The organism is Croceicoccus naphthovorans, from assembly GCF_001028705.1.
Taxonomy (GTDB): domain Bacteria; phylum Pseudomonadota; class Alphaproteobacteria; order Sphingomonadales; family Sphingomonadaceae; genus Croceicoccus; species Croceicoccus naphthovorans.
In genome coordinates this window covers 354,804-409,771 of sequence record NZ_CP011770.1, presented here as the reverse complement: position 1 = coordinate 409,771, position 54,968 = coordinate 354,804, and the positions used below count along the sequence as shown (strand labels likewise).

Sequence of the window (54,968 nt, the reverse complement as noted above, 5' to 3'; positions counted from 1 at the left end):
CAAGCGCGCTGTAAAGCTGGCCGCGGCCCCGCTGCTTTTGGCGGGCCTGGCTGGTTGCGCCACCCCGTTCAAGGCCGACGTTTCGCGTTTCCAGACGCAGCTGCCGGCCCCGGCGGGCCAGACCTTTGCGGTTGTCGCCGACGATCCGGCGTTGGCTGGCGGGCTGGAGTTCGCCCAATACGCCGACTATGTCGAAGCGGAGATGGCCGAGCTGGGTTACGCCCAGGCTGCGCCGGAAACCGCCGACTTGCTCGTTCGCCTTGACTATGGCGTCGACAACGGCCGCGAAAAGGTCGTCACCACCGGGTTCAGCCGTCGCGATCCGTTTTGGGATCCGTGGTACGGTAGCCGCTTCGGCTATGGCTATCGCCCCTACTACCGCCACTCGGCATGGGGTTACGGCTGGTACGATCCGTTCTTCGACAACGGGCCGGACGTGCGCAGCTATACCATCTACACCAGCGGCATCGACATGAAGATCGACCGCCGCGTCGATGGCGAACGCCTGTTCGAAGGCAAGGCAGAGGCCGTGTCGCGCTCCAACCGCCTGCAATACCTCGTGCCCAATCTGGTCGACGCGATGTTCACCGACTTCCCCGGCCATTCGGGTGAAACGCTGCGCATCTCGATCGCGCCGGAAGATCGCGAGAAGAAGGTGAAGCGCGTAGATTGATCGTGGTGGAGGGTTCGGGCGTTGGGTCCGGCCCTCCAGTCCTTTCCCCCGAGCGGGGCTTTCCCTTACGGAGAGGCCACAACCCCGCTCCAGACTTGTCCGGTTGCTGAAGAGCCCCCCGCGTGAGGCCGAACGAAATTGAGGGGCAGCCGGGCCTTTTTTCCTCGCCTAATCCTTACGGATCGGCTCGACGCTGGCCGCGCCAAAGCCGGTGGAACCGAAGCCGCCCTCGCCCCGCGCGGTTTCGTCCAACTCGTGCACTTCCAGCCATGACGCACGCACCACGGGGCTCAATACTGCCTGCGCAATGCGGTCGCCGCGCCTGATCTCATAGGGTTCCAGCCCGTGGTTGATCAGGATCACTTTCAGTTCACCGCGATAATCCGAATCGATCGTGCCCGGCGTGTTGGGCACGGTAATGCCATGCTTGAGCGCAAGGCCCGAACGCGGGCGGATCTGCAACTCGTACCCGTCGGGAATAGCCATCGCGATACCGGTCGCCACGGCAGCGCGGTCTCCGGGGTTCATCACGCGATCCTCCGCCGAAACCACGTCCATCCCCGCCGCCCCGTCGGTGGCATAGCGCGGCAGCGGCAGGTCGTCGTTGCCCTGCAGCCGCTTGACCGGGACGGGGACGCGTTCGTGGTGCTTCATTCGGTCAATTCCCAGTCTCGATTTCTTGGCCAATGCGTTCGATCAGCGCGCGGGCGACCTGCGCCTTGGGCATCGCGGGCCAGTCTTCACTGCCTACCGCGGTCACGATATGCACGGTGTTGGCATCGCCGCCCATGACGTCACCCGACACATCGTTGGCGACGATCCAGTCGGCACCCTTGCGCGCGCGCTTGGCAGTGGCGTGGGCGACGACATTCTCGGTCTCTGCGGCAAAGCCGATCAGCAGGCCGGGCCGCTGCGGCGATTTCGCCAGCGTGGCGAGAATGTCCGGGTTCTCTGCCAGCGCCAGCGGCGGCACTTCACCCGAACTGTCCTTCTTGATCTTCTGCTCCGCCAAATCGGCGGCGCGCCAGTCGGCCACGGCGGCAACCATCACCGCCACATCGGCGGGTAAGGCAGCCTCCACCGCGGCCAGCATTTCCCGCGCCGATTCGACATCGAACCGGTCCACCCCGGCGGGTGTTTCCAGCTGCACCGGCCCTGCCACCAACGTCACCCGCGCGCCCGCCTGAGCAGCGGCGGCGGCGATGGCAAAGCCCTGCTTTCCGCTCGACCGGTTGGCGATATAACGCACCGGATCGATCGGCTCATGCGTCGGACCCGCGGTGACGAGTACGTGCTTGCCATAAAGCGGGCGGTGCTTCTCAGCGGCAAAGTCCGGCTGCCCCACCAGCGGATCGCCCCCGCCGAAGTTGGCGATTGCGGCCAGAACCGTTTCCGGTTCCGGCAAACGGCCTGGTCCGAATTCGCCGCAGGCCATCGGGCCTTCGTCCGGCTCCATCACGGTCACGCCATCGTCGCGCAGCTGCGCGACGTTGCGCCGCGTCGCGGGGTGCTGCCACATCTTCACGTTCATCGCGGGCACGGCCAGCACCGGCTTGTCCGTCGCGAGCAGCAGCGTCGTCGCCATATCATCGGCCACGCCCGCCGCCATCTTGGCCAGCAGATCTGCTGTCGCCGGGCAAACCACCACCAGATCGGCCTCGCGGCTCAGCTGGATGTGGCCCATCTCGGCCTCGTTCTTCAGGTCCCAGAGCGTGGTATGCACCGGGTTTTCCGAGAGCGCGGCCAGCGTCATCGGGGTAACGAACTTCGCCCCACCCTCGGTCAGCACGCAGGTCACGCTGCCGCCCGCCTTGCGGATCAGGCGCACCAGTTCGCACGATTTATAGGCCGCGATCCCGCCGCCCACGATCAGAAGAACTTTGCCAACCCCACTCATACGCGCAGCCTAACCGATAATGCCCAGCAGCATAGCCCCGTAAACCGCGCCCGCACCCAGAAAGGCGGTGAACAGGTACGGCAAGATCGAATTAGGTTCGTTGACCTTGCGCTCGCGCCGCTCCCAGATCAGTTCGATATCGGCGAGCGGCGGCGCTTCGGGCGCGCCGCCCTTGGGCGGAAAGCGTTCCTCTATCCGGCGGACGAGGTCGGGAATGCGCAGCAAGGTATCGACATCAGTGCGCAGCTTGTCGGCAATCGCCGCCTCTGGCCCCAGTTCGTCGCGAATCCATTCGCGGACATAGGGCGCGGCAGTGTCCCACAGGTTGATCGAGGGATCGAGCTGGGTCGCGATGCCCTCCACCATCACCATCGTCTTTTGCAGCAGCAGCAGGTGCGGCTGCGTCTGCATGTCGAAATCACGAGTGATCGCGAACAGACCGTCAAGCATCTGGCCGACCGAAAGCTCGCTGACCGGTTTGCCGCGCATCGGTTCGCCCACCGCGCGCAGGGCCGTCGCGAATTCGTCGACGTTGTGATAGCTGGGCACGTATTGCGCCTCGAAATGAATTTCGGCGACGCGGCGATAATTGCCCGTGGTCAGGCCGTAGAGTATCTCGGCCAGCCATGCGCGCGCGCGGCGATCGATGCGGCCCATGATGCCGAAATCGATGGCCACGATTTCGCCATTGGCGCGCACGAACAGGTTGCCTTGGTGCATGTCGGCATGGAAGAATCCTGCGCTGATCGCTTGCCGCAAAAACGCCAGCACAAGCCGCTGCGCGATAGAGGGCAGGTTGTGCCCGGCGGCTGCCAGCGCCGCGCGGTCGGAAATCTTGATGCCGTCGATCCACTCGATCGTCATCACCCGCCCATTGGTGCGATCCCAATCGACCGAGGGAATGCAATAGCCCGGCACCGCATGCATGGCCTCGGCCAGTTCGGAAGCCGAGGCCGCTTCGCGTCGCAGGTCGAGTTCGCGCAGGGTCCAGCGCTTGAAATTCGCGATGACGAGCCGGGGCCGCAGCCGCTTCGCCTCTCCGCCCAACGCTTCCAGATGCGCGGCGGCCCATTCGTAAGTCTCTATATCGCGCGCAAACTGTTCGCGGATGCCGGGGCGCAGGACTTTGACGGCGACAGTGACGCCATCGGTCGTGACCGCCTTGTGGACCTGCGCGATAGAAGCCGCACCGACGGGAACTTCCTCAATCCGCTCATACAACTGGTCCAACGGTCGCTCGAAGCTCGATTCGATGGAATGCGCGATCGCCTCGAACGCCACCGGGGGAAGCGAATCCTGCAGGCTGAGCAGATTGTTCGCCGCCTCTTCCCCGACGATATCGGGCCGCGTCGCCAGCGTCTGGCCCAGCTTGATCGCGGCGGGACCGATCGCGCGAAACGCCCCGGCGAAGTCCGGCTCCCTGGGCTGCACCGTGCCGAACCGTGCCAGCTTGCACAGGCGGCGCACGGCATCTGGCGTCTGCGGATGGGTTTCGATGGGACGCAACGCCCCGTGCCGCGCGAGGATGCGCCCCCACTTGAGCAGGCGAAAGATATGCGTGGCGGGACGGGTCATCGGGTCAGGCTCAAACCTTCCAGCCCGAATGGATCGCGACAAGGCCGCCCATGATCGGCTCCACCTTCGTCTGGCTGAACCCGGCCTCGCGGATCATCCGTTCGAACTCGGGCATGTCCGGAAAGCGGCGGATCGATTCGATCAGGTATTGATAGCTTTCCGCGTCCCCGGCGATCTTCGCGCCGATCTTCGGCACAAGCTTGTGCGAATAAACGTCGTAGACTTCCTTGAACCCCGGCCACTGAGTGGTCGAGAATTCGAGACAGAAGAACCGTCCGCCGTGGCGCAGCACCCGGTGTGCTTCGGCCAGTGCCTTGTCGATCCGCGTGACGTTCCGGATGCCAAAGGCGATGGTGTAGGCGTCGAAAGAGCGATCCTCGAAGCTCAGCTCCTCGGCGTTCTGGCGCGACCAGACCAGCGTATCGATCCCGCGCGCAACCGCACGATCCAGCCCGACGTCGAGCATGTCCTGATTGATGTCGGACACGGTGACGCTGGCCCCTGCCGCCTCAAGCCGGAAGGCGATGTCGCCGGTGCCGCCCGCCATGTCGAGGATGCGTTCTCCAGGGCGAGGTTTCACCCGCCGCACGAAGCGATCCTTCCAAAGCCGGTGCATGCCGCCCGACATCGCATCGTTCATCACGTCGTATTTCTTCGCGACCGAGGAAAACACCGCGCCCACGCGGCGGGTCTTTTCGTCCGGGGCAACGTCTTCGTAGCCGAAGGATACCGAATTCTCGTCCATGCACCTGCCTCTAGGGCCTCACTGCCCGCACGCAAAGGAAATCCGCGCAGGCTTTGCCTGTTCCTTAGCGTTGGCAGTTGCGGCAGAAGAAAGTGCTGCGCCCGCTCTGCACGATCCGTTCGACCGTGCCGCTGCAGTGGCACGGCTCGCCCTCTCGCCCATAGACCTGCCACTGGGTCGCGAAATATCCCAGTTCGCCGTCGGGCTTCGCATAGTCGCGCATCGACGACCCGCCCGCCGCAATCGATTCGAGTAGCACGTCGCGGATCGCCGGGACGAGCAACTTGAGCTTCGCCATGCTCACCTTTCCCGCCGGTTTGTCGGGCCGGATGCCCGCGCGGTGCAATGCCTCGCAGACGTAGATATTGCCCAGCCCCGCCACGATCCGCTGATCGAGCAGCAGCACCTTGATCGGCGAGATGCGCCCGGCAAAGGCATCGGCCAGATGCTCAGCATCAAGGTCCGCACCCAGCGGCTCCGGCCCCATGTCGGTGAACGGGCGAAACCCCGCCAGATCATCTGTCGGCCACAAATCGACCGATCCGAACCGCCGCGCATCGTTCAGCGCCAGCACGTGCCCTGCGCCCGTCTCGACCACCAGATGATCGTGCTTGCCGACTTCTTCCGGATCGATCCGCCAGCGCCCGCTCATGCCGAGGTGGAAGATCATCGTCTGCCCCCGGTCAAGATCGATTAGGCCGTACTTCGCCCGCCGCCCCAGCCGTTCCACCCGCGCGCCGGTCATCATCTGGACAAGGTCCGGCGGGAACGGGCGGCGCAGGTCGGGCCGGTTCAGGGTGACGCGTGCAATCCGCTCGCCCTCCAGATAACGGGCGAGACCGCGAACGGTCGTTTCGACTTCTGGCAGTTCAGGCATTTGGGGGTAGTTCGGGCATCGCGGATCGATATGGGGATGGGCGCGATGCCCGCAAAGGCTTCTTACGATTCGAGCTGACGCAGCAGCGAGCGGACGTCGCCGTCCATGTCGGCATCGCGGGTCCGCAAATCCTCGATCAGGCGCACCGCGTGGATCACCGTCGAATGGTCGCGCCCGCCGAACTTGCGCCCGATTTCGGGGTAGCTGCGCGGGGTCAACACTTTGGCGAGGTACATCGCCACCTGTCGCGGACGCACAACAGCGCGGGCGCGGCGCTTGCTGGCCATTTCCGACCGATCGAGCCGGTAGAACTGGCAGACAGTGCGCTGGATTTCGTCGATGGTGATGCGGCGGCGGTTGGCCGACAGAATGTCGGTCAGCTGTTCCTCGGCAAGGTTCAGCGAAACCGGCTGCCCGGTCAGCTGCGCATAGGCGATCAGCTTGTTCAGGCCGCCGACCAGTTCGCGCACGTTGCGGCTGATCGTGCGGGCGAGGAACTCGATCACGTCGTCGGGCACATCGCTGCTGGTAAAGCGGGTGAGGCGGTGTTCGAGAATCTTGCGGCGCAGGTCGATGTCTGCGGGCTGGATGTCGGCGACAAGGCCCATCGACAGACGCGACAGAAGGCGCGGCTCGACACCGTCCAATGCCTGCGGCGCACGGTCGGCGGCAAAGGCCAGCCGCTTGCCTTCCTGTAGCAGCGCATCGATCGTGTAGAGCAGCTCTTCCTGAGCTGATGCCTTGCCGATGATGAACTGGATATCGTCGACCAGCAGCATGTCGAACCCGCGCAGCCGCGCCTTGAACTCAATCATCTGGTTCTGGCGCAGCGCCTGGACGAATTCGACCATGAAGCGTTCGGCGCTGCAGTAGAAAATGCGCGCGCCGGGCTTTCCGGCGGCGAACTGGTGGCCGATGGCGTGCAGAAGGTGCGTCTTGCCCTGACCCGTGGCGGCTTTCAGATAGAGCGGCGAGAACTGCGGCGCTTCGTTCGCGGCCATGCGCTGCGCGGCGTTGTAAGCCAGCACGTTGCCTTCGCCGGTGACGAAACTGGTGAACGTCAGCGACGGGTCGAGACCGGCCGAGCCAAGCTCGGTAATCGCTTCGACCGGGCTGGGCGGCGGCAGGTGATCGTTGGCGGCAGAGGGACCGACGCGCAGTTCGGGCATCTTGCGACGACCGGGGTGAACCGAGACGCGCACGTTGCGCACTTCGCTACGCGCGATGGTCCAGGCCAGCGACAGGCGATCGGCAAAGCGATCGTTGACCCAGTTCGCGGAGAATTCGGTGGGCAGGAACAGGTCCAGCGTACCGGTTTCCTTGCAGAACGTGCCGACCTCGATCGGGCGGATCCACTGGGTATAGACCTGATGCCCCAGATCCTTTTTCAGGCCGGTGCAAATATCCGACCAGTCCGCCGCCAGTGCCTCACGCTCTTCTTCCATCTCGCCCGCCTTGTTGTTGTCGGGCACACGCCCCGCTAGCGAGCCGAAACCCCCCGTTCGTGTCATGCGTATTGCCTCCGATCCGCCGTCACGATCCATACGCCCTTCGCGCCGGGCAAACACCCGGCGTCCTCCGCCGAACCCCCTCCGGCAGGAAGTACTTTTCGTCATGTGAATATGTGCCGAACACGACCGATGCCCGGCGACTCATTTTGTAGGGCTGTGGATGTCTTGGCGGCAAGGGTTGTGGCGTAAAAAAATTGAAATAATGGCGCTTGACTCAGCCAAGCCCGCAGAAACGCTTTCATCTCCAATCAAGGGGCTGAAATGACCGCATATTTTCACCACTGGTGAAACGAATCGGCGGGATTCCTTGGCTTTACCGCTATTGCGTCACGATTTTGACACTCTGCTGCAACGCAGCAAAAAGGGCCGCCCCGATCCGGGACGGCCCTTTGCGTCTGTTACGCCCCGGTTACAGGGGCGAATCGCTATGCGCGAATCAGAGTGCGGCGACGCGCTTGGTCAGCCGCGACAGCTTACGCGAAGCGGTGTTCTTGTGGAGCACGCCGCGTGCAACGCCGCGCGCCAGTTCGGGCTGCGCATTGCTCAGCGCCGTCTTGGCGGCATCCTTGTCGCCTTCGGCGATGGCGCTTTCGACCTTCTTCACGAAAGTGCGAATGCGACCCAGGCGGTTGCCGTTGATTTCGGCCCGGCGCTCATTGCGGCGGATGCGCTTGCGGGCTTGCGGCGTATTGGCCATGCTCAATCCTTGTCTGGCCGCCCTGACTGCCGGACGGCAAATTCTGTTCAAATCCGAGTATGGGTAAAACCCCATGCGGAACGGCGGCGAAAGCACACCGACCGCAAGAAAGCGCGGCGCATAGCGGCGCTTACCCGAATCGTCAAGCGATCCGGTAAAGTGGTAGTGTCTCAGTTTGAATTTAGACCCAGCCGATCACACCGCGAATCACTTGTCCAATGCAGAAACCCGATTTGACGGATGCCAGCCGCAGTCTGTACTATGCTTAGCGTAAAGCATGGAGGCGATATGGCAGACGAGTTCCTACAAAGTATGAGGCAGGAGCGTAATGCGCTTTGGAACTTGGTGCAGTCGCGCCCAACCGAAGACTGGGCCTTGGAGCGGGAGCGCATATCAGAGTTAGATATCTGCATCCGAGAGCATGTGGAGCGGTCTCGTGCCTAAAGGCCCACATGGAGAGAAGCGTCCAGCCGATGCCATCGGCCTTGCCGTGAAGATCGGTAAGATCGCCACTGGCGAGATAGAGGACGAGCGCGAAGAACTATCCAGCGCTGCCGCCCAGCTTGGGAGCAAGGGCGGCAAGAAGCGCGCGGAGAACATGACGCCGGAGAGGCGAAAAGAGATCGCCCGCAAGGCCGCGGAGAAGCGTTGGGGTCATTCCTCTTCGACGAAGGGCAGCTGAAGTGTGCTGCCGCGCTTCGGTAAAGCCGTATCGAGCATGAGCTTAAATTGCCCCCAATTCCTCGACGCTTTCATTAAGGTAATCACAGCATGAAGGTGCTGCGCCAACGCCGGATGACCAATGTCCTCAGTCAATAACTGGTGCAGTTTCCCCTTCTTTTTCCCAGTCTCTCCCTTTGGCATCCGGTTCTCCAGCTCCTCCCTAATTCCTGGCGCAAGCCGCTCGTAAACAAAGTCGTTTGTATATCCCGCGACAGCCTGCGGTGGATTGAACCTGCGCCCGCGCCATTCCCAGCCGCGCAAACGGTAAATCTCTTTATAAAAATCATCCGGGAAGCGCTTTGCCCAAGCTGCCAGTTCTTTTAGTAGGAACGCATCTAGGATTTCCTGCAATGCGTGGCGTTGGCGGACTTCCTGAAATCCCGTCGCCTCGTCGACCAAGGCCACGATACCGACCTCGGCCAGTGCGCGGATGAGAGTGTCCGCAGCGGTAATCATCCCCTCGTAGCGCTTCGGGATTTTCCCGTTTTCCTTCAGGCTTGCATCCCTGAACTGAAGATAGGTCTCGGCGACCCACTTCAGTGACTTTGCGTTATACCCAACGCCCTTCCCACCCTTTCTAGTCCGGTAAAAGATAGGCTTCGTCGACTCAATCAACTCATTGGTAATAAATGGTTTTAGGACCTCAGCTTGCAGAAAGAAGGGCAGTTCGTCGACCGTGGAAAGAACGCCCGTTCCCGCCTTTGGCGAGCGCGACCGACCAAGGGCGCGGAGAAAGGTCGCTTGGGTGATGATGCGAGTTTCATCACGAAGAACCGCCGCAGCAAGTTCAACCGACCCAATTCGGAACGTGCCCTCGAAGTCAGCAATTGGCAGATCAGCCGTCCATCGCGCCATTGCCGCTCGTTTCGCGATTTCGCTTCGCTCCTCTTTTGAGAGGGCCTTTGCGCGGGCGGCTCCGCCTAACGATTGGGGGGACGAATCTGACATCTGCGGGATTCCTGCTTGCTGAACCTATCTTGCAAGCATATGCTTGCTGGGTTCAATTTGCAAGCATTGGTGTGATTATGTCGATTATGCTTGACGCTAAGCATAAAAGTTCATATCAAAATCATATGAACAAGCTACCCATCGAGAAGCGCCGTCAAATACTAGCCATGCTGGTCGAGGGTTCGTCCATGCGGTCGATCAGCCGCGTGGTGGACGTGTCGATCAACACGGTTTCCAAGATGCTTGTTGACGCGGGCAATGCTTGCATCGTCCTTCATGGTGAACTGGTGAAGGACGTGACCGCCTCGCGCATCCAGTGCGATGAAATCTGGTCGTTCTGCTACGCCAAGCAAAAGAACGTCGCGAAGGCGAAGGATGCCCCGGCTGAAGCGGGCGACGTTTGGACGTGGACCGCCATCGATGCCGATACGAAGCTGATCGTGTCCTATCTCGTCGGTGGTCGCGATGCTGACTACGCAATGGAGTTCATGGACGACCTACGCGCCCGTCTCGCCAATCGCGTCCAGATTACCACCGATGGCCACCGCGCTTACCTTGAAGCTGTCGAGGGCGCGTTCGGCGGCGACGTGGACTACGCGCAGCTTGTAAAGGTCTATGGTCAGGCACCGGAAGGCCAGCGCCGCTACAGCCCGCTCGAATGCGTGGGGGCCTACAAGCGCATCGTGGAGGGCAATCCTGACATGGCCCACGCATCAACCAGTTACGTCGAGCGCCAGAATCTGACCATGCGCATGTCGATGCGCCGCTTCACCCGGCTCACCAATGGCTTCAGCAAGAAGTATGAGAACCACGTTCACGCGCTGGCGCTCTACTTCATGCACTATAACTTTTGCCGCATCCACAAGAGCCTGAAAGTGACCCCAGCAATGGCCGCTGGGGTCACCGACACGCTTTGGACACTGGACGATGTAATCGCGAAGATTGACGAGATGAATCCCGCTCCGGCAAAGCGCGGCCCCTACAAGAAGGGGGCCAAATAAGGGGATTCTTTTCCTTCCTCGCTGTGCTATGTGGCGCACCATGGAGCGAAAAGATGGAATATATCCAACCCGATAGCATTGCGGATTATCTGATCGCAGAGTGCCGCGAGCGTGGGGAAAACCTGACAAACCTGAAGCTTCAGAAGCTTCTATATTACGCCGACGCTTGGAGCCTCGCTCTCAGCGATGAGCCTCTTTTTGCCGAGGACTTCAAGGCTTGGGTTCACGGGCCGGTACTGCTTTCGCAGTATCATCGCTTTAAAGACAATAAGTGGAGACCGATAGTCGTTGACATCGATCGCCCGAAAATCGACGAAAATCTTGCCGTATTTCTGGACGAAATTGTCGATGTTTTTGGTTGTGAATCGGCGGTTGCCCTTGAACTCATGACTCACCGAGAACTGCCTTGGCTGGAAGCGCGTGGCGACCTTGCCCCCTCAGAGCCGTCAACAGCTTCAATTTCAAAGGAAACGACTAGGCTCTTTTATCGCTCGATGAACGATGGTTAGGAAGAGAGGCGGGCACCCTCAAAAGACCGATCATGGCGTTACAAAGGGACCAGTTCCAAACCCAAATCTTCGATTTTCATTCCGCCTTTTCGATTGCGCCGACCAAGAAGTCTGCCCTCCCCAGTTTAAAGGGGGTTACGTTCAGATTCTTATGGATCGGCTGAAGTCGTTATCGACATGGACTGTCAACGAATTTGCCAGTGGTGGCACTAAGGCGCTCCGCAATCATCCGATCAAGTGGGAGGATACCGCGAGACCGAATGGCTTCAATCTCCCCGAACAGTACGAAGCCTATACGCCTTTCCAGTTTTCACTGTCGGTAAATGAGTGGGGCCGAGTCCACGGCTTGTTGATCGACGACACATTTTACGTAGTCTGGCTCGACCAAGACCATCGCGTCTACCCCAAGAAAGATTGAGCGTTAATCGCATGAATCGATAACCCAAACCCCGCTCACAAAGCTGCGGCTGGGGCAAGGCTCAATTATTTTCAAACTGAGACACTACCGGTAAAGTAAAGACCCGCGCCATCCCCGCCAAAGCGCTTGCCCCATCCGCGCCGCGCGGGCAAGGCGCGTTGCGATGTTGTCGCCCGAACGCCTGAACCGCTTTGCCCGCCACATCGTCCTGCCCGAAGTCGGCGGGGCGGGACAGGCGCGGCTGGCCGCATCGCGCGTATTGCTGATCGGCGCGGGCGGCGTGGGCAGCCCGGCACTCCAGTATCTTGCCGCCGCCGGGATCGGGGCGATCACGGTGGTCGATTGCGACGCCGTCGATGCCAGCAACCTGCAACGCCAGACGATCTTTGCAGAAGCCGATATCGGCGCGCGCAAGGCCGAGGCCGCCGCGCGCTGGATCGCAGCCTTCGATTCGCAAGTCGCCGTCGCCGCGCACGACATGCGGATCGATACCGACAATGCCGCCGCGCTGATCGCGGGCCATGACGTTGTCGTCGACGGCAGCGACAATTTCGCCACTCGGCTGGCGGTGTCCGACGCCTGCGTCGCAAGCGCCGTACCGCTGACCAGCATCGCGGTTGGACGCTTTCAGGGACAGGTCGCGAACTTCGCTGGGCACTTACCGGGCCAGCCGTGTTATCGCTGCTGGGTCGGCGATGCTTTCGATGCCGATGACTGCGACACCTGTGCCGCCGACGGGGTGCTGGGCGCGTTCGTGGGCATGGCGGCTTCACTGGGCGCGATGCAGGCGATCCGCGTGCTGCTCATCGGCGCCAGCGACCTTGGCGATCCGCAATGGGGGCAATTGCACCTGATCGACGGGTTGAAGCCGGGGCTGCGCACGGTGCGCGTGCCCGCCGATCCGGGCTGCCGCGGCTGCGGCGCGGCCTAGGCGAACCTCGACAATGCGCGCCATCGCCCACATATCGGATTCATGAGCGACAAGACCGAAACCGCGCCGACCGGCATCTCCGAACGGCTGGAACCGCTGGTGCGCCGCGTGCTTGCGCCCAATCCCTCGCCCTTTACCTTTACCGGCACGCAGACCTATCTGGTCGGCACAGATACCGATGTCGCGGTCATCGATCCCGGCCCCGACGAGGCGGAGCACCTGCATTCGCTGAATGCCGCGATCGGCCAAGCCCGCGTGGTCGCGATTATGTGCACGCACACCCACCGCGACCATTCGCCCGCCGCCGCGCCGCTAAGCGCCATGACCGGCGCGCCTATCATTGGCTGCGCCCCGCTGGTCATCCAGACCGACGCCCCGCGCGCCGATGCACCCTTCGACCAGAGCTATAGCCCCGACCGCGTGCTGACCGAGGGCGAGACCGTCGGCGGCGAAGGCTGGACCCTGCGCGCGCTGGAAACGCCGGGTCATACGTCGAACCATCTCTGCTTTGCGCTGGAGGAAAGCGGCGCGCTTTTCACGGGCGACCACGTGATGGGCTGGTCTACTTCGGTCGTCGCGCCGCCCGATGGCGACATGGCGGGCTATATGGCGTCGATGGAGCGGCTCTACGAACGCGACGACCGCATCTATTATCCCGCGCACGGCCCCGCCGTGACCAAGCCCAGGCAACTGGTGCGCGGCATGATCGGCCACCGCCGTCAGCGTGAACGGCAAATCCTGACCCGGCTGGCCGACGGGCCCGCCGCAATCCCGAAGCTGGTCGAAACGATGTATGTCGGACTCGATCAAAGACTGGTCCCCGCCGCCGGCCAATCGGTGCTGGCCCACCTGATCGACCTTGAACGCAAGGGTAAGGTCGGGCGCGAAGGCGATTGCTGGCAGCTCGCCGCTTGACGGCGTTAACCTTGCCGGCTTTTCCCGGCCCCGTACCTGCGATATGCTGAGCGCCAGATTGGGGCATACAACGGGGGGATGGTATGGCATCGCTTAGCCCGACCAAGGCAGAACCACTTTATGGTGAGCGGGGGGAGCGCAAGATCTTCCTGATCCTTGCGATCATCGCCATCATTATCGTCGCAGGTTTCAGCGTTCAGCTGGCCCTTGGCCGGTCATCGTTCGATGTTCCGGTGATCTATCATATCCATGCCTTCGTTTTCTTCGGCTACCTTGCGCTCTATCTGGCGCAGAACGCGCTGATCGCGGGAAACCGGGTCGACCTGCATCGCAAGCTGGGGTGGATTTCAGTTGTCTGGGTGCCGCTGATGGTCGTGGTCGGCATCTTGCTGATGCTGACGGTTTTGCAGCGCACCGGCGGGCCGTTCTTTTTCGCGGTCAACGTCTTCCTGTTCAGCAATACTGCGCACCTGTTGTGCTTTGCGGTTCTAACGATGGTCGCGGTGCGACAACGGCGTTTTACCGGCTGGCACCGCCGCTTGATGCTGTGCGGAATGGCGATCCTCGCCGGACCGGGTCTGGGCCGTCTGATTCCGCTGCCATTCCTGATCCCCTATGCATGGCACGCGATGATCGCCGCCGTGCTGCTGTTCCCGATCGCGGGGATGGTGGCGGACAAGCTTCGCTACAACAAGGTCCACCCCGCGTGGTACTGGGGCATCGGCGCATTTCTGGCATTTCAGGCGGTGGCCGACATCATGGCTTTCAGCGACTGGGGCAAGCAGGTGACCGCCGACTATGTCGCAGGCACGCCGGGCGGCCAACGCCCGATGGCCGCCTTCCTGCCACCGGGTTTCTGACCGCACAATCGCGCAACGCCCTTGATCGCGGGGCCTTCGCGCGCCATCTCGGCGGCGGAGACGAAAGGACCGCATGTGACCGCCCAGAACACCCAAAGCCTCGCCGGACTCGACCTGCGTGCAGAGATCGAACGCCTGCGCAAGGAACGTAACGCGGTGATCCTTGCGCATTATTACCAAAAGCCGGAGCTGCAGGACCTTGCCGACTTCGTGGGCGACAGCCTTGAACTGAGCAAGAAGGCGGCGGCCACCGATGCCGACGTCATCGCGTTCTGCGGCGTAAAGTTCATGGCGGACACGGCGAAAATCCTGTCGCCGGAAAAGATCGTGGTCCTGCCCGATCTGGATGCCGGGTGCAGCCTTGAAGACAGCTGCCCGCCCGAAAAATTCAAGGCTTTCCGCGAGGCGCACCCCGATCACATCGCGCTGACCTACATCAACTGCTCGACAGAGGTGAAAGCGCTGTCCGACGTGATCGTCACCAGTTCCAGCGCGGAAACCATCCTTCAGCAAATCCCCGAAGACCAGCCGATCATCTTCGGCCCCGACCGGCATCTTGGCGGATACCTGAACCGCAAGTTCAACCGCGACATGCTGCTGTGGCCCGGCGTGTGCATCGTGCACGAGGCGTTCAGCGAGACCGAGCTACTGAAGCTGAAGGAACAGCATCCCGAAGCGCCGATCGCCGCGCACCCGGAATGCCCGCCGCACATCGTCGATCATGCCGACTACGTCGGCTCGACCAGCGGCATCCTGCAATTCGCCAAAACGATGCCGGGCGACAAACTGATCGTCGCGACCGAACCGCACATTATCCACCAGATGGAAAAGGCACTGCCCGAAAAGACCTTCATCGGCGCGCCGGGTGCGGACGGCAACTGTAACTGCAACATCTGCCCCTACATGGCGCTCAACACGATGGAAAAGCTCTACATCGCGCTGCGCGATCTGGAGCCACGGATCGAGATCGAGGAAGGCCTGCGGTTGAAAGCGAAGCAGAGCCTCGACAAGATGATCGAGATGGCGAGTGGTACGATCGGCAAAGGCGATCTGGGGCGGGCGTAAGCCCCACAAGGGGCACGAACCCCGCCCCCGTGCGTTAGCCCCATCGTGACCGCGCGCCTTTTCAGTCTCTGGAACCGCATAAACGCCAGCTATTGGTTCTGGCCCGCCGTGTTCTGCATCGGCGCGTTCCTGTTGGCGCTCGGCTCGATCCATCTCGACCGCAGCGGTGCGGCGGAGATGATCGCGTCTAATTCCGCCCTCGTCCCCGCGCGGCCCGATGGGGCCAGCACGATGTTGCAGGTGATCGCCGGGTCGATGATCGGGGTTGCCGCTGACGTGACCCCCAGCTTTCCCCCAGCTGGGATTAGAGCCGGGCGGTTGTTTTGCGCATAAGCGCGGTTGAAGCAATGGCCTGCGTAGCGGAGCCCGTAGGGCGTAGCGAAGCAGGCCATTGCTTATTCAGTTCGGCGGCGAACGCCGCCGGTGTTGCGTAGCCAAGCGATGAGTGCGGTCGCTCCCGGTTGTAATCATCCACCCAGGCAGCGATCTCGACACGGGCATGGGCCATGCTCAAGAACAGCGTCTCGTTGAGCAGTTCGTCCCGCATGCGACCGTTGAAGCTCTCGACATAGCCGTTCTGCATCGGCCTTCCGGGCGCGATATAATGCCACTCGACGCCGATCTCGCCGCACCATGCCAGCACGGCGTTGCTGGTGAGCTCGGTTCCGTTGTCGCTGACGATCATGCCGGGCTTGCCACGCTGGGCGATCAGCTCGGTCAGCTCGCGAACGACACGGCGACCAGAGATCGACGTGTCCGGCACCGCTGCCAGGCACTCCCGGGTCACGTCATCGACCACGTTGAGCACACGGAACCTCCTGCCCGACGCCATCTGGTCGTGCACGAAGTCGAGGCTCCAGCGCTGGTTCGGCAGGGCCAGAACCGGAGCAGGAGATCTGGTCCCGACAGCACGCCTGCGGCTGCGTCGCCGCCTCACCGCCAGACCCTCCTCCTTGTAGAGCCGCTGGGTCTTCTTCCGGTTGATCATGATCCCCTCACGGCGCAGCAGGATATGCAGACGGCGATAGCCGAACCGGCGGCGCTGGTTGGCCAGCTCGCGCAGCTTCTCACGCAGACCCGCATCATCGTCCCGGGTGGAACGGTAACGCACGCTCTTGCGATCGGCATCGATGACACGGCACGCCCGCCGTTCGCTCATCCCGTGGCAGGCCTGGAGATGAGCGACAGCTTCCCGCTTGGCGGCGGGCGTCAGAACTTTTTTGCCAGAAGATCCTTCAACGCGGCCTGGTCCAACATGGCATCGGCGAGCAACCGCTTCAGCTTCGCGTTCTCGCTCTCGAGCTCCTTCAGTCGGCGGGCATCGGACACCTCCAGCCCGCCATACTTCGACTTCCAGTTGTAGATCGTCGCTTCCGACACTCCGTGTCGCCGGGCCAGGTCAGCGGTCTTCGCACCCGCCTCAGCCTCCTTCAGCACACCGATGATCTGCTCTTCGGAAAACCTCGTTCTCTTCATCTCGTCCGTCCTTCTGTAAGGGCCGGACTCTAATCCAAATTGGAGGAAAATCAGGGGGTCACGTCATCGCCACCGTCTTTTCGATCACCATCGCCGCCGTCGCCTATGCCAGCGGCACTTATGGCCCGCGCCTCCTGACCAATTTCATGGAGGATCGCGGCAACCAGCTTTCGCTCGCCAGTTTCATCGGCACATTTGTCTACGCGATCATGATCCTGCGCGCCGTGCGGGCCGAGAACGAGGTGCCGACGACCATCCAGGATGCGATGGCCAGCGACATTCCCGGGTTTACGCCGCAATTGTCGCTGCTGTTAGCGACGGGCATGATGCTCGTATCTGTCGCCGTGCTCGTTTACTTTCTGAACCACATTCCCAACTCCATCCGCATCAACGTGGTGCTGGAACGGATCGGCGAACGCCTGATCCGCAAAATTCGCAACCGCTTTCCAGAGAATGGCGACGGAGAAGCCGACGACCTGCCTGAGGGCGGCACCCCGGTCGCGGCAAGGCGCAGCGGCTATGTCGAGGTGATCGACCATTCCGGTCTGGACGACATTGCGAAGGACCATAACCTGCGCATCGTACTGGAACGACAGGCAGGCGATTTCGTGCACCCGACGGTCAGCCTTGCCCGCTATGTCGGAACGGACGGCGAGGAGGACATTGCCGAACGGATCGAGCAATGCTTCGTCCTGTCCGGCCTGCGCACGCCGCAACAGGACTTGCGCTTCCTTATCGACGAATTGGTGGAGATTGCCCTGCGCGCGCTTTCCCCCGGCATCAACGATCCCTTCACCGCGATCACCGCGCTGCACTGGCTGGGCGCGGCGACGGCGGAACTGGGCCGCCGCGAACTGACCCGCGCGCCCGACGATTTCGACAAGGACGACAAGCGACGGGTCTATCCGATGCACCTCGATTTCGCGGACTATGTCTCGGTCGGCTTCGGATCGGCCCGATCAGCGGTGGCGGCCAGCCCAAAGGCGACGCTGGAGGCGTTCGACACCCTGCTCGATTGTGCGCGTTCCATCCGTCAGGACCGCGTCGTCGTGATCCGCCACGAAATTGACCGATTGATGGATCAGGCCGCCGGAGAGCTATCGGGCCCGGACCTTGCGCTGGTCCACGACCGGCACCGCGAAATCAAACAGGCTCTGGCTTAGGCCCCTTCACCGCCCGCGGTTCCGCAACGCGCGCCATTACCAGCGCCGTCGCCATCAGAACCATGCCCACGAAATCGAGCGTCGACAGCGTTTCGTCAAAGGCCAGCCATCCGGCCAGAGAGGATATCGCGGGCTGGGTCAGCAGCGCCAGCCCGATGACCAGCGGACGGAACCAGCCGAGCGAATAGACCAACGCCCCCTGCCCCAGAACCTGACTGCTGAGCGCAAGCGCAAGCACCGGCGTCCAGTCGCCCGGCCAGATCGTCTCGCCCATCAAAAGCGCAATTGCGATCATTACCGGCGCCCCGGCCAGCGAGGACAGGCCCAGCAGGCTCCACGATCCAAGCCGCCCGCGAATATGCCGCAGCATCAGGATGTAGAAGGCATAAAACAGCCCGGCGAGCAGGCAGAACAGGTCGCCAACCAGATAGCGGGTGCCGATTTCCAGCGATCCGCCCATCAACAGTCCCGCACCGCCCAGTGCGCACCCGACGGCCAGCAATTCGGCGATCCGCGGCCTGCGCCCCGCCGACACCAGAGCGAACACCACAATGATCACGCTGCCCGCATTGCCGAACAGAGAAGCATTGCCCAGCCGGGTTCGTTCGATCCCGAGATGCCAGCTGGCCAGATCGAGCGCGAAAAACACCCCCGCACCGATGGCCATCCAGACGCCTGCGGCACCCAGCCCCGACATTCCGAACGAAGCGCCCCGCTTTTCGCGAAAGGCGAAGATCAGGATCACCGGCAGCGCCAGCGTCAGCCGCCACCAGCCCGCTGCGACCGGCCCGGTATCGGCGAGCCGCACCAGCCACGGCCCCAGTGCCAGCGCCACATTGCCAACGAGCAGCAGCAAGAGCCGCCACAGGCCCGCCGCAGGTTTCGCATCCGTCATCGATGTTGGGCCCGCTCAGCCCTCGTCGGGCGTCTCGACGGGCTCCGGCTCTTCACCGGCGGATTCGTCGGTTGCCGGCTCGTCGGGGGCGTTGGCAGCGTTCGTCGCCTCTGCCGCAGGTTCGTTCCCGTCGATCGGCGCGTCTTCCAGTGTCTCGCCTTGCGATCGCAGCTGGTCTAGCGGAATCATCGCGTCGCTGATCGATCCTTCCAGCACTTCGCCCTCGGCCTGACGACCGTCGCTCGACGGATCGGGCGCGTCGCTGCCGCATGCGGCCAGCGTCAGGGCCAGCACGGCAACGGTCAGGGCAGGGAAAATCGTGCGCATCGTTAGTCCTTCGGGCAAGGCTTGGTCAGGCGTTCGAAAAAGGCATCGGCATGGCGGGCCAGCGCCGCATCCCAATCGTCCATCGCAACGTGGTGGCCCAGCCGTTCCATGCTGGTCACGCCATATTCGGAAATGCCGCAGGGCACGATGCCGGTAAAGTGCGAAAGGTCGGGCGACAGGTTCACCGAAAACCCGTGCATCGTGACCCAGCGCCGGACGCGCACACCGATCGCGCCGATCTTTGCCTCTCGCCCATCGATGTCGCGGGTCCAGATGCCGATCCGACCCTCCGCGCGCCAGCCCTCTACACCAAAGTCGGCCAGCGCATCGATGACCCAACCTTCCAGTGCATGTACATAGCCGCGCACGTCGCGCGCCCGCTTTGACAGGTCGAGCAGGACATAACCGACCCGCTGGCCCGGCCCATGATAGGTATATTCACCGCCGCGCCCCGCACTCACCACGTCGAAACGCGGGTCCAGCAGGTCCGCCGCCTTGGCACTGGTGCCGGCGGTATAGACGGGATCGTGCTCCAGCAGCCAGACCAGCTCCTTCGCCGTGCCAGCGTGAATTGCGGCATTGCGCTCCTGCATTTCGGCCAGCGCATCGCGATAGGGCACGCGCGCGGTTTCGCGCCGCCATTCCAGCGTCTCGCTATCGGTAGCAAAGGCTGTGCCTGACGTCATGGCCGCATTGCGTGGCGGCAAACGCCGTGCCAATCAAGGGGCATGAACGATATCGACACTGCGAATACGCAAGGCAGCCCCCCGCCCCGCTTTGACGCGGGCAAGGCGTGGAACCGGGCGATGGCACTGGTGAAGGCGAACAAGGACCTGCTCCTGGTCGTAGCGGGCTTGTTTTTCTTCATCCCACAGATGCTTATGACGATTCTCGTGCCTCAGCCCGACGCTGGTCTGGAGGGTGAGGCCGCGGCACAGGCGGCGCTGGATATCTTCGGCACGTGGTGGCCGCTGATCCTGATCGCGATGGTGGTGCAGATGTTGGGCATGCTGGCAATCATGGTCGTCCTGCTCGACCTGCGCCGCCCGACCGTGCGCGAGGGGATTCGCGCGGCGCTAAAGGCTTTGCCCGCCTATTTCGCGGCAACGTTGATTCTAGGGGCTGGTGTCGGGCTTTTTGCCTTGTTGATCCTCGTGCCCATCATGCTGGCGGCAGGGCAGACCGGGGCGGCGCTGGCGATCATTCCGATCATTGCCATCGCGATCTGGGTCAACGTGCGCACCCTGCCGCTGGGGCCCGTGGTCGCCGCAGAGCGTATCACCAACCCATTCGACGCATTGCAGCGCAGTTGGCGGCTGACGCTGGCCAACGGGCCGCGCATCCTGATGCTGGTCGGCCTGTTCCTGATCGCTGCGCTGGTCGTGTCCATCGTGGCCACTGCGGTGCCGGGATCGATCCTGATCGCCGTGCTGGGTCAGGAAACCGGCGGCGGAATCGTCGGCGTGATCGAAGCGCTGGTGAGCGCGGTGCTGATGACGATGTGGACCGTGCTGCTGGTCGCCAGCTATCGCCAGCTGGCCGCCTAGACCGCTGCGGTTTCCAGCGCCTTGGCGGGGACGGCTTCGGCAGCGACGGGCGCTTCGTCCTTCCAACCCCAGAACAGCTTGCAAGGCAGGACGTTCAGCGCTTCGAATCCGCTGGAGATGCGGGCAAAGCGCCGCGCCATGAAATCGCGCGCTTTGGCTGAGAATTGATAGACCAGAAAAGCCCCGCCGGGGCGCAACACCTTGTGCGTGGCATCGACGATGGCCGGGCCGACCCCTTCGGGCAGGGTCGAGAAAGGCAAGCCGGACAGCACGTAATCCGCCCCGTCATGTCCATGCGCGGCGATGATCGCCTCTACATCGGCGGCGGACCCCAGCACGGCGGAGAAGCGCCCGTCCGTAATCGTCTTTTTCAGGTAATCGATATAGAGCGGGTTCGTATCGATCACGATCAGTGCCCCGTCGCGCGGCAGCTTGTCCAGCACCGGCTGACAGAACGTGCCCACGCCCGGGCCGTATTCGACGAAAAGCTTGCACCGATTCCAGTCCACCGGGCCCAGCATCTTGTCGATCGTAAAGCGCGAGGACGGGATGATCGACCCGACCATGACCGGGTGCTGGACGAAGCCTTTGAAGAAGACTCCCCAAGGTCCCAGTCTCTTATGGCCAAGCATCCGTTGAAGGCCGCGTTTGGCTTTGCGCGAGACGCTGTCTTGCGCCAGTTCAGTGCCTGTCATCTAGGCTGGATACCTCTTATCGCCCCGTGATGGGGCCTTGGGTTGGCAAATCGCCGGATGCATTGCAAGGGTTGGCACGACCCATGCCCCGAAAGGCGACGAACCGTTGGCGCAGGGACTTCAGAGAATTTCGTGAACCTTGTCCTGCGGACGGCACAGGCGCGCGCCTTTGTCGGTTTCGACCAACGGGCGCTCGATCAGGATCGGGTCCGCCTCCATCGCGGCCAGCACGGTGGCATCGTCGGCTTCCGGCAACCCGCGCTCTTCCGCATCGGTGCCGCGCGTGCGCAGGCCCTGCTGCGGGGTGATGCCGGCGTCCTTGTAAAGCTGGCCCAGCTTCGCCGCGCTGGGCGGGGTCTTCAGGTATTCGACGACGGTCACGTCAACGCCCGGCGTCTCCTCAAGAATAGCAAGCGTCTTGCGAGAAGTTCCGCAGTTCGGGTTGTGCCAGATAGTCGCCTTCATTCTTCGCTCTCCACAGGTGCAGGTTCAGGTTCGATGGCTGGAACGTCCAGCGCCGCCTCCGCCGGGTCCAGCCCTGGCACGGGCAGCGCGTCCAGCCTTTCGCGGCTGCGGATCGCCCGACCGGCGCGTTCGATGGCGCGCAGGATGCGGGGGCCGGCCCCACAGGCGCATATGTTGGGGATCGATTGCGCGATCTCGTCACGGTTCGCGCGCGGGTTGCGCGCCAACAGGGCCGCGCCCGCCATCACCATGCCGGGCGTGCAGAACCCGCACTGGACCGCGCCCTCGGCCACCATCGCCTGTTGCAAGGGGTGCGACCTGTCGCCAGACAGGGCCTCTATCGTGGTGACGAAACGGCCTTCTACTTCGCCAAGGCTGACAAGGCAGGACCGGATCGCCTGCCCGTCGACTATAACGGTGCAGGCCCCGCAATCGCCATTGCCGCAACCGAACTTCGCCCCCGTCAGGTTCGCCGCATCCCGCAACGCATGGATCAGCGGCGTATCGGCATCCATCAGGAAGTGGACCGGACGGTCGTTGACGGTAAGGCGGGTCATCTCGCGCCGCTGTCTAGGCGAAGCCTAGGACGCCAGCAATCCCCGAGCGACCAGATCCCTCTTTAGCGCGGCGGCATCGTGGAAATGGTACACCTGCCACCCCAGACCCCGCGCGGCGGCGATGTTGGCTGGGTTGTCGTCAATGAACAGCGCAGTGGCCGGGTCGATGCCGAAACGCTCGGCGGCCAGGTCGAAGATCGCCGGATCGGGCTTGGCCAGCTTCTCGGTGCCGGAAACGACGATGTCGCGGAACCGGTCGAAAATCGGCTGGCCGCTGCGGAACTCTGCCCAGAAGCTGTCGGCAAAATTGGTTATGGCGAACAACGGCACACCGGCATCGTCCAACCGCTCCACCAGTTCCAGGCTGCCGGGGACAGGGCCGGGGATGCTCTCGACGAATCGCGTGGCATAGGCATCGATCAGATGCGCGTGATTGGGGTATTGCAGCTTCTTTTCGGCAATCATCTCGGCCAGATCGCGCCCTGCGTCATGCTCGAAATGCCAAGCCTCTGTCACCACGGTCGAGACGAACCATTCCAGTTCGTCCGGATCGTCGATCAGCTTGCCATACAGATACCGCAAGTCCCACCGGAACAGCACCCGCCCGACATCGAAAACCACCGTTTCGACCATGCAACCCTCCAACGCAAAAACGCCGCCCGAACCGGACGGCGTCACATCACCGAACTGGGATTGTGGTGTATTTCGTTTCCGGGTGGAGCGAGGGTGGTATCGGCTCGAGACCCGGCGCGCAGCGACCTACTGGTCGTGAGCACCGGAAGCTCGTGACGGTGCCTCCCGCAGCCCTCCCGGGAGCGAAAGACGCCGCAATCAGCCCTGGCGGGCTTTGAAGCGGCGGTTGGTCTTATTGATCACATAGGTGCGGCCACGACGGCGAATCACGCGGTTGTCGCGGTGGCGGCCCTTGAGCGACTTGAGGCTGTTGCGAATCTTCATGGTCTGTTTCCGTCGATTGTCAGTTACGGGCCGCAGCCGCCAGATGGGGCGCATCCCGGTAAAATCAAGGCTGGGCCGTTAGGGGGGCACGCCCGCGAAGTCAAGCGATTCACCCGCGCGGATTGCGATCGGGCTACCCCTTGGCGCGAATCCCGGTCAGCTTCTTCTCCCACGCCAGCGCATGGCCGATGATCTCGGCCAGATCGGCGTGCTGCGGCTGCCATTCGGTGGTCGCCAGAATCCGGCTGTTGTCGGAAACGAGGCTGGGCACATCGCCCGCGCGGCGCGGTTCCTGTCGGCGCGGCACTGGCTGGCCGACGACTGCGTCCACCGCGTCCAGCACTTCCAGCACCGAATAGCCCCGGCCATAGCCGACGTTCATGGTCAGGCTCCGCTCCGGCTCAGCAATCAAGGCTTCCAGCGCATGAACATGCGCATCGGCAAGATCGGAAACGTGGATGTAATCCCGCACCCCGGTCCCGTCGGGCGTGGGGTAATCGTCGCCGAACACCGCGACATGATTGCGCTTGCCCAGCGCTGCCTCAACCGCGACCTTGATCAGGTGCGTTGCCCCCGCCGTCGACTGGCCCGACCGCGCGCGCGGATCGGCGCCCGCCACGTTGAAATAGCGCAGCACGCAATGGTTCATCGGGTGCGCCCGGCTGACGTCGGCAAGGATGCGCTCTGTCATCAGCTTGCTCATGCCATAGGGGTTCACCGGGGTCAGCGGATCGTCCTCGGTCAGCGGCTTCAGCTCGGGTTCGCCATAGACGGTGGCAGTGGAGCTGAAGATAAAATGCTTCACCCCGCCATCCAGCGCCGCCTGCATCAGCGTGCGGCTCTTGGCCGTGTTGTTCTCGTAATACTTCAGCGGGTTCTCGACCGATTCGGGTACGATGATCGATCCGGCGAAATGCAGGATCGCCTGTGTGCCTTGCTCTGCGAATATACGCGCCAGCAGTTCGCTGTCGGCGATGTCGCCCCGATACAGCGGCACGCCATCGGGGATCGCCCATTCGAACCCGGTCGACAGGTTGTCGATCACCGCGACCGGCCAGCCCTTGTCGCGCAGCGCCAGCACCGCGTGGCTGCCGATGTAACCCGCTCCGCCCGTAACCAGTACCGGTACCATGCCTTCGCCTTGCGCCCCTACGTTCGTGGTGTTGCGCGGAATGGGTAACGAGAGCGGCCCCGCTGCGCAACGCACCCGAAAGCCTATGCCCCTTTGTTGCCGTTTCCTTGCAAGACGCGCCCGCTTGGCGCAAAAACGGGTGATACGGGATTAACTTTCCTGATAGCGCATGCCGCCGCATCGCGGCAAAGGATCGGTCGCACGATGAAACGCCACTTGCTGATTGCCGGGCTTGTCGCCCCCTTCTTCCTCTCTGCCTGCGCCTCGCCCACGGGGCCGGTGGAGGTGACTCGCTTTCACGCGCCCGAAAAGCTGAGCCTGTTGGGCCGCGGGGCCATTGCGGTCGAAGCCGGACCGGGCATGGACGCGGATTCGCTGGAACTGAAAAGCTATCGCGCCGCCGTGGGCCGCGAACTGGTGAAACTGGGCTATAGCGAGGTCGCCGCTGGCGAAGGCGCGCAAGTCGCCGAAGTACGCATCCGCCGCGCGATCCTGACGGCGGAACGCGAAGGCGGGCCGGTCTCGGTCGGCGTCGGCGGTTCGACAGGCAGCTACGGTTCGGGCGTCGGGGTTGGCCTTGGCATCGATCTTTCCGGCAAGCCGAAGGATCAGGTGATGACCGAACTGGCCGTGGTTATCCGCCAGCGTCTGACTGGTGAGCCATTGTGGGAAGGCCGCGCCCAGTTCGCGGTAAAGCAGGGCGCGCCGCTGGCCGAAACGCAGCTTGCCGCCGCGCGGCTGGCAGAGGCATTGTTCACCGACTTTCCCGGCGAATCGGGCGAGACATTCGAGGTCAAATAGCGAGAAATGAAGGGGGCAATCCGCATCGACGCCGCTTTCGATAGCGGGAATATCGAGGTTCTGTCGGTCAAGGACACGACCGCCATGCTGGCCATCCGCAAGGATGCCGAAAGCGATTTCTACCAGTGGTTCCACTTCCGCGTCTCTGGCGCGGAAGGGCGCGAACTCACGTTGAAGATTACCGGCCTTCAAAACAGCGCCTATCCCGGCGGCTGGCCCAACTACAACGCCTGCGTTTCGGAAGACCGGGTAGACTGGCGCCGCGCGCAATCGAGCTATGACGCGAAAGAAACCGGCGGCACGCTGACGATCACGTATCGTCCGGCAGGCGACATCGCATGGTTCGCCTATTTCGCTCCTTATTCGATGGAGCGGCACCATGATCTGATCAGCCGCACCGCAGTCGCACCCCATGTCTCGCACCGGGTGCTGGGCCACAGCCTCGAAGGCCAGCCGATCGATTGCCTGACAACCGGAAACGGCCCGAAGCAGGTCTGGCTCTACGCGCGGCAGCATCCCGGCGAATCGATGGCCGAGTGGTGGATGGAGGGCGCGCTTGCGGCGCTGGCCGATCCCGACGACGCGGTCGGCATAGCCTTGCGCAAGGCGGCGACACTGCATCTGGTGCCGAACTGCAACCCTGACGGATCGTGCCGGGGTCACCTGCGCACCAATGCAAAGGGCGTGAACCTCAACCGCGAATGGCACGAACCCAGTGCTTACCAATCGCCCGAAGTGCTGGCGATCCGGGGCGCGATGGACGTTACCGGCGTGGATTTCGCGATGGACGTGCATGGGGACGAGGCGATTCCGCATGTCTTCATCGCCGGGTTCGACGGTATTCCCGGCATCACCGCCGCGCAGCAGGAAGACTACGCCCGCTATCTCAACCTGCTGAAGCAGGCGACGCCCGATTTCCAGACCGCGATGGGATACCCCACCGCCGCACCGGGTAAGGCGAACCTGTCGATGAGCACCAACCAGGTCGCGCATCGCTTCGGCTGCACCGCGATGACGCTGGAAATGCCCTTCAAGGACCACGACGACGCGCCCGATCCCGAACGAGGGTGGAGCCCGGAGCGGTCGAAGGCGCTGGGCCGTGCGTGCCTATCGGCGCTGAACGAGTGGCTGGACGAACAGGCCTGAGGCTTTCCAAAAGTTACCGTTAAGGATTTGGTAGGATTTGGGGCGCATCATCGCCCCATGGCCCAGAAAATCGCCCGCGCAGTTGCCTATCCCCTCCGCCATCGGCGGGAGAGTGCGATCGCGTCTGCCCGCATCGCGATCGTCTGCGGCAGCGCGCTGGCCCTGATCATGGCCGGCCCCTCGCTGCCCTTCTGATCCCCTACATCGCGGTTCCCTTGCAGGCGCACCTGCGCTAGTCGCGGCGCATGCCCACACCGCTCGACCTCGCACAAACACTGATTGCCTGCCCCAGCGTCACGCCCGCCACCGGGTCTGTGTTCGACGCTTTGGAAGGCATGCTTACCCCGCTGGGCTTCACGGTCACGCGCACGGTGGATGGCGAAGCGCCGGACGATGCTGACGGGGGAGGGCCGGTCGAGAACCTGCTCGCCATTCGCGCCGGCCCCGAAGGCAGCCGACACTTCGCCTTTGCCGGGCACCTCGACGTCGTCCCGCCGGGCGAAGGATGGCACACCGATGCCTTCGCGCCGGAGATTCGCGGCGACCTGCTTTACGGGCGCGGCGCGGTGGACATGAAGGGTTCGATCGCCAGCATGGTCGCGGCAGTCGCCGCAATCCCGGCGGACGCAGGCACGATCAGCTTCCTCATAACCGGTGACGAGGAAGGCCCCGCTCGACACGGCACCGTCGCACTGATGCAGCATATGGCCGAGGCAGGCGTTGCGCCCGACCTGATCCTTGTCGGCGAACCGACCAGCGTGAACCGGCTTGGCGACATGATGAAGATCGGGCGGCGCGGGTCGGTGAACATCTTTTTGGGCGTCGACGGCACGCAGGGTCACGTCGCCTATCCGCATCTGGCCGACAATCCCGCGCCCAAACTGGTCGCGATGCTGGCCGAACTGGACGCGCTGGTGTTGGACGAAGGGACCGACTGGTTCCAGCATTCGAACCTTGAGATTACCGAGATGGCCATCGGCAATCCCGCACACAACGTGATCCCGGCCAAGGCAGAGGCGCGCATCTCGATCCGCTTTAACGACCTGCATTCGGGCGCATCGCTGTCAAAGAAAGTCACTGAGATCGCCGAACGGCACGGCGGCTGGGCGCGCCCGATCATCAGCGGCGAACCGTTCCTGACCGAACCTGGTGCGTTTTCCAACATGCTGGCCGATGCGATCCGCGCCGAAACCGGGATAGAGCCCGAACTGTCGACCAGCGGCGGCACCTCCGACGCGCGGTTCCTGAAGAACATCGCCCCGGTGATCGAATTCGGCCTGTGCAACGCGACGATGCACAAGCGGGACGAGGCGGTGGCGGTAGCCGATCTGGACACGCTTGCCCGGATTTACGAACGGGTCGCGCGGGCCGCGCTGGCCGGATAAGCCCCGCGCCCTTGCGGGCAGACCGGATGGCGGGCACAACCCTTTGCCGGAAAACAGGCAAAAGGGTCGTTCATGGTTCGCAAATGGTTCGCCATCCCCCTCTGGCAGCGCGTCGTCGGCGCGCTGATCCTTGGCGTCATCCTCGGCCTGATCTGGGGGCCTGAAGCCGAAACCATCAAGTGGATCGGCGACTTCTTTATCGCCTCTATCAAGATGCTGGTCGTACCGCTGATCTTCTTCAGCCTGATCTCCGGCGTCACCGCCATCGGCGATTTGCGCAAGTTGGGCGCGGTGGGCGGACGGGCGCTGCTCATCTTTCTCGTCACCAGCCAGTTCGCGGTTTGGCTCGGGCTTGGCCTTGGCACACTGTTCATGCCCGGCGTGGGTCTGGACCAGAGCCGGATCGAGATGGGCGAGATTCCCGAGCCGAAGACCGAAGGCTGGCGCGAGATGATCCTGTCGATCGTGCCGCAAAGCCCGGTGCAGGTCATGGCTGACGCCAATGTCCTGCCGCTGATCGTCTTTGCCCTGCTGATCGGCATCGGCATCCTGATGGCGAAGGAAGAAGGCCAACCGCTGACGAAGATTTTCGACGCAGGGTCGGTGGTGATGCAAAAGATCACGATCCTCGTCATGGAGCTCACCCCGTTCGGCGTCTTCGCGCTGATGGCATGGGTTGCGGGAACGTTCGGCGTGGGTGCTTTGCTGGCCTTGGCGAAGCTGGTCGCGCTGAATTACGCGGGGTGCTTTATCCTGATCGGGGTGGTCTATGTCGGGCTGTTGAAGTTCTTTGCCAAAGTGCCGGTCGGCGATTTCTTCCGCGGCATGATCGATGCCATCGCGGTCGCCTATTCCACCGCATCGTCCAGCGCGACATTGCCCGTCACACTACGCTGCCTGCAACGCAATATCGGCGTGTCGCCTTCGGTCAGCAGCTTCACCGCATCGCTGGGCGCGACGATCAACATGGACGGCACGGCGATGTATCTGGGCCTCGCCACCCTGTTCGGCGCGCAGATTTTTGGCGTTCAGCTGGACTTTGCCGACTACGTCATGGTGGCGGTGACCGCGACACTGGGCTCGGTCGGCGCGGCGGGCATTCCGGGCACGGGTTTGATCATGATGACTCTGGTGTTTTCCAGCGTCGGCGTTCCGCTGGAAACCATCGCCTTTGTCGCTGGCGTGGACCGGATCATGGACATGATGCGGACCGTCACCAACGTCACCAGCGACGCGACCTGCGCGACGACGGTGGCGGCGCAAGTGGGCGAACTGGACCGGGCGGAGCTGGTTAGCGCGGATGACGTGTAGCACCGCTCTGAAAGCGGCAGTTCGGGCAATTGTGGCAAAATTGGGAACGATCAAGGCGGGTGCCGCGTTGTCTACCTGAATTCAGACGTGTGGCCACTGCGAATCGATCCGAACATTCCGCCACGCGCACGCGGCGATTTCACGCCATATTTGCCAGAAGGGGAACAACCATGAAGTTCAAGACCACCGCGCTCATCGCATCGGCTTTCGCCATGACGACGCTGGCCGGCTGCGCCGAAAGCGAGCAGGAAGCCCAGGAAGACCTGGTCGAGCAGCAGTACGAATCGCAGGAAGACGTGCTTGAGGAGCAAGCCGACCTTGCCGAAGCGCAGGGCGACGAGGCCGCCGAGGAAGCGCTGGACGCGCAGGCCGACGCCATGGGTGAAGCCGGCGACGCGGCCGAGGATGCCGTCTCGAACTAAGCTTCCGGATCGGTGACCGGAATATTCGGGCCGGTCCATCGGATATAATGGACGGCGTCCGTCTTGCGACAGGCGCCGTCTGCTTTTGGGGACAGTGGGTGTGGGGCCAGCACCTAGCGCCCCTTCGGCTTTTCCAGCACTTTCTTCCGGAAACTGCACAGCTCCACCACAGGACACCGCCAACACTCCGGCGTTCGCGCCTTGCACACGTAGCGCCCGTGCAGGATCAGCCAGTGATGCGCGCCCAGCCGGAACGGTGCGGGCACGCGTTTTTCCAGCTTCGCCTCTACCTGTTCGGGCGTCTTGCCCTTCGCCAATCCTGTGCGGTTGCCGACGCGGAAGATGTGGGTGTCGACCGCGAAAGTCTCCTGCCCGAACCAGCAGTTCAGCACCACGTTCGCGGTCTTGCGCCCCACGCCGGGCAGCTTGACCAGTTCCTCGCGGCTGTCCGGCACTTCGCCGCCATAGCTGTCGACGAGCAACCGGCTGAGCGCGATGACGTTCTTCGCCTTGGAATTGAACAGGCCGATGGTCTTGATATGCTCTTTCAGGCCATCCTCGCCCAGATCGAGCATCTGCTGCGGCGTTTTTACACGTTCGAACAGTTTCCGCGTCGCCTTGTTCACCCCGACATCGGTCGCCTGCGCCGACAGGGCCACCGCGACGACAAGCTGATAGGCATTGCCGTATTCCAGCTCTGTCTCGGGGTCGGGATTGTCCTCCGCCAGCAGGCGAAAGAACTCAAAAATCTCGTCCTTGGTCATGTGGGGCTACCTAGGGCATGTTTGCATTCAGATGATGGCGCGGCGGCAGCGAAGCTGGCCAAAGGCCAAAATGGTGGCCCTGTGTGAGCCGGAGCGCAGCGTACTTCAGTACGTGAGCGCCGGAAGCGCGAAGAGCCGCCATTTGCAACCCGTCAGCGCTGGCTGCAGACATGTCCTAGAGGCCCAGGACCTGCGGCATCGTATAGCGCCCCGGCTCACACCCGATCAGCCAGTCCGCGCCCTTCACCGCGCCGCGCGCGAAGATCATGCGATTCTCTGCCAGATGGGTCAGGGCCAGCCGTTCTTCGGCTCCGGCGAAATAGACGGTATGCTCCCCCGCCACGGTGCCGCCGCGTAAACTGGCAAAGCCGATCGCGCCCTCGGCCCGCTTGCCGGTAATGCCGTCACGACCTCGTTCGGAGTGCGCTGCAAGGTCGACGCCCCGCCCCTTCGCCGCCGCCTCGCCCAGCAGAAGCGCGGTGCCCGATGGCGCGTCGACCTTCATGCGGTGATGCATTTCCACCACCTCGATATCCCAGTCATCGCCCAGCCGCGACGCCGCCTCGTTCACAAGGTGTGCCAGCATCGTCACGCCCAACGAGGTATTGCCCGTTTGCAGCACCGCGATTTTCTCCGCCGCCGCATCGATGGCCGCGTGATGATCTTCCTCCAGCCCGGTCGTGCCGATCAACACCGGAATGCCAGCCGTCACGCAGGCATCCAGCGTCGCCTGCAACGCAACCGGCGCGGAAAAATCGACCAGTGCGTCGCTTTTTCCTGCAAGCTCTCCGATATCGCCGCAATCGCGGTCCACCCCGCCCGACAGCTTGTGTCCGGCGCTGGCGATCGCGCCTGCCAACACGCCGCCCATGCGCCCCTGCGATCCGACAATACCGATGCGTGCCATTACCTTGATGCCTTTACCCTGAAATCCGGGCGTGCTTCATGGGCGACATGACCGGCAAGAGCAATGGCATCCGCAACATCGTGATCCTGACCGGCGCAGGCGTTTCCGCCGAGAGCGGGATCGACACCTTTCGGGACGGCGGCGGCCTGTGGGAACAGCACCGGGTGGAGGATGTCGCCACGCCAGAGGCTTTCGTCCGGGACCCCGATCTGGTGCTGCGCTTTTACGACATGCGGCGCGAATCGATCCAGACCAAGCAGCCCAACCCCGCGCATGAGGCGCTGGCGCGGCTGGACCGAGAGTGGGACGGCGAGCTGCTGATCGTCACCCAGAATATCGACGATTTGCACGAACGCGCCGGCGCGAAACGCGTGCTGCATATGCATGGCGAGCATCTAAACGCATGGTGCACCGCCTGCGACGTGCGCAGCCGCTGGACCGGCACGCTGGTCGACCGGCCGGACTGCCCCGAATGCGGTGAACCGGCGCTGCGGCCCGATGTCGTCTGGTTCGGGGAAATGCCGTATCAGATGGACCGCATCTTCGCCGCGATCCGCGATGCCGACCTGTTCGTTTCCATCGGCACATCGGGTGCAGTCTATCCGGCAGTGGGGTTCGTCCAGAACGCCAACGATCTGGGCGCCGATACGCTGGAGCTGAATCTGGAGCGGAGCCAAGGGTCGCACTGGTTCGATGAGACGCGACTGGGCCCGGCGGGGCAGATCGTGCCGGAATGGGTGGACGAAATTCTGTCTTCTCGCTGACACGGGAATAGTCCAAGCGCGGCGGTGTCGCGCCCCTGGATCGAAAGCACCTGCATGACCGCCACGAATGCACCCGAACCCACCGCAGCGGGCCTTGGCCTGTTCGAAAGATGGTTGTCGATCTGGGTCGGTGCCGCGATCCTTGGGGGCATAGCGCTGGGCAACGTCGCGCAGCCGATGTTCGCCGCAATGGCTGCGGTGGAGTTTGCATCCGTCAACCTGATCGTCGCAGTACTCATCTGGGCGATGATCTTCCCTATGATGGTCGCGGTCGACTTTTCCGCCGTGCGCCGCGTGGGCCACAAGCCAAAGGGGCTGATCATCACGCTGGTCGTGAACTGGCTGGTGAAGCCGTTTTCGATGGCGGCACTGGCCGTGCTTTTCTTCGAAGTCGTATTCGCCGACCTGATCGCTCCGTCTGACGCGCAGCAATATATCGCGGGCCTGATCCTGCTGGGGGCCGCACCGTGTACCGCGATGGTCTTCGTCTGGTCGCAACTGACCCGTGGCGACCCGGCCTATACGCTTGTGCAGGTCGCCGCGAACGACCTGATCATGGTGGTCGCCTTCGCGCCGATAGTCGCGCTCCTGCTCGGCGTCACGGATATTGCGGTGCCGTGGACCACGCTTTTGCTGTCCGTACTGCTCTACGTCGTCGTGCCGCTTGCCGCCGGTGCGATGGTGCGTCGGCGCGTATTGAACAGCCACGGCGGAGATGAAGCCTCGGTCAGCACATTCACCGCGCGGATCAAGCCGCTTTCGATCATGGGCCTGTTGCTGACGGTCGTGCTGCTATTCGGCTTTCAGGCAGAGACCATCGTCGGCAATCCGCTTCTGATCGCGCTGATCGCCGCGCCGATCGTCGTACAGAGCTATGGAATCTTTCTGATCGCCTATGCCGCCGCAAAGGCATGGCGGGTTCCCCACGCCATTGCCGCCCCTTGTGCGCTGATCGGCACATCGAACTTCTTCGAACTCGCGGTGGCGGTGGCTATCGGCCTGTTCGGCCTTGGCAGCGGCGCGGCGCTGGCCACCGTGGTCGGCGTGCTGGTCGAAGTGCCGGTGATGCTCTCGCTCGTGGCCATCGCCAACCGCACCCGCCCGATGTTTCCGGGCGGGTGAGTTAGCATCAGCCCACCACTTCCGCAGCAGCCAGCACCGCCAGCGTCAGCACGTCGGGCGCAATCGCGGTCATCGGGGCGATCTGGACCGGCTTTTCCATACCGATCAGCATCGGGCCGATCGTGCTCGCCCCCGCCAGTTCGCGCAGCAGCTTCGCCGACAGGTTCGCCGATTGCAGGCCCGGCATGATCAGCACATTGGCCGGGGCCGACAGGCGGCTGAACGGATAAAGCTTCATCACTGTCGGGTTCAGCGCAGCATCGGGTGCCATTTCGCCTTCGTACTCGAAATCCACGCCTTCATCGTCGAGGTGGTGCACCGCTTCGCGAATGTTCTCCAACCACTTGCCCGCCGGGTTGCCGAACGTGGAGTACGACAGGAACGCGACACGCGGTTCGTGGCCCAGCCGCTGGGCAACCTTTGCGGTCTCCTTGGCGATATGCGCCAGCATCTTGGCATCGGGTCGCTCGTTGATCGTGGTGTCGGCCAGGAACACGGTATAATTCTTGCCGATCATCAGGTGAATGCCGAACGGCACCTCGTCCTTCTTGGGGTCGAGGACGAGGCTGACTTCCTTCATCGTCTGCGCGAAGGGGCGCGTCAGGCCGGAAATCATCGCATCGCCCTTACCCAAGGCGCAGAGCAGCGAGGCGAAGACATTGCGGTCCTGATTGACCATGCGGCGCACGTCACGTTCGGTATAACCGCGCCGTTGCAGGCGGTTATACAGATAATCCGCCATTTCGGGCACGTATTCGGAATCGGCGGAGTTCTGGATCTCGAAGCTGTCGATATCCTCGACCGCCAGTTCCTTCAGCTTGTCCTTCACCTTGTCGGTACGGCCCACCAGTACCGGCTCGCCATAGCCGAAGTCGCGGAACTGAATCGCGGCGCGAAGGACGACATCCTCCTCCGCCTCGGCAAAGACCACGCGCTTGGGGTTCGCCTTGGCCCGCTCGTACACGCTGGTCAGCGCAGAAGTCGTCGGGTTCAGGCGGGCCTTCAGGCGAAGGGCATATTCGTCGAAATCCGCGATCGGGGCCTTGGCAACACCAGAATCCATCGCCGCCTTGGCGACGGCGGAGGACACGACCTCCATCAAACGCGGATCGAACGGCGCGGGAATGATGTAATCGCGCCCGAACTGGTGGTTCACGCCATAGGCCACGGCCACTTCTTCCGGCACGCGTTCGCGGGCCAGTTCGGCGATTGCACGGGCGGCGGCGATCTTCATCTCTTCGTTGATCGCGGTCGCCTGCACGTCGAGCGCGCCGCGGAAGATGAAGGGAAAGCCCAGCACGTTGTTGACCTGGTTCGGATAGTCCGACCGGCCCGTAGCAACGATGGCATCAGGGCGCACGGCATGGGCATCGTCGGGCGTGATTTCCGGCGTGGGATTGGCCATCGCGAAGATGATCGGCTGATCCGCCATCTTCTCGACCCACTCGGGCTTCAGCGCACCGGCCGCCGACAGGCCAAGGAAAACATCCGCGCCTACCAGCGCTTCGGCAAGGCTGCGGGCATCGGTCTCTACCGCGTGCGCGCTCTTCCACTGATCCACACCGTCACGGCCGGGATAGATCGGTCCCTTGCGGTCGCAGACGATCACGTTGTCGTGCCGCACGCCCATCGCCTTGATCAGTGCGGTACAGGCCAGCGCCGAGGCACCGGCCCCGTTCACGACCATCTTGATCTCGTCCATCTTGCGCCCGGTCAGGTGGCAGGCGTTGATCAGGCCAGCCGCCGCGATGATCGCGGTGCCGTGTTGATCGTCGTGCATCACCGGAATGTTCATCTTTTCGCGCAAGGCCTGCTCGATAATGAAGCATTCTGGTGCGGCAATATCCTCAAGGTTGATGCCGCCGAAGGTCGGCTCCATCAATGCGACGGCGTTGATGAATGCCTCGGGGTCTTCGGTGTCGAGCTCGATGTCGATGGAATCGACATCGGCGAAGCGTTTGAACAGGACCGACTTGCCCTCCATCACCGGCTTCGACGCCAGCGCGCCAAGATTGCCGAGGCCGAGGATCGCGGTGCCGTTGGAGATCACGGCGACAAGGTTCGAACGGGCGGTGTACTTCGCGGCATTCGCCGGATCGGCGGCGATCGCCTCTACCGGCGCGGCCACGCCGGGCGAATAGGCAAGCGAAAGGTCGCGCTGCGTCGCCATCGGCTTCGATGCGACGATCTCGATCTTACCGGGCCGGATCGTCTCGTGATAGAACAACGCCTCACGCTCGGTGAAGCTGACCTTCGATTTGCTTTCGCCCGAATTGCTCTCGCTCTTATCCGCCAACAATACCTCCCGCTGGCCATCCATCGCAATGTTGAAAGCGCCTATAGCGCGAATCGATGGGTGCGATAGGGCAGAAGCGCGATATTTTGGCGGCGCGGGGGACAAACTTTCGTCGACGCTTGGCCGAATCGTACCGCCGCCGTTAGGCGCATGGGCATGGCAGGCGGCGCCACCCCGATGATGCAGCAATACTTCGCTCTGAAGGAGCAGGCGGGCGACTGCCTGCTGTTCTATCGCATGGGCGACTTTTTCGAGCTGTTCTTCGACGATGCGAAAGTCGCGGCAGGCGTGCTGGATATCGCGCTCACTTCTCGCGGGGAAAACAATGGAGAGCCGGTGCCGATGTGCGGCGTGCCGGTCCACGCGGCCGACAATTACCTCGCCCGCCTGATCCGCGCCGGTTGCCGTGTCGCCATTGCCGAACAGGTGGAAACCCCCGCAGAGGCGAAGGAACGCGCCCGCAAGGAGGGCCGCGCGTCCAAGGCGCTGGTCCGGCGCGACATCGTGCGCTTCGTAACGGCGGGCACGCTGACCGAGGATACGCTGCTGGAATCGCGCAGCGCCAATGTGCTGGCGGCGCTGGCTCCCTTGCGCGATGCTGTGGGGATCGCTGCGATCGACATTTCAACCGGCGAGATGGCGCTGGAACGGGTGCAGCCAGACGGGATCGCCGCGGCCTTGTCGCGCATCGGCCCGGCTGAAATGGTCGTGCCCGAGGGGTGGGAAGACGCGCCCGAGGGCAGCATCACCCGCCCGCGTAGCGCGTTTAGCAGCGACGAAGGTGAAGCACAGTTAAAAGCTTTGCACGGTGTCGCAACGCTTGATGCCTTCGGCGCGTTCGACCGCGCGCACCTTGCCGCCGCCGGTGGGCTGATCGCTTACCTCGACCATGTGGGGCGTGGCACATTGCCGCTGGTCCTGCCGCCGCGTTTGCGCGAAGCGGGCGGGCACCTTGCGATGGACGAGGCAACGCGGGCCAGCCTTGAGGTCACATTCTCGGCCAGTGGCACCCGCAAAGGCAGCCTGATCGATTGCATCGACCGCTGTCTGACCGGCGCGGGCGCGCGGCTCCTGTCCGAAGACCTCTCGGCCCCGCTGGCCGATCCGGGCGCGATCCGCGACAGGCTGGCGGCGGTCGAGTGGCTGTACGACGACGCATTGCTACGCGAAGACCTGCGCCGTGCCTTGCGGGCCTTGCCCGATGTCGGGCGCGCACTGGGGCGGATCGTTGCCGGACGCGGAAGCCCGCGCGATCTGGGCCAGCTGCGCGACGGGCTGAACGAGGCGCGGATGCTGCACGAGATGTTGCAGCAGCGCGGAAGCCTGCCGGGTTTGGTGGAGCGCTTGCTGCCCGTCCTTGCCGGGCATGGCGCGCTGGTCGAGATGCTGACCCGCGCACTGGTATCCGCCCCGCCGACCGAGCGGGCGAGCGGTGGCTATATTGCAGAAGGTTACGACGCCTCGCTCGACGAGTTGCGGTCGATTGCGAAGAACGGCCGCCGCGCGATTGCCGCGCTGGAGGCGAAGTATCGAGACCAGACCGGAATCGCGACGCTGAAGATCAAGCACAACGGCGTGCTTGGCTATTTCATCGAGGTGTCCGCCCGTCACGCCGATGCGCTGATGGCGGCGGACAGCGGCTTCACCCACCGCCAGACGATGAAAGATGCAGTGCGCTTCAACGCATTGGCCCTGCATGAGGAAGCAAGCCGCATTTCCGAAGCAGGCGGGCGCTCGCTGGCGGCGGAAGACGCGCATTTCGAAGAACTGGTCGAACGCGCGATCGCCGCGAAGGAAGCTATCGCGGCGACTGCACAGGCCCTCGCCCGCATCGACGTGTGCGCCGGACAGGCCGAGCGCGCTGCGGAGGGCGGCTGGACCCTGCCCGAGATACGCGACGACGCGGTACTGGACGTGACCGGCGGGCGGCACCCGGTGGTAGAGGCGGCGCTATCCGCCAGCGGCGACCGCTTTGTCGCCAACGATTGCGCACTGTCCGACCGCGATCGGCTGTGGCTGATCGGCGGGCCGAACATGGGCGGCAAGTCGACATTCCTGCGCCAGAACGCGCTGATCGTCCTGCTCGCACAGGCGGGCGGGTTCGTGCCGGCAGAGAGCGCAAGAATCGGCGTGGTCGACCGCTTGTTCAGCCGTGTCGGCGCATCGGACAACCTCGCCCGTGGCCGCTCCACCTTCATGGTCGAGATGGTCGAAACCGCCGCGATCCTGTCGCAGGCGACCGAACGCAGCTTCGTGATCCTCGACGAAGTAGGGCGCGGGACCAGCACTTACGACGGCCTTGCGCTGGCTTGGGCCGTGGCCGAAGCGGTGCACGAAACCGTCCGCTGCCGCTGCCTCTTCGCCACGCACTATCACGAAATGGCGCGGCTGGCCGAGACTTGCGAGGCGCTGTCGCTCCACCACGCCCGGGCGCGTGAGTGGAAGGGGGATCTCGTCCTGTTGCACGAACTGGCCGAGGGTCCGGCGGATCGCAGCTATGGCCTCGCCGTCGCGCGGCTGGCGGGATTGCCCAAGCCGGTAATCGCGCGGGCCAAGACCATTCTCGACAAGCTGGAAAAGGGCCGCGCCGAAACCGGCGGGCTTGGGGCTGGTCTTGGCGACCTGCCACTCTTCGCCGCTGCTGCGGAAGTAGCCGAGGAGCAGTGCGATACGCTGCGCGAAACCCTACGCGATCTCGATGTCGATGCTCTGTCGCCGCGTGAGGCGCTGGACATGCTCTACGCCCTGAAGCGCGGCGCGGGCGAAGATACCGCCTGATGCGTTCGGAACCGGGCCGCCCCGTGCCGGTTCATCTTATGCGATGTCCGAAGGGGAAAAAGAATATAACCGCACCGAGCTGGCCGAAGACCGCACGATCATGGCGGTCGAGCGGACGTTCGCGGGCTGGATGCGCACCAGCTTTGCCGCCATCGGTATAGGGCTGGCGTTCAAAGCGCTGTTTGGAGAACTGGACCCGCCGTGGCTAGCGCGTGTGATCGCCACGATCTTCATCCTGCTGGCTGCATTTCTGGCGATCACCGCAGAGCGACGTGCCTGCCGTGCCGTCACCCGGATGAAGACGCATTCGGTCGATTCGCCCGACGCGCCCCACCTTCGCTATGTCGCCTGGGCCGTCGCCGCCGGTTCAGTAGTCCTTGCCATCGCGATCTGGCTGATGAATGGGACAGAGGTGCCGATACCGGGAATGGGCTGATGCAATTCGACGACCTGATGCTGCGCTATTTCGGTACGAACGATATGAATGCGATCGCGCCCGGCGGGCGTGAGGCTGGCATCGACAGGATGCGGGTCGATTTCGGGCTGGAACGCGATCCGGCCAAACGCTTCGTCATCTGGGCCCTGCTTGCCATGAATGACGCGGAGCCGGACTTGTCCGAAGCGTTTGAAACCGAGGCCGAGCGGGAAGCTGCGCGCAACCTGCTCGACCTCGTCATCATGGCCAAAGGCGGCGATTAACTGTCAGAATTTGCCGGCTCGTCCTTCATCACGTTGGACTTGCCGTACTTGCTCTCGTTGTCGTCCATATTCGGTTCGCCGCGATAGGCGGACATGTCGATGCCACCCTTTTCCATCTGCTTCATGTGGTCGACCAGGTCTTCGGAACTGTCCTCGTCCGTGATCGACGCATCAGGCTTTTCGCCGTCTTCCAAACCGAAGCTATCGACTGCACGGCCCATCGCCTGATCGGCGACGGTCTGGGCCTGTGCGGCTTCGTCATGCTGTTCGTCATTGAAGTTTTCGGGGGCGAGGTTGCCGTTGTCGGCCTTGCTCTCGTTCGCCATCGGAATTTCCTTTCGTGTGCTTTGCCGAATTTACGGTTGCCTCGCGGCGAGGTTCCCCGGACGGACAAGGCGAGAATGAAAATAATTCGCAACAAGCTCTATTTTGCTGTTGCGAGTCATTCGCATTCCTAATAGCAGCCTCCTGACGGCGCCGTTGCGCCACCCATTGTTCGCAGTTCAGGAAGCACCGGCCTTGTCCAATCCCGCCATTCAGATTGCAGCCAGCGCCCTGCGACCGGCCGGACTTGCCGTGCTTTCGGCGCTGGCCTTGGCCGCAAATCCGGCTCACGCGGCACCCACCGTGCCCCATAGTCTGTCGGTTGCGGACATGTTTCTGCAGGCTGACTGGGTGGTGAAGCTGGTGATGATCGGGCTGATCTTCGCTTCGATCGTCACATGGACGGTTTTCGCCGCCAAACACCGCCAGCTCTCCCGCGTGGCGCGCGCAGAGCGCGCCCGCCTTGCCGGCCTGCGCACGATGCGCGGGATCGACGACGGGGCCGGCGATGCAGCGCTGGGCGCGAATCCGCTGCTGCTCGCCGCGCGCGAAGAACTGGCGCTGTCCGCAGACGCTCTAGAGGATCGCGAGGGCCTGAAAGAACGCGTCGCATCGCGGCTCGAGCGGCATGAAGCCCAGTGCGCCCGCGCCATGACGCGCGGCATCAACATCCTTGCCACCATCGGCGCGACCGCACCCTTTGTCGGCCTGTTCGGCACCGTCTGGGGTATCATGAACGCCTTCGTCGGCATTGCAGAGAAGCAGACCACCAACCTCGCCGTCGTCGCGCCGGGCATTGCCGAGGCGTTGCTCGCAACCGCGATGGGTCTTGTCGCCGCAATCCCGGCAGTCGTCATCTACAACCACTTCTCGCGCATGGTCGCGGCCAACCGCGCGGTGATTTCCGATGGTAGCGCGGTGGTCATGCAGATCGTGTCGCGCGATCTTTCCCGCGGCATGGCGGGCTGAACGTGGCATTCAAGCTCTCTCACGCCGATGCGGAAGACCTGCCGGTCAACCACGAGATCAACGTGACGCCGTTCATCGACGTCATGCTCGTGCTGCTGATCATTTTCATGGTTGCCGCGCCACTGGCGACCGTCGACGTGAAGGTCGACCTACCCGTCGCCAATGCCGAACCCTCTGCACGGCCTGACGAACCGCTCTACCTGACCATCGAGGATGGCGGACGGCTGACCGTTAACGACCGCCCCGTCGAACTGGCCGCACTGGGTGCTGCCGTTTCCGAAGCGGCGGGCGGCGACAATGAGAAGCGTGTATTCCTGCGCGCGGACAAGGCCGTGCCGTATGAGCGGATCATGGACGCGATGAACGCGCTGCGGTCCGCCGGGTATCTGCGCGTAGCCCTGATGGGCGCTGAAGGTGCGGGCGTATCGTGACCGCTGCTGCCCTTCCTTACGAAGACAAGCGGCTGTGGACAGCTGCCGCCGCCGGGGCGTTGATGTTGCACGGCGCGGTTCTGGCGGCTGTGCTGCTGATCACGCCGAAGGCCGCGCCGCCACTGCCCGATCCGGTGATGGAGCTCGAACTCCCACCGCTCGGCCCCGCAGAAGTGGCGACCAGCGCCAGCGAACCGACCCCGCCGGTCGATCTGCCTGAGCCGGTTGCGCAGGAACTGCCCAGCTATCTCGCGCCGGACATCGATATTCCCGAAACGCAGGCAGCGCTGCCGCCCGATCCGGTCCGCGTGCCACCACCGGCGCGCATTCAGGTGCCGACGATGCAGCCGAGCGTAGCCCAGGCCGCTCCGCCGCAACCCCAGCCCGCCACCCGGCCCACCGAGGCGACGACCGGTTCTGGCGATACCGCGGGCGACGACCCGCGTGCGAAGAAGAAGGCCGCCGACTATTACCGGTTGCTGATGGCACACTTGCAACGGAAGAAGCAGTATCCGTCCGAAGCGAAGAAGGCGCGCCAACAGGGCGTGGTCACTGTCCGCTTTACCGTGGACCGGTCGGGCAACGTCGTCGCCAGCTCCATCAAATCGAGCAGCGGTCATGCCTTGCTGGACGACGCGACGCTGACCCTGATGCAGCGGGTGTCGCCCTTACCGCCGATCCCGCGTGAGATGGGGCGGGACAGCCTGACCATCGCGCTGCCGATCGATTACGCGCTTTCATCCAAGTAATCGGACACCGCGCAAATCCAAGAACCAAACCGCGAACACGAACGACGAAAGATACCAAGGGGAATTTTGCAAATGCGTCGCACTACCAATATCAGAAAGCCGATCTCGCTCCGCCAGGGCACCGCCCTTGCCGCCGGAATGTCAGCGGTATTTCTGACCCAGCCCGCCCTTGCACAAGATGCAGGGGACGAGGAAATCATGCTCGATACGCTGGAGATCAAGGATCACACGGCGGACTCCAACCCCTACACGCAGGAAGGCGCGCCCTATAAAGCTCGCATTTCCGGCGACATCCGCCGTCCCAAGCCTCTGGCCGAAACGCCCGCCACGATCACCGTGCTGACCGAGCGTCAGATCGAGGAATCGGGCGCGAACGACATGCGTGAAATCCTCTCGGCCCAGCCCGGCGTCACCGTCGGCACGGGTGAAAACGGCAACGCATTCGGCGACCGCTTTATCATCCGTGGCCACGAAGCGCGCAGCGACGTCTTCGTCGACGGCCTTCGCGATCCGGGCATGACCACACGCGAAAGCTTCGTCGTCGACCAGATCGAGATCACCAAGGGCCCAAGCTCATCCTTCGCGGGTCGCGGCGCGACGGGCGGTGCGGTGAACTCCATCACCAAGCAGGCTAGCACCGATTATATGTTCACCCGCATCGACGGCGGCATCGGCACCGACGATTATTATCGCGCGACGTTGGACACGAACATCCCGCTGACCGACACGCTGGCCGTGCGCGTGAACGGGCTCTATTCCTACGAGGAAATCCCGAACCGCAACTTTTCCGACCGCGACCGTTGGGGCGCTGCGGTTTCCGGCGCATGGACGCCGAGCGAAACGGTTCTCGTCCTGCTCGACTATTACCACCTGACCGCGAACGACATTCCCGATCTGGGCGGCTATGTACCCGCGCCGACCGGCACGGCGGGGAACGTGACCGTCTATGGTCCATGGGACGACGTGCCGAACTATGCGCAGGAAGGCGATTTCCTCGACACCGAAGTAGATACCTTCACCGGCCGCATTTTCATCACGCCGTGGGACGGGTTCACGATCACCAACGCCACCCGCTATGGCGAAACCACCAACGGCTATGTCCTGACCGGCCTGCGCGGCGGGGCATATGATCCGGAAGCGGGCACATACGACCCTCTGCGCCTCTCGACCCATCAGGGAAATCAAGAGGTTGAGTACTTCACCAACCAGTTCAACGTGTTGGCCGAATTCGACACCGGGTCGATCGGGCACGCCCTGATCGTCGGGTCGGAGTATTCGAACCTTCAGGTGACCAATGGCACCTACGCAATCGACGAAAATGGCCCGACGAACTGCACCTATGAAGGACGCGGCGGCAGCATCAATCAGGGATATTGCATCACCGACGAGAACCGGAACGTCAACGTCGGCAACATCCACGATCTGGCCCAGCGGGACATCAGCTTCGGCAGGATCGACAGCGACTGGCAGGTGGAAACCCTGTCGTTCTACGCGATGGATACCGTCGACCTGAACGCATGGCTTTCAGTGCACGGCGGCGTGCGTCTGGATGCGTTCAGCTATTCGAACGACGTTCTGGGCCGCGGCGCAGACGAACCGACCCACTTCAGCTATTCCGACACGCTGTGGAACGGCCACGCGGGGATCGGCATCAAGCCGGCGGAAGAATTGTACCTTTACTTCAACTGGGGCACGGCAAAGAACATCAACGGGGGCGAATCCGACCTTGGCGGCAATTGCGGCTATGGCGGCATTTGCGTCGCCGACGGCACGGACATCGGCGATGGCCGTCCCGAGGGCAGCGAAAGCTTTGAAGCGGGCATTAAGGCAGACCTGTTCGACGATCGCTTCATGGCGACCGCCGCAGTCTTCCAGATCACGAAGGACGATGTCTTCGAAAGCGCGGGCGACGGTTACAGCGAGGGTGGTTCGCTCAACACCGGCAAGAACCGCGTTCGCGGCGTCGAATTCGGGATCGTCGGCAACCTCACCTCGAAACTGTCGGGACAAGCCGCGCTGACGTTGATGGACTCCGAAATTCTCGACTCCAACGATCCGGCCAAGATCGGCCGCCGCCTGTCGAACTTCGCCAATACGCAGTTCAGCGGACAGGTCCGCTATCAGGCAACCGACGCCTTCGCATTCGGCGGCACCGCCACGTACAAGAGCGCTATGTTCACCGGCCAGCCCGACGATGCGGCCAGCTATAACGACGAGCTAGAGGTCTACACCTATCGCGTGCCGAGCTATTGGGTGTTCGACGCCTTCGCCAGCTATCAGTTCACGCCCAACATCGGCGCAAGGGTCAACGTGACCAATGTTGGCGACACGGACTATTACCAGGCGGGCTATCGCAGCGGTCACTTCCTCTACAAGGGGGATGAACGCCGCTCGACACTGACTGTCACGGCGAAGTTCTGATGCCTGATGGGGCGGCCCCTTGCGGGCCGCCCCACACGCTCTAAGACCCGCACCATGCTGATCGTCATCGAAAACGTCCTGAGCCCCGACGAAGTCGCGCAGTTTCGCGAGAAGCTGGCCGGTGCCGGCTGGAGCGACGGGGCGGATACGGCAGGCACCCGGTCGGTGGCGGTGAAACAGAACCTGCAACTGCCGCGCAGCGACGACGTGGCGCAGGCGCTTGGCACCGCGATCCTGCGCAAGCTGGGCCACCATTCCGAATTCATCTCGGCATCGCTGGCAGAGAAAATCTGGCCGCCGGTTTTCAATCTCTACCAAGACGGCGGGCATTACGGCACGCATTCCGATGCCGCGATCATGCGGCTCCCGGATGGCAGCATGACACTCCGGTCGGACCTGTCGGCCACACTGTTCTTGTCCGACCCGGACAGCTACGACGGCGGAGAGCTGGTGATAGAGGAAAGCTATGGCGCGCAGGCGGTCAAGCTGCCCGCTGGCGACATGGTGCTCTATCCCTCTGGCAGCCTGCATCAGGTCACGCCCGTCACGCGCGGGCAGAGGATCTGCGCGATCACATGGATGCAAAGCGCGGTTGCCGACGCAGCGGCGCGGGCCATGCTCTATGACATGGACCAGTCGATCCGCGTGCTGTCGGTAGGGCGGGCCAAAGACGATGCCGATATCGACCGGCTGATCCACGTCTATCACAACCTGCTGCGCCGCTGGGCAAACGTCTGATGCTGATGGCGACGGGCCACAGGCGCATGAGGCCGCGCACGCTGCTCTTTTGGCTCGCACTGGCCGTGCCCGCAGCGCTGATGGTCGCGGACCTTGCGCGCGGCTCGCTGGCGATGGACCTGCTGCACCCGACCGGCGAATTATCGCTGCGGCTGATGGTGCTGGCTTTGCTGCCCGGTCCGCTGGTCGAGGTGTTCGGCCCGAACCGGTTTCTGCGAGGCTGGGTGGCGATCCGCCGCAACCTTGGCGTCGCGGCGTTCGGGTACGGCCTGCTCCATCTCGCCTTTTACGCCGTCGACATGGGCGCGCTGCAACCGATCGTCGCCGAATTCACCCTGCCCGCGATCTGGACCGGCTGGCTCGGCTTCGCCTTCATGCTCGCCGCCGCTGCGGTCAGCCGCGATGCCGCCATGGCCGCAATGGGCCGCCGCCTGTGGAAGCGCGTGCAGCAGGGTATCTATGCGGCGTTTATTCTCGCCCTTTCACACTGGGCCCTGCTCGACCGCGATTGGGCCCCGCCGCTGATCCATCTTGCGCCGGTCGCCCTTGCATGGGTGCTGCGCTTTGTCGTGCGCGTAAATCGCCGTTTCAACCGAAGGACTTTTGCATGATCCGCAAGACACCTCGCACGCGATTGGCTGCCGTGGTCACCGCCGCCGCGCTGCTCTCCGCCTCGCCCGCGCTGGCCGATGGCGACGTGCGGTGCAACGCCGGGCCGAAGGACAAGTGGCAAAAGATCGACAAGCTGAAGAAGCAGGCGTGGCTTGAGGGCTGGAAAGTCCAGAAGCTTCAAGTCGAAGGCGATTGTTACGAAGTCTATGCGCAGACGGAAAACGGCATGGCGGTAGAGGCGTTCTTCCACCCCGTGACGTTGGAAAAGCTGGTCGTGTTCCGGCGCGGCAGCGAAATCTACCGCAAGAAGGGCTTTACCGGTTAGCGCCGGGCACCCACAGGACATCGTCCTTGCCGCCATCATTGGCACCGCGCGCCAATACGAACAGCAAGTCGGACAGCCGGTTCACATACGTCAGCGCCGCCGGGTTGACGGGCTCGCCCTCTGCCAGTGCAGTGATCGCCCGTTCGGCGGCGCGGACGCTGGCACGCGCGACGTGCAGTCGTGCCGAAGCCTCGGTACCACCCGGCAGGACGAAGCTGGTCAGCGGCGCGATGCTCTCGTTCGCAGCGTCGATCCGGCTCTCGATCCATTCGGACTGAGCGGCAACCATGCGCAGCGTCATTTCGCCCGGCGTAAAGTCATCGCCCGGCGTGGCAAGGTCGGCGCCAAGGTCGAACAGATCGTTCTGCACCCGGGTCAGCACGTCATGTCCTTCGCCCGCATCCAGCGCCGCGATGGCCAGCCCGATGGCGCTGTTCGCTTCGTCCACCGCACCGATCGCGTCCATGCGCGCGGCATGTTTGGGCACGCGCGAACCGTCGACAAGGCCCGTCGTCCCGTCATCGCCGGTGCGAGTGTAGATCTTGTTGAGTTTTACCACGGTCTGGTCAGGACGCGATGGCCAGGATCACCATGGCGACCAGCACCGCCGCCGCCTGATACTTGATGCGGGACATCATCGCGCGGTTCTGGCGCAGCTGCATTTCCTGCACCTGCTCGTCACCGCCCTCAAGATCCATCTTCGTGCTTTGCAGGAATGCGACAATACCGCGCACCAGCGAGACGATCACCATCGCGACCAGCGCGACCAGAACGATTATGAGGATGACTTTCATGGGCCTCAGTTAGGGATTTTCTCGGCCAATTGCCAGTGCCGAGAACGAAAGCGACAGACCGCCCGGAAACCGCCCCGCGCGAATGTCGGCGGCCAGCGCCCTGCCATCTTCGCCAGCCAACCTGCGATCCGCCAGAGAGGGCGAGCCACGCCGCTTGGCCAGCTTCTCTCCGTCGCCTTCCACCAGCAGCGCATGATGATGCCAGACCGGCACCGACAGGCCGAGCAGCGTCTGAAGCAACCGGTGCACGTGGGTCGAGGCGAACAGGTCCATGCCCCGCGTCACCAGCGTGACCCCGTCCGCCGCATCGTCCAGCGTAACGGCCAGATGATAGCTGCCCGGCGCGTCCTTTCGCCCAAGAACGACGTCCCCGAAAAGCTCGGGCTGCGCCACCTGCACGCCCGCCAGCTCGTCGGTCCACTTCAGCGGTCCGGCCCGCGCAATCGCTCGCGCCATGTCCAGCCGCCATGCCACCGGACCATCCGGCCCATCCGGCCCATCGGTCCGCCCCCGGCAGGTGCCCGGATAGATCGGCCCGTCCGGCCCGGTTTCTGTCGCTGCCGCCGCGACTTCCGCGCGGGTGCAGGTGCAGGGATAAACGAGGCCTTCGCGCCTCAGATCGTCCAGCGCCGCGGCGTGCGCCGCAATCCGCGCCGACTGGCGGATCGCTGCGCCGTCCCAGTCCAGCCCCAGCCAGCGCAAATCGTCCAGAGTCGACTCGGCGAATTCCGCCCGGCTGCGCGCGCCGTCGATGTCCTCGATCCGCAGCAGGAACCGCCCTTCCCGCGCCCTCGCCAAATCATGCGCCACGACCGCCGCATAGGCGTGGCCGAGGTGCAATGGCCCGTTCGGGCTGGGGGCAAAGCGGGTGACGGTGGTCATCGCGCGAAGTGTTAGCGCGGCTCGGCGCGAGACGACAGGGGCGCTACGCCTGTGCACAGCCTGAGGACAATCCTGTGCATGATCTTGTGTACACGGCTGTGGATAGCCTGTGCGCTACCCTCTTGCCCAAAATGCGTCGCCGTGCTGATTTCAAGGGGCGATGCGTCATCAACCGGTCATGCTCGCCTGCGAAAGCGCGGCCCGTAACGGTGGTTCTCCTGCCGGACCCACCGGATGCATCCAGTATGCAGGGGGGCGAATACGGCGATGTTCCAACAGGGCCTGATCGAAACCAGGGCAAGGCTTGCCAGTGCGGACGGCGATCCGACACGCAAGCTGAACAATTGCCCGGCACTTGTCCTGAACGCAGATTACACGCCGCTATCCTATTACCCGCTCAGCCTCTGGCCGTGGCAAACCGCGATCAAGGCGGTCTTCCTGGACCGGGTGGACATCGTCGCCAGTTACGAACGACTGGTCCACTCGCCCAGCTTCGACATGCAGATCCCCTCGGTGATCGCGCTCAAGCAATATGTGAAGCCATCGGAATTCCCGGCCTTCACCCGGTTCAACCTATTCCTGCGCGATCGGTTTTCCTGCCAATATTGCGGCAGCCCGCAGCATCTGACCTTCGATCACGTCATGCCGCGGCGATTGGGCGGGATCACCAGTTGGGAAAACATCGTCACCGCCTGCGCCCCGTGCAACATGAAGAAGGGCGGGCGCACCCCGAAACAGGCGCGGATGAACCTGCAGGTGCCGCCGATCCGGCCCACGAACTGGCAATTGCAGGAGCGGGGCAAGGGATTTCCACCGAATTACCTGCATGAGACATGGCGGGATTGGCTCTACTGGGATGTGGAGTTGGAAGAGTAGGGGCGGTTGTCGGTTGGGTAGGCTTGGCAGAAATTCAGCGTGTTGGGCTAAATGCGGACTGTCAGCTTACGACCCCATTGCGGACGTTCTGCTTGGCAAATCTTTTAGCCATTAAGCGACGTGGGCTGTTCATGCATTGCGCCTTTGTCTAGCTCATGTTGTATGGAATTTTCAAAGCGCAGCTTTATCGCCGCGGTGGTGGGAGCTTCCTGCACAGCTTGTGTGCCGCGGAACCTGGGGCGAACAACGGAAGGCGTTCTGATGTATGGATTAATCGGCAAGATGACAGCGGTAGAGGGACAGCGCGATGCCCTTGCTGCGATTCTGCTAACGGGTTTGCGCGATATGCCAGGCAATCTTTCCTACATCGTAGCGGTCGCGCCGGAAGATCCCAATGCCCTATGGATCACCGAAGTCTGGACTGACGCTGAAGCTCACAAAGCCTCCTTGTCCCTACCATCTGTACAAGATGCAATTGGCAGAGGGAGGCCACTGATTGCCGGACTGGAGCGAATAGCAGAAACCGCGCCATTGGGAGGAGTTGGTCTGCCCAAATGACGGCTGGTTCTGCGCTGGCTTGATCGCAAACCAGACTGTCCGCTTCCCACCCTAATCCCGGACATATGAGCCTGCGAGGCAATGCGCCAATAGCAACCGTCAAACCCAACCCGCCAGTTCCCGCCGCACCAGCGCTTCCAGCATGTCCATCCCTGCTTCGGTATCGTTAAGGCAGGTCAGCGCCGCATAGCTTTCGCCGCCCGCCGCGAGGAACGTGTCGCGGCCTTGCAGGGCGATTTCTTCCAGCGTTTCAAGACAATCGGCAGAGAAGCCCGGCATCGCGACGGCCATGCTCCTGACCCCCGCTTTCGCCTCCGCCTCGATGGTCGTGTCGGTCGCGGGCTCCAGCCACTTGGCTTTGCCGAAGCGGGACTGGAACGTGGTGTCCACGCGCATCTGCGGAAAGTCCGCCGCCAGCGCCTCGGCCAGCAGACGCGCGGTCTTGCGGCAGTGGCAGTGATAGGGATCACCCAGATGCAGCGTGCGTTCGGGCATCCCATGAAAGCTGAGCAGCAGCACCTCCGGCACTTGCGGCAGGGCCGAAATCTGGCGCGAAAGGTCCGCCTTCAGCGCCGCGATATAGGCGGGTGCATCGTGGTATGGCGGCAGGGTGCGGATCGCGGGCTGCCAGCGCATTTCGGCCAGCGCCGCGCCCAGCGCATCGACCGCCGTCGCCGTCGTCGCGCCCGAATATTGCGGATAGAGCGGCGCGAACAGGATGCGATCGTGCCCCGCCTCTTTCAGCGCCGCGACCTTGCTCGCGATAGAGGGATTGCCATAGCGCATCGCCCAATCGACGGTGACGCCAGCGCCCATCCGCGCCTGCAACGCCTTCGCCTGCCGCGCGGTTATCGCCGCCAGCGGAGAACCGTCCTGCCCCCAGACCTGGGCATAGGCATGCGCGCTTTTCTTCGGGCGGGTGTTCAGGATGATCCCGCGCAGGATCGGCTGCCACACCAGCGGCGGAATTTCGACCACGCGGCGGTCCGACAGGAACTCGCGCAGATAGCGCTTCACCGCGCCCTTCTCCGGCGCATCGGGCGTGCCGAGATTGACCAGCAGCACCGCGACCTTTCCGGTTGGCGCATCGGGGTGATCGGCGGGTCGGGGCATTGCTTGGGACGTCATCTCACTCATCGGGCTTAATCCTCGGCCACGCTGCCATCGGGCAGGACCGAGGGCTCGGGTTCGGGCACCGCCGCTTCGCTTTCGCCATCTGTCGGCGTCGCGGGTGTTTCGGCAACGGGCGCAGGGGCCAAGGTGACCTGCCCGACCGGTATCGGCAGGTCGCGGAACCGGTTGCCGGTGGCGGATCGCAGTGCATTGCACAGCGCCGGGGCCACCGCGACCATGCCCAGTTCGCCCGGATCGAACGGCGGCGCATCGCTTTGCGCAAAACCCACGCTGATCTCCGGCGTGCGGCCCAGCGGGTTGAGGCGCAAATCCGCCAAAGTCCGTTCGCGCGGCATGCCGCTATCATAAGTGACGCCAAGGCCCAGCGCGGCGTTCAGGCCGAAGATCAGCCCGCCCTCTATCTGCTGGGCTGCGATGTCATAATGCACGATCCGCCCGATATCGCACCATGCGGAAATGCTGGACACGTCGACCCCGTTCTCGCCCGGACGCGCCCGGACGATCACCGCAATAGTGCCGCCTCCGCCTTCCTGTCCCGCCGGGTCGGGCATCTGCCAGCAAGCTAGCCCTTGCGCGCTGCCATCGCTGCCGCCGTCCCATTCGCCCAGCTGTGCCACGCCTTGCAGGCATTCGAACAGGCGTGGATTGTTGCCCAGCATAGCTATGCGCCAGCCCAGCGGTTCCTCGCCCGCCTGCCGCGCCATCTCGTCGAGGAAACTTTCGGTCACGAAGCAGGCCCGCGCCTCGGCATTGCCGCGCATCCGGCCTGCCGGAAGGTTTGTCTCTGCCGATACGCTCTCGATCTTCAGGTTCGGGATCGCATAGGGCGGGGCCATGCCCGACAGATTGGCGGGGTCGATCAGTCCGGCGGCGGCATCATGCGCCTCCTCCGGCGTCTGGCCGTCGAACAGGCGGGCGAACATCTCGCGTGCTCCGGCCTGCGCGGCGGTGCGGGCGTGCCACGCGTGGATCGTGCCGTTGGGGCCGATGATGCCGCGGACCTTGGCGACCATCGGCGGGCGCGGCAGGGCGGTCAGGTGTTCCTGCCGCCGCGAATAGCTGAGCTGCACCGGGCGCTTGATGGCCTTGGTAATGGCCGCCACTTCGCGGGCGATGCGATGGTCGAGCCGCGCGTCGAAACTGCCGCCCGCGCCGACCGGGTAAAGCACCACCTTGTCCGGCGTCAGGCCAACAGCCGCCGCCGCTTCCTCGCGCGCCTGTTCGGGGGCCTGCGCCGCCATCCACAGCTCCAGTCGCCCGTCGGTGAACCGCGCGGTCGCGCTGGTCGTCTCGATCGTCCCGTGCAGCGCGGGGGCCATCGTGTAGCGCGCCTCATAGACGCCCAGCCCTTCGAGCGCGACGTCGCTTTGCCCCACTTCGCTGAGGACTTCGGGCTCGCCGTTTTCCAGTGCATTATCGAGCGCAGCCATGATCGCCGCGCTGTCGGGCAGTTCGCGCCCCGCCTTGAACTGCGGCTTCATCCGCTCCAGCGCCTTTTCGGCGGCCCAGCGGCTTGACCCGATGGCAGCGAGCCAGCCTTTGCCTTCGACGCGGGCGATATAGCCGGTGACAGTGCGCGCAGCCGTTTCGTTGAAGCCCGAAAGCGTCGCACTGGCCAGCGGGCCGTGAGCGATGGCGGCGTGGACCATTTCGGGCAGCCGGATATCGCCGGCGAACCGGAAAGACCCATCGACTTTCGACGGCCCGTCAAGCCGGGGGTATACGGCTGCTCCGTCGACCAGGTCGGGCATGTTGTCCGATGGTGGATCGGGACGCAGCACGGCGGGGCTGGGCGGGCTGAGCAGCGCGGCATCGTCCGCCAGTTCGCCGAAGCGCAGTTCCTTTTCGCCGTGGACGATAAAACCCGCCTGCGCCTCGCACTCCTCGAACGCGACGCCCCAGCGTTCCGCCGCCGCCATGGCAAGTACCGCGCGCACGCCTGCAGCAGCCTCGCGGATCGCCATTTCATAGGCGGCGATGCCGGTGCCCGCAGCGGTTGCCATCAGCCGGGTCTGGCTGGCGAAGTTCTTGGCAAGGAAATCGTCGGGATCGTCGGCGAACGACGGCAACCAGGTTCCACGCAGGCCTGCCCAGTGTGCGGCCAGCACCGGATCGGCATAGGCCGGGCTGATTGCTGCCGGTTCGACCGCAACCTGCCGCCAGTCCGCGCCCAGTTCCTCTGCCGCGATGCGCGGGATGATCGTGGTTGCGCCCTGGCCCATTTCCAGCTGCGGCACGGCAACGGTGACGACGCCGGTGCGCGCGATCTTGATCCACGCGTTGAAGGCGTTCTCCCCCTCTCCCGCAGGCAAGGGCACCGGATAGTCGCGCGGCAACAGCGCATAGGCCGCGATCAGTCCGCCGCCCGCCGCGGCGCCGACCAGCAGCTTGCGGCGCGACAGCTTCATGCGGTCACCGGCTCCGCATCAGCATTGGCCTTGAGCCAGTCCGCCACCTTGCCCGCGATGGCCACAAAGGGCGCGCCTGCGTCGTCATCCCCGGCGGCGGGCGGCTGTCCCGCATCGCTGGCGGCACGGATATTCAGCGTCAGCGGAATGCGACCGAGAAAATCGTAGCCCATCGTCTTCGCCGCCGCTTCCGCCCCACCCTGTCCGAAGGGATCGCTGACTTCGCCGCAATGCGGACAGGCATAGCCCGCCATGTTCTCCACCATGCCGATCACCGGCACGCCCGCCTTGTCGAACAGGCCGATAGCGCGGGTCGCATCCATCAGGGCCAGATCCTGCGGCGTGGAGACGATCACCGCACCCGCAGGCTTGAACCGCTGGATCATCGTCAACTGCACGTCGCCGGTGCCGGGCGGCAGGTCGACGACCAGCGTGTCCACATCGCCCCAATCCGCTTCGATCAGCTGCGCCAGCGCATTGCCCGCCATCGGCCCGCGCCACGCGATCGCCTGCCCCGGCTCTGCCAGGTGCCCCATCGACAGCATCGGCACGCCATAGCGCGTGGGCACGGGGTTCAGCGTCTTGTCCTTGGCGGTCGGACGTTCGCCCTCGCTTGCCATAAGGCGCGGTTGTGAGGGACCGTAGATGTCGGCATCGACCAGCCCGACCTTTACGCCCATGCGGGCCAGCGCCACGGCAATATTGGCGGACACGGTCGACTTGCCGACCCCGCCCTTGCCCGATCCGACTGCGATGATGCGCGGCTTCTTGGGCGCAACCGTCTCGCCCCGCTCCGCCATCTGGGCGATGCGCAGCGGGGGCAGGTCGCCCAATCCGTGCAGCGCGCCGCGCACCGCGATCTCCAGCTTGTCACGCCCCAACGTGTCCAGCCCGCCCACTTCCAGCACCACGGTCAGCGATTCCGCGCCCAGCCGCATGCTGGCCAGCCGATCGCCCACCGCCTTGGCAAGCGCCTGTCGAACGGCGGTTTCGTCTGGTCTGGCGGGGGAAGTCATGGGCAGGAAAACTCGCGTATCGGCTGTGACAGTGGGGTCTGCGGCGCCTCTTCTCACCATTGCGGCGAAATTCCAATGCCGGAACCCCTGTTTTTGCGCGGCACGATACTTATAAGGAGTGTCATGAAACACACGGGTGGGTCCTGGAAGGACAGCATTTTGGCAATGGCCGGCAAGAGTCCCTGGGGCTCTAACCCCGGCCCGCGCGGCGGTAACGAAGGTGGCGAGGGCGATGACCCGGCTCCAGAAGAGACGCCCAGCGCGGAAGGCGGCAACAAGCCGCGCAACCCCTGGCTGCCCGGCGACGGCGAGGATGGACCGCGCCGCGCCGCCAATATCGAGGACTTGTTCAAGCACCGGCAGGCCCGGCGCGGCGGCGGTGGCGGCGGCGGCAATTTCCCGCGCATGCCGCAGGCCCCAGGCGGCAAGAGCTGGGCACCGCTGATCGCCATCGGCGTCATCGCGGGGTGGTTCCTGATCAGCTCGGTCCACCAGATCGGCCCCAAGGAGGAAGGCATCGTCACGACCGCCGGTCAATACAGCCGCACGATGACATCCGGCCTGAAGTTTTCCTTGCCTTGGCCGATTCAGAGCGTGGAGATCGAGGACGTTACCTCTATCCGCACCGACACAATTCCCGAAGGCGAGGCCGAGAAGCTGATGCTGACCGGCGATCAGAATCTGGTCGACCTGTCTTATATCGTGCGCTGGAACATCAAGGATCTGAAACTCTACACCTTCCAGATCGGCGATCCTGACAATGCCGTTAAGGAAGTGGCAGAGGCGGCGATGCGTGCCTCAATCGCCGAAGTGACCCTGGACGATGCGCTATCCGGCTCGGGCCGTGCGCAAGTGGAACAGAGCGTGCGCACCCGGATGCAGGCGCTGCTCGATGCGTATGGCGCGGGAATTGCCGTGCAGGGTGTCGAGATCAAGAAGGCCGACCCGCCCGAAGCCGTGGTCAACGCCTTCCGCGAAGTCCTCGCCGCGCAGCAGGACGCGCAATCCGACATCAACCGCGCACGCGCATGGGCCGAACAGGTAACCGCACGCGCCGAGGGCGAGGCAGAGGCATTCGATAAAGTCTATGCCGAGTATCGCCTTGCCCCTGAGGTGACCAAGCGCCGCATGTATTACGAAACGATGGAACGCGTGCTGTCCAAGACCGACAAGACGATAATCGAAGCCGACGGCGTCGTGCCCTACCTGCCCCTGCCCGAGGTCAACCGCAGGGCATCCTCGAACTCGAACCGTGAGGAGAGCGAGTGATGGAAAGCATCTGGCAAAACCATAAGGGCGTCGTCATCGGACTGGCCATAGCGATCGTCGCGGTGCTGTCCTCCATCTTCGTGACGCCTGAAACCAAGCAGGCGGTGATCGTGCGCAACGGTAAACCGATCGACGTGGTCAACAAATTCCGACCCGACCTCGATTACGGCAATACCGGCGCAGGCGTCTGGTACCGCGTGCCTCTGATCGACCGGGTCGTCTTCGTTTCGCGTCAGATCCTTGCCGTCGACATGCAGCGGCAGGAAGTGCTCAGCCGCGACCAGCGCCGCCTGGAAGTTGACGCCTATGCCCGCTACCGCGTCATCGACCCGACAAGGCTGGTCCAGACCGCCGGTTCAACCGCCCGGGTCGAGGAGCAGCTGCGCCCCATCCTGAACTCGGTTCTGCGCCAGCGGCTCGGTACCCGCAGCTTTCAGGCCCTGCTGACCGCCGAACGCGGCGCAGCGATGAATGAAATCAAGGAAGGTCTCGACAAGGAAGCCCGCGA

At 63.7% G+C, this 54,968-nt stretch carries 62 protein-coding genes (2 of these 62 cut by a window edge); 34 read left to right on the top strand and 28 right to left on the bottom strand.

The window, feature by feature from the left end:
- On the top strand, positions 1–673 hold the 3' portion of the coding sequence (locus AB433_RS02075) for a DUF4136 domain-containing protein (RefSeq protein WP_047823092.1). Its footprint begins 14 nt before the window's first position; only the last 673 of its 687 coding nucleotides appear in the window; its start codon lies off the left edge, out of view; its stop codon occupies positions 671–673.
- Between the two features lie 168 nt (positions 674–841).
- Here AB433_RS02075 and dut read toward each other — a convergent pair whose 3' ends face one another.
- The 7 genes from dut to rpsT form a co-directional block, all read right to left on the bottom strand.
- Entirely contained in the window at positions 842–1,327 is a 486-nt protein-coding gene (dut, locus tag AB433_RS02070; protein ID WP_047819726.1) for a dUTP diphosphatase, read from the bottom strand.
- Between the two features lie 4 nt (positions 1,328–1,331).
- Entirely contained in the window at positions 1,332–2,570 is a 1,239-nt protein-coding gene (gene coaBC / locus AB433_RS02065) for a bifunctional phosphopantothenoylcysteine decarboxylase/phosphopantothenate--cysteine ligase CoaBC (protein WP_047819725.1), read from the bottom strand.
- Positions 2,571–2,579: 9 nt separating this feature from the next.
- Positions 2,580–4,145, bottom strand: a complete 1,566-nt coding sequence (ubiB, locus tag AB433_RS02060; RefSeq protein ID WP_047819724.1) for a 2-polyprenylphenol 6-hydroxylase — start codon at positions 4,143–4,145, stop codon at positions 2,580–2,582.
- 10 nt (positions 4,146–4,155) lie between these two features.
- On the bottom strand, positions 4,156–4,890 hold the full coding sequence (locus tag AB433_RS02055; RefSeq protein WP_047819723.1) for a class I SAM-dependent methyltransferase: 735 nt from the start codon (positions 4,888–4,890) through the stop codon (positions 4,156–4,158).
- 64 nt (positions 4,891–4,954) lie between these two features.
- Positions 4,955–5,767: a bifunctional DNA-formamidopyrimidine glycosylase/DNA-(apurinic or apyrimidinic site) lyase gene (gene mutM, locus AB433_RS02050; RefSeq protein WP_047819722.1), complete on the bottom strand. Its 813-nt coding sequence runs from the start codon at positions 5,765–5,767 to the stop codon at positions 4,955–4,957.
- A 62-nt stretch (positions 5,768–5,829) separates the two neighbouring features.
- Positions 5,830–7,212, bottom strand: coding sequence for a chromosomal replication initiator protein DnaA (gene dnaA / locus AB433_RS02045; protein WP_179944990.1), 1,383 nt, complete (start codon positions 7,210–7,212; stop codon positions 5,830–5,832).
- A 502-nt stretch (positions 7,213–7,714) separates the two neighbouring features.
- Positions 7,715–7,975, bottom strand: coding sequence for a 30S ribosomal protein S20 (gene rpsT, locus AB433_RS02040; protein ID WP_047819721.1), 261 nt, complete (start codon positions 7,973–7,975; stop codon positions 7,715–7,717).
- A gap of 436 nt (positions 7,976–8,411) precedes the next feature.
- On the opposite strand from rpsT, the gene AB433_RS02030 reads away from it, so the two are divergent.
- The gene (locus tag AB433_RS02030) at positions 8,412–8,657 is read left to right on the top strand and encodes an RNA-binding protein (RefSeq protein WP_047823088.1); all 246 of its coding nucleotides are present in this window, start codon (positions 8,412–8,414) and stop codon (positions 8,655–8,657) included.
- Here AB433_RS02030 and AB433_RS02025 read toward each other — a convergent pair.
- Entirely contained in the window at positions 8,630–9,646 is a 1,017-nt protein-coding gene (locus AB433_RS02025; protein WP_047819719.1) for a P63C domain-containing protein, read from the bottom strand. The two genes, AB433_RS02030 and AB433_RS02025, sit on opposite strands and share 28 nt — an antisense overlap.
- Positions 9,647–9,771: 125 nt before the next feature.
- On the opposite strand from AB433_RS02025, the gene AB433_RS02020 reads away from it, so the two are divergent.
- The 8 genes from AB433_RS02020 to AB433_RS01985 all read left to right on the top strand — a co-directional run bounded on the left by AB433_RS02020 (position 9,772) and on the right by AB433_RS01985 (position 15,678).
- The gene (locus AB433_RS02020) at positions 9,772–10,647 is read left to right on the top strand and encodes a DDE-type integrase/transposase/recombinase (RefSeq protein ID WP_047819718.1); all 876 of its coding nucleotides are present in this window, start codon (positions 9,772–9,774) and stop codon (positions 10,645–10,647) included.
- A 53-nt stretch (positions 10,648–10,700) separates the two neighbouring features.
- The gene (locus tag AB433_RS02015) at positions 10,701–11,156 is read left to right on the top strand and encodes a Panacea domain-containing protein (RefSeq protein ID WP_047819717.1); all 456 of its coding nucleotides are present in this window, start codon (positions 10,701–10,703) and stop codon (positions 11,154–11,156) included.
- 151 nt (positions 11,157–11,307) lie between these two features.
- Positions 11,308–11,574 carry a hypothetical protein gene (locus AB433_RS20965; RefSeq protein ID WP_047819716.1) on the top strand — a complete coding sequence of 89 codons (267 nt, stop codon included), beginning with the start codon at positions 11,308–11,310 and terminating at the stop codon, positions 11,572–11,574.
- Between the two features lie 163 nt (positions 11,575–11,737).
- Positions 11,738–12,505, top strand: coding sequence for a HesA/MoeB/ThiF family protein (locus AB433_RS02005; protein ID WP_179944951.1), 768 nt, complete (start codon positions 11,738–11,740; stop codon positions 12,503–12,505).
- A 42-nt stretch (positions 12,506–12,547) separates the two neighbouring features.
- Complete coding sequence (locus tag AB433_RS02000) at positions 12,548–13,420, top strand: MBL fold metallo-hydrolase (protein WP_047819715.1); 873 nt, start codon at positions 12,548–12,550, stop codon at positions 13,418–13,420.
- 83 nt (positions 13,421–13,503) lie between these two features.
- Positions 13,504–14,280: a hypothetical protein gene (locus AB433_RS01995; RefSeq protein WP_047819714.1), complete on the top strand. Its 777-nt coding sequence runs from the start codon at positions 13,504–13,506 to the stop codon at positions 14,278–14,280.
- A 75-nt stretch (positions 14,281–14,355) separates the two neighbouring features.
- On the top strand, positions 14,356–15,345 hold the full coding sequence (gene nadA / locus AB433_RS01990) for a quinolinate synthase NadA (RefSeq protein WP_047823085.1): 990 nt from the start codon (positions 14,356–14,358) through the stop codon (positions 15,343–15,345).
- A 45-nt stretch (positions 15,346–15,390) separates the two neighbouring features.
- Positions 15,391–15,678: a DUF2254 family protein gene (locus AB433_RS01985; protein ID WP_169749292.1), complete on the top strand. Its 288-nt coding sequence runs from the start codon at positions 15,391–15,393 to the stop codon at positions 15,676–15,678.
- Here AB433_RS01985 and AB433_RS01980 read toward each other — a convergent pair.
- A protein-coding gene (locus AB433_RS01980) for an IS3 family transposase (RefSeq protein ID WP_156170644.1) occupies positions 15,650–16,821 on the bottom strand; the annotation gives its coding sequence in 2 pieces (ribosomal slippage) (positions 15,650–16,569 and positions 16,569–16,821; 1,173 coding nt in all). The two genes, AB433_RS01985 and AB433_RS01980, sit on opposite strands and share 29 nt — an antisense overlap.
- A gap of 32 nt (positions 16,822–16,853) precedes the next feature.
- Here AB433_RS01980 and AB433_RS01970 point away from each other — a divergent pair.
- On the top strand, positions 16,854–17,984 hold the full coding sequence (locus AB433_RS01970; protein ID WP_082134750.1) for a DUF2254 family protein: 1,131 nt from the start codon (positions 16,854–16,856) through the stop codon (positions 17,982–17,984).
- Here AB433_RS01970 and AB433_RS01965 read toward each other — a convergent pair.
- The 3 genes from AB433_RS01965 to lipB are packed head-to-tail and all read right to left on the bottom strand — an operon-like array spanning position 17,965 to position 19,892.
- Entirely contained in the window at positions 17,965–18,879 is a 915-nt protein-coding gene (locus tag AB433_RS01965) for a DMT family transporter (RefSeq protein ID WP_047819711.1), read from the bottom strand. The two genes, AB433_RS01970 and AB433_RS01965, sit on opposite strands and share 20 nt — an antisense overlap.
- A 15-nt stretch (positions 18,880–18,894) precedes the next feature.
- The gene (locus AB433_RS19280) at positions 18,895–19,206 is read right to left on the bottom strand and encodes a hypothetical protein (RefSeq protein WP_053058933.1); all 312 of its coding nucleotides are present in this window, start codon (positions 19,204–19,206) and stop codon (positions 18,895–18,897) included.
- Positions 19,207–19,208: 2 nt separating this feature from the next.
- Positions 19,209–19,892, bottom strand: coding sequence for a lipoyl(octanoyl) transferase LipB (gene lipB, locus AB433_RS01955; RefSeq protein ID WP_082134749.1), 684 nt, complete (start codon positions 19,890–19,892; stop codon positions 19,209–19,211).
- Between the two features lie 42 nt (positions 19,893–19,934).
- Between lipB and AB433_RS01950 the strand changes: the two genes are divergently transcribed.
- A complete protein-coding gene (locus AB433_RS01950) occupies positions 19,935–20,753 on the top strand; it encodes a hypothetical protein (protein ID WP_047819709.1) in 819 nt (272 codons plus the stop codon).
- On the opposite strand, the gene AB433_RS01945 is transcribed toward AB433_RS01950, so the two are convergent.
- The 6 genes from AB433_RS01945 to galE form a co-directional block, all read right to left on the bottom strand.
- A complete protein-coding gene (locus AB433_RS01945; protein WP_047819708.1) occupies positions 20,750–21,448 on the bottom strand; it encodes a class I SAM-dependent methyltransferase in 699 nt (232 codons plus the stop codon). The two genes, AB433_RS01950 and AB433_RS01945, sit on opposite strands and share 4 nt — an antisense overlap.
- Positions 21,449–21,568: 120 nt before the next feature.
- A complete protein-coding gene (gene arsC / locus AB433_RS01940) occupies positions 21,569–21,913 on the bottom strand; it encodes an arsenate reductase (glutaredoxin) (RefSeq protein WP_047819707.1) in 345 nt (114 codons plus the stop codon).
- Positions 21,910–22,470, bottom strand: coding sequence for a (2Fe-2S)-binding protein (locus AB433_RS01935; RefSeq protein WP_047819706.1), 561 nt, complete (start codon positions 22,468–22,470; stop codon positions 21,910–21,912). Before AB433_RS01935 ends, arsC begins: the two co-directional genes overlap by 4 nt.
- A 24-nt stretch (positions 22,471–22,494) precedes the next feature.
- On the bottom strand, positions 22,495–23,103 hold the full coding sequence (locus AB433_RS01930; protein ID WP_156170643.1) for an HAD family hydrolase: 609 nt from the start codon (positions 23,101–23,103) through the stop codon (positions 22,495–22,497).
- Positions 23,104–23,301: 198 nt separating this feature from the next.
- Positions 23,302–23,427, bottom strand: coding sequence for a type B 50S ribosomal protein L36 (gene ykgO / locus AB433_RS01925; RefSeq protein ID WP_004210176.1), 126 nt, complete (start codon positions 23,425–23,427; stop codon positions 23,302–23,304).
- A 133-nt stretch (positions 23,428–23,560) separates the two neighbouring features.
- Positions 23,561–24,559, bottom strand: coding sequence for a UDP-glucose 4-epimerase GalE (galE, locus tag AB433_RS01920; protein WP_047819704.1), 999 nt, complete (start codon positions 24,557–24,559; stop codon positions 23,561–23,563).
- 204 nt (positions 24,560–24,763) lie between these two features.
- Between galE and AB433_RS01915 the strand changes: the two genes are divergently transcribed.
- From AB433_RS01915 to AB433_RS01895, 6 genes are all read left to right on the top strand, one after another.
- Positions 24,764–25,360 (top strand): hypothetical protein, encoded by a 597-nt coding sequence (locus AB433_RS01915; protein ID WP_047819703.1) that lies wholly within the window; start codon positions 24,764–24,766, stop codon positions 25,358–25,360.
- Between the two features lie 6 nt (positions 25,361–25,366).
- Positions 25,367–26,506, top strand: a complete 1,140-nt coding sequence (locus AB433_RS01910) for a M14 family metallopeptidase (protein ID WP_047819702.1) — start codon at positions 25,367–25,369, stop codon at positions 26,504–26,506.
- Between the two features lie 57 nt (positions 26,507–26,563).
- Entirely contained in the window at positions 26,564–26,701 is a 138-nt protein-coding gene (locus tag AB433_RS20305; protein WP_156170642.1) for a hypothetical protein, read from the top strand.
- A 50-nt stretch (positions 26,702–26,751) separates the two neighbouring features.
- Positions 26,752–27,891: a succinyl-diaminopimelate desuccinylase gene (gene dapE / locus AB433_RS01905; RefSeq protein ID WP_047819701.1), complete on the top strand. Its 1,140-nt coding sequence runs from the start codon at positions 26,752–26,754 to the stop codon at positions 27,889–27,891.
- 72 nt (positions 27,892–27,963) lie between these two features.
- Positions 27,964–29,202: a dicarboxylate/amino acid:cation symporter gene (locus tag AB433_RS01900; RefSeq protein WP_047819700.1), complete on the top strand. Its 1,239-nt coding sequence runs from the start codon at positions 27,964–27,966 to the stop codon at positions 29,200–29,202.
- A 170-nt stretch (positions 29,203–29,372) separates the two neighbouring features.
- On the top strand, positions 29,373–29,624 hold the full coding sequence (locus AB433_RS01895; RefSeq protein WP_047819699.1) for a hypothetical protein: 252 nt from the start codon (positions 29,373–29,375) through the stop codon (positions 29,622–29,624).
- 113 nt (positions 29,625–29,737) lie between these two features.
- On the opposite strand, the gene nth is transcribed toward AB433_RS01895, so the two are convergent.
- The gene (gene nth / locus AB433_RS01890; protein WP_047819698.1) at positions 29,738–30,388 is read right to left on the bottom strand and encodes an endonuclease III; all 651 of its coding nucleotides are present in this window, start codon (positions 30,386–30,388) and stop codon (positions 29,738–29,740) included.
- A gap of 175 nt (positions 30,389–30,563) precedes the next feature.
- Entirely contained in the window at positions 30,564–31,295 is a 732-nt protein-coding gene (gene dapB / locus AB433_RS01885) for a 4-hydroxy-tetrahydrodipicolinate reductase (protein ID WP_047819697.1), read from the bottom strand.
- Positions 31,296–31,333: 38 nt separating this feature from the next.
- Here dapB and AB433_RS01880 point away from each other — a divergent pair, with 38 nt between their 5' ends.
- The gene (locus AB433_RS01880) at positions 31,334–32,059 is read left to right on the top strand and encodes an NAD-dependent deacylase (RefSeq protein ID WP_375782385.1); all 726 of its coding nucleotides are present in this window, start codon (positions 31,334–31,336) and stop codon (positions 32,057–32,059) included.
- Positions 32,060–32,113: 54 nt separating this feature from the next.
- Entirely contained in the window at positions 32,114–33,181 is a 1,068-nt protein-coding gene (gene arsB, locus AB433_RS01875; protein ID WP_047823074.1) for an ACR3 family arsenite efflux transporter, read from the top strand.
- Between the two features lie 7 nt (positions 33,182–33,188).
- Here the strand turns inward: arsB and AB433_RS01870 are convergent, their stop codons facing one another.
- Positions 33,189–35,477, bottom strand: coding sequence for an NADP-dependent malic enzyme (locus tag AB433_RS01870; RefSeq protein ID WP_245626557.1), 2,289 nt, complete (start codon positions 35,475–35,477; stop codon positions 33,189–33,191).
- 156 nt (positions 35,478–35,633) lie between these two features.
- Here AB433_RS01870 and mutS point away from each other — a divergent pair, with 156 nt between their 5' ends.
- From mutS to AB433_RS01855, 3 genes are read left to right on the top strand one after another with little or no spacing between them, the layout of a single operon-like run.
- On the top strand, positions 35,634–38,255 hold the full coding sequence (mutS, locus tag AB433_RS01865) for a DNA mismatch repair protein MutS (RefSeq protein ID WP_245626556.1): 2,622 nt from the start codon (positions 35,634–35,636) through the stop codon (positions 38,253–38,255).
- A gap of 43 nt (positions 38,256–38,298) precedes the next feature.
- Entirely contained in the window at positions 38,299–38,691 is a 393-nt protein-coding gene (locus tag AB433_RS01860; RefSeq protein WP_047819695.1) for a YidH family protein, read from the top strand.
- On the top strand, positions 38,691–38,954 hold the full coding sequence (locus AB433_RS01855; protein ID WP_047819694.1) for a hypothetical protein: 264 nt from the start codon (positions 38,691–38,693) through the stop codon (positions 38,952–38,954). Before AB433_RS01860 ends, AB433_RS01855 begins: the two co-directional genes overlap by 1 nt.
- Here the strand turns inward: AB433_RS01855 and AB433_RS01850 are convergent.
- Positions 38,951–39,280, bottom strand: coding sequence for a hypothetical protein (locus AB433_RS01850; RefSeq protein WP_047819693.1), 330 nt, complete (start codon positions 39,278–39,280; stop codon positions 38,951–38,953). The genes AB433_RS01855 and AB433_RS01850 overlap by 4 nt on opposite strands.
- 193 nt (positions 39,281–39,473) lie before the next feature.
- Between AB433_RS01850 and exbB the strand changes: the two genes are divergently transcribed.
- From exbB to AB433_RS01815, 7 genes are all read left to right on the top strand, one after another.
- The gene (exbB, locus tag AB433_RS01845) at positions 39,474–40,247 is read left to right on the top strand and encodes a tonB-system energizer ExbB (RefSeq protein WP_218916910.1); all 774 of its coding nucleotides are present in this window, start codon (positions 39,474–39,476) and stop codon (positions 40,245–40,247) included.
- 2 nt (positions 40,248–40,249) lie between these two features.
- Positions 40,250–40,678, top strand: coding sequence for a TonB system transport protein ExbD (exbD, locus tag AB433_RS01840; protein ID WP_047819692.1), 429 nt, complete (start codon positions 40,250–40,252; stop codon positions 40,676–40,678).
- A complete protein-coding gene (locus tag AB433_RS01835) occupies positions 40,675–41,427 on the top strand; it encodes a TonB family protein (RefSeq protein WP_047819691.1) in 753 nt (250 codons plus the stop codon). Before exbD ends, AB433_RS01835 begins: the two co-directional genes overlap by 4 nt.
- 72 nt (positions 41,428–41,499) lie before the next feature.
- Entirely contained in the window at positions 41,500–43,848 is a 2,349-nt protein-coding gene (locus tag AB433_RS01830) for a TonB-dependent receptor (RefSeq protein WP_047819690.1), read from the top strand.
- Between the two features lie 54 nt (positions 43,849–43,902).
- Positions 43,903–44,586 (top strand): Fe2+-dependent dioxygenase, encoded by a 684-nt coding sequence (locus AB433_RS01825; protein ID WP_047819689.1) that lies wholly within the window; start codon positions 43,903–43,905, stop codon positions 44,584–44,586.
- Between the two features lie 26 nt (positions 44,587–44,612).
- Positions 44,613–45,197, top strand: coding sequence for a ferric reductase-like transmembrane domain-containing protein (locus AB433_RS01820; protein ID WP_169749291.1), 585 nt, complete (start codon positions 44,613–44,615; stop codon positions 45,195–45,197).
- Complete coding sequence (locus AB433_RS01815) at positions 45,194–45,523, top strand: PepSY domain-containing protein (protein ID WP_047819688.1); 330 nt, start codon at positions 45,194–45,196, stop codon at positions 45,521–45,523. Before AB433_RS01820 ends, AB433_RS01815 begins: the two co-directional genes overlap by 4 nt.
- On the opposite strand, the gene AB433_RS01810 is transcribed toward AB433_RS01815, so the two are convergent.
- Genes AB433_RS01810 through gluQRS form a run of 3 tightly spaced genes read right to left on the bottom strand, consistent with a single transcriptional unit; the run spans position 45,513 to position 47,199 of the window.
- Entirely contained in the window at positions 45,513–46,082 is a 570-nt protein-coding gene (locus AB433_RS01810; protein ID WP_047819687.1) for a cob(I)yrinic acid a,c-diamide adenosyltransferase, read from the bottom strand. The two genes, AB433_RS01815 and AB433_RS01810, sit on opposite strands and share 11 nt — an antisense overlap.
- Before the next feature lie 7 nt (positions 46,083–46,089).
- A complete protein-coding gene (locus AB433_RS01805; protein WP_047819686.1) occupies positions 46,090–46,317 on the bottom strand; it encodes a hypothetical protein in 228 nt (75 codons plus the stop codon).
- 9 nt (positions 46,318–46,326) lie between these two features.
- On the bottom strand, positions 46,327–47,199 hold the full coding sequence (gene gluQRS / locus AB433_RS01800; RefSeq protein ID WP_047819685.1) for a tRNA glutamyl-Q(34) synthetase GluQRS: 873 nt from the start codon (positions 47,197–47,199) through the stop codon (positions 46,327–46,329).
- A gap of 267 nt (positions 47,200–47,466) precedes the next feature.
- Between gluQRS and AB433_RS01795 the strand changes: the two genes are divergently transcribed.
- Together AB433_RS01795 and AB433_RS19795 are read left to right on the top strand one after the other, a co-directional pair.
- Positions 47,467–48,075: an HNH endonuclease gene (locus AB433_RS01795; protein ID WP_047819684.1), complete on the top strand. Its 609-nt coding sequence runs from the start codon at positions 47,467–47,469 to the stop codon at positions 48,073–48,075.
- 162 nt (positions 48,076–48,237) lie between these two features.
- Positions 48,238–48,633 (top strand): putative quinol monooxygenase, encoded by a 396-nt coding sequence (locus AB433_RS19795; protein ID WP_218916909.1) that lies wholly within the window; start codon positions 48,238–48,240, stop codon positions 48,631–48,633.
- 99 nt (positions 48,634–48,732) lie between these two features.
- On the opposite strand, the gene hemH is transcribed toward AB433_RS19795, so the two are convergent.
- The 3 genes from hemH to AB433_RS01780 are packed head-to-tail and all read right to left on the bottom strand — an operon-like array spanning position 48,733 to position 52,975.
- The gene (gene hemH, locus AB433_RS01790) at positions 48,733–49,761 is read right to left on the bottom strand and encodes a ferrochelatase (protein WP_245626710.1); all 1,029 of its coding nucleotides are present in this window, start codon (positions 49,759–49,761) and stop codon (positions 48,733–48,735) included.
- Between the two features lie 14 nt (positions 49,762–49,775).
- Positions 49,776–52,175 carry a molybdopterin cofactor-binding domain-containing protein gene (locus tag AB433_RS01785; RefSeq protein ID WP_082134747.1) on the bottom strand — a complete coding sequence of 800 codons (2,400 nt, stop codon included), beginning with the start codon at positions 52,173–52,175 and terminating at the stop codon, positions 49,776–49,778.
- Positions 52,172–52,975 carry an Mrp/NBP35 family ATP-binding protein gene (locus AB433_RS01780; RefSeq protein WP_245626709.1) on the bottom strand — a complete coding sequence of 268 codons (804 nt, stop codon included), beginning with the start codon at positions 52,973–52,975 and terminating at the stop codon, positions 52,172–52,174. The genes AB433_RS01785 and AB433_RS01780 overlap by 4 nt, the downstream gene beginning before the upstream one ends.
- 381 nt (positions 52,976–53,356) lie before the next feature.
- Between AB433_RS01780 and hflK the strand changes: the two genes are divergently transcribed.
- Positions 53,357–54,460 carry a protease modulator HflK gene (gene hflK, locus AB433_RS01775; RefSeq protein ID WP_047819682.1) on the top strand — a complete coding sequence of 368 codons (1,104 nt, stop codon included), beginning with the start codon at positions 53,357–53,359 and terminating at the stop codon, positions 54,458–54,460.
- A protein-coding gene (hflC, locus tag AB433_RS01770) for a protease modulator HflC (RefSeq protein ID WP_047819681.1) crosses the window boundary here: on the top strand, positions 54,460–54,968 show its 5' portion. 340 nt of this gene lie beyond the right edge of the window; 509 of the gene's 849 nt are visible here — the first part of the coding sequence; the start codon lies at positions 54,460–54,462; the stop codon falls past the right edge of the window. The genes hflK and hflC overlap by 1 nt, the downstream gene beginning before the upstream one ends.

Coding starts and splice junctions, on each gene's coding strand:
- dut (WP_047819726.1), bottom strand. CDS start 1,327: ATGAAGCACCACGAACGCGTCCCCGTCCCGGTCAAGCGGCTGCAGGGC.
- coaBC (WP_047819725.1), bottom strand. CDS start 2,570: ATGAGTGGGGTTGGCAAAGTTCTTCTGATCGTGGGCGGCGGGATCGCG.
- ubiB (WP_047819724.1), bottom strand. CDS start 4,145: ATGACCCGTCCCGCCACGCATATCTTTCGCCTGCTCAAGTGGGGGCGC.
- AB433_RS02055 (WP_047819723.1), bottom strand. CDS start 4,890: ATGGACGAGAATTCGGTATCCTTCGGCTACGAAGACGTTGCCCCGGAC.
- mutM (WP_047819722.1), bottom strand. CDS start 5,767: ATGCCTGAACTGCCAGAAGTCGAAACGACCGTTCGCGGTCTCGCCCGT.
- dnaA (WP_179944990.1), bottom strand. CDS start 7,212: ATGGAAGAAGAGCGTGAGGCACTGGCGGCGGACTGGTCGGATATTTGC.
- rpsT (WP_047819721.1), bottom strand. CDS start 7,975: ATGGCCAATACGCCGCAAGCCCGCAAGCGCATCCGCCGCAATGAGCGC.
- AB433_RS02025 (WP_047819719.1), bottom strand. CDS start 9,646: ATGTCAGATTCGTCCCCCCAATCGTTAGGCGGAGCCGCCCGCGCAAAG.
- AB433_RS02020 (WP_047819718.1), top strand. CDS start 9,772: ATGAACAAGCTACCCATCGAGAAGCGCCGTCAAATACTAGCCATGCTG.
- AB433_RS02015 (WP_047819717.1), top strand. CDS start 10,701: ATGGAATATATCCAACCCGATAGCATTGCGGATTATCTGATCGCAGAG.
- AB433_RS20965 (WP_047819716.1), top strand. CDS start 11,308: ATGGATCGGCTGAAGTCGTTATCGACATGGACTGTCAACGAATTTGCC.
- AB433_RS02005 (WP_179944951.1), top strand. CDS start 11,738: ATGTTGTCGCCCGAACGCCTGAACCGCTTTGCCCGCCACATCGTCCTG.
- AB433_RS02000 (WP_047819715.1), top strand. CDS start 12,548: ATGAGCGACAAGACCGAAACCGCGCCGACCGGCATCTCCGAACGGCTG.
- AB433_RS01995 (WP_047819714.1), top strand. CDS start 13,504: ATGGCATCGCTTAGCCCGACCAAGGCAGAACCACTTTATGGTGAGCGG.
- AB433_RS01965 (WP_047819711.1), bottom strand. CDS start 18,879: ATGACGGATGCGAAACCTGCGGCGGGCCTGTGGCGGCTCTTGCTGCTG.
- AB433_RS19280 (WP_053058933.1), bottom strand. CDS start 19,206: ATGCGCACGATTTTCCCTGCCCTGACCGTTGCCGTGCTGGCCCTGACG.
- lipB (WP_082134749.1), bottom strand. CDS start 19,892: ATGACGTCAGGCACAGCCTTTGCTACCGATAGCGAGACGCTGGAATGG.
- AB433_RS01950 (WP_047819709.1), top strand. CDS start 19,935: ATGAACGATATCGACACTGCGAATACGCAAGGCAGCCCCCCGCCCCGC.
- AB433_RS01945 (WP_047819708.1), bottom strand. CDS start 21,448: ATGACAGGCACTGAACTGGCGCAAGACAGCGTCTCGCGCAAAGCCAAA.
- arsC (WP_047819707.1), bottom strand. CDS start 21,913: ATGAAGGCGACTATCTGGCACAACCCGAACTGCGGAACTTCTCGCAAG.
- AB433_RS01935 (WP_047819706.1), bottom strand. CDS start 22,470: ATGACCCGCCTTACCGTCAACGACCGTCCGGTCCACTTCCTGATGGAT.
- AB433_RS01930 (WP_156170643.1), bottom strand. CDS start 23,103: ATGGTCGAAACGGTGGTTTTCGATGTCGGGCGGGTGCTGTTCCGGTGG.
- ykgO (WP_004210176.1), bottom strand. CDS start 23,427: ATGAAGATTCGCAACAGCCTCAAGTCGCTCAAGGGCCGCCACCGCGAC.
- galE (WP_047819704.1), bottom strand. CDS start 24,559: ATGGTACCGGTACTGGTTACGGGCGGAGCGGGTTACATCGGCAGCCAC.
- AB433_RS01915 (WP_047819703.1), top strand. CDS start 24,764: ATGAAACGCCACTTGCTGATTGCCGGGCTTGTCGCCCCCTTCTTCCTC.
- AB433_RS01910 (WP_047819702.1), top strand. CDS start 25,367: ATGAAGGGGGCAATCCGCATCGACGCCGCTTTCGATAGCGGGAATATC.
- AB433_RS20305 (WP_156170642.1), top strand. CDS start 26,564: ATGGCCCAGAAAATCGCCCGCGCAGTTGCCTATCCCCTCCGCCATCGG.
- dapE (WP_047819701.1), top strand. CDS start 26,752: ATGCCCACACCGCTCGACCTCGCACAAACACTGATTGCCTGCCCCAGC.
- AB433_RS01900 (WP_047819700.1), top strand. CDS start 27,964: ATGGTTCGCAAATGGTTCGCCATCCCCCTCTGGCAGCGCGTCGTCGGC.
- AB433_RS01895 (WP_047819699.1), top strand. CDS start 29,373: ATGAAGTTCAAGACCACCGCGCTCATCGCATCGGCTTTCGCCATGACG.
- nth (WP_047819698.1), bottom strand. CDS start 30,388: ATGACCAAGGACGAGATTTTTGAGTTCTTTCGCCTGCTGGCGGAGGAC.
- dapB (WP_047819697.1), bottom strand. CDS start 31,295: ATGGCACGCATCGGTATTGTCGGATCGCAGGGGCGCATGGGCGGCGTG.
- AB433_RS01880 (WP_375782385.1), top strand. CDS start 31,334: ATGGGCGACATGACCGGCAAGAGCAATGGCATCCGCAACATCGTGATC.
- arsB (WP_047823074.1), top strand. CDS start 32,114: ATGACCGCCACGAATGCACCCGAACCCACCGCAGCGGGCCTTGGCCTG.
- mutS (WP_245626556.1), top strand. CDS start 35,634: ATGGCAGGCGGCGCCACCCCGATGATGCAGCAATACTTCGCTCTGAAG.
- AB433_RS01860 (WP_047819695.1), top strand. CDS start 38,299: ATGTCCGAAGGGGAAAAAGAATATAACCGCACCGAGCTGGCCGAAGAC.
- AB433_RS01855 (WP_047819694.1), top strand. CDS start 38,691: ATGCAATTCGACGACCTGATGCTGCGCTATTTCGGTACGAACGATATG.
- AB433_RS01850 (WP_047819693.1), bottom strand. CDS start 39,280: ATGGCGAACGAGAGCAAGGCCGACAACGGCAACCTCGCCCCCGAAAAC.
- AB433_RS01830 (WP_047819690.1), top strand. CDS start 41,500: ATGCGTCGCACTACCAATATCAGAAAGCCGATCTCGCTCCGCCAGGGC.
- AB433_RS01825 (WP_047819689.1), top strand. CDS start 43,903: ATGCTGATCGTCATCGAAAACGTCCTGAGCCCCGACGAAGTCGCGCAG.
- AB433_RS01820 (WP_169749291.1), top strand. CDS start 44,613: ATGAGGCCGCGCACGCTGCTCTTTTGGCTCGCACTGGCCGTGCCCGCA.
- AB433_RS01815 (WP_047819688.1), top strand. CDS start 45,194: ATGATCCGCAAGACACCTCGCACGCGATTGGCTGCCGTGGTCACCGCC.
- AB433_RS01805 (WP_047819686.1), bottom strand. CDS start 46,317: ATGAAAGTCATCCTCATAATCGTTCTGGTCGCGCTGGTCGCGATGGTG.
- gluQRS (WP_047819685.1), bottom strand. CDS start 47,199: ATGACCACCGTCACCCGCTTTGCCCCCAGCCCGAACGGGCCATTGCAC.
- AB433_RS01795 (WP_047819684.1), top strand. CDS start 47,467: ATGTTCCAACAGGGCCTGATCGAAACCAGGGCAAGGCTTGCCAGTGCG.
- AB433_RS19795 (WP_218916909.1), top strand. CDS start 48,238: ATGGAATTTTCAAAGCGCAGCTTTATCGCCGCGGTGGTGGGAGCTTCC.
- hemH (WP_245626710.1), bottom strand. CDS start 49,761: ATGACGTCCCAAGCAATGCCCCGACCCGCCGATCACCCCGATGCGCCA.
- AB433_RS01785 (WP_082134747.1), bottom strand. CDS start 52,175: ATGAAGCTGTCGCGCCGCAAGCTGCTGGTCGGCGCCGCGGCGGGCGGC.
- AB433_RS01780 (WP_245626709.1), bottom strand. CDS start 52,975: ATGGCGGAGCGGGGCGAGACGGTTGCGCCCAAGAAGCCGCGCATCATC.
- hflK (WP_047819682.1), top strand. CDS start 53,357: ATGGCCGGCAAGAGTCCCTGGGGCTCTAACCCCGGCCCGCGCGGCGGT.